Source organism: Salmonella sp. SSDFZ69 (assembly GCF_004010755.1).
Lineage (GTDB): Bacteria > Pseudomonadota > Gammaproteobacteria > Enterobacterales > Enterobacteriaceae > Salmonella > Salmonella enterica.
Genome location: NZ_CP034831.1, coordinates 4,601,096 through 4,658,766, shown reverse-complemented (window position 1 = coordinate 4,658,766; position 57,671 = coordinate 4,601,096). Strand labels below are relative to the sequence as shown.

50 protein-coding genes, 3 tRNA genes and 3 rRNA genes (2 of these 56 running past the window's edge) are annotated in these 57,671 nt (G+C 53.1%); 30 read left to right on the top strand and 26 right to left on the bottom strand.

Features of this window, described 5'->3' with window-relative positions:
• Positions 1-1,135, top strand: the 3' portion of a protein-coding gene (locus EOS98_RS23050; RefSeq protein WP_126524417.1) for an SgrR family transcriptional regulator. The gene continues 620 nt to the left of window position 1, outside the view; 1,135 of the gene's 1,755 nt are visible here — the last part of the coding sequence; the start codon falls outside the window, past its left edge; it ends in the stop codon at positions 1,133-1,135.
• A gap of 149 nt (positions 1,136-1,284) precedes the next feature.
• Here the strand turns inward: EOS98_RS23050 and glmS are convergent, their stop codons facing one another.
• The 16 genes from glmS to asnC all read right to left on the bottom strand — a co-directional run bounded on the left by glmS (position 1,285) and on the right by asnC (position 17,407).
• Entirely contained in the window at positions 1,285-3,114 is a 1,830-nt protein-coding gene (gene glmS, locus EOS98_RS23045) for a glutamine--fructose-6-phosphate transaminase (isomerizing) (protein ID WP_000334061.1), read from the bottom strand.
• 188 nt (positions 3,115-3,302) lie between these two features.
• The gene (gene glmU, locus EOS98_RS23040; RefSeq protein ID WP_000934851.1) at positions 3,303-4,673 is read right to left on the bottom strand and encodes a bifunctional UDP-N-acetylglucosamine diphosphorylase/glucosamine-1-phosphate N-acetyltransferase GlmU; all 1,371 of its coding nucleotides are present in this window, start codon (positions 4,671-4,673) and stop codon (positions 3,303-3,305) included.
• A gap of 319 nt (positions 4,674-4,992) precedes the next feature.
• Positions 4,993-5,691: a Bax inhibitor-1 family protein gene (locus EOS98_RS23030; protein WP_126524416.1), complete on the bottom strand. Its 699-nt coding sequence runs from the start codon at positions 5,689-5,691 to the stop codon at positions 4,993-4,995.
• Positions 5,692-5,920: 229 nt separating this feature from the next.
• A complete protein-coding gene (locus tag EOS98_RS23025) occupies positions 5,921-6,340 on the bottom strand; it encodes a F0F1 ATP synthase subunit epsilon (protein ID WP_001251971.1) in 420 nt (139 codons plus the stop codon).
• Between the two features lie 20 nt (positions 6,341-6,360).
• A complete protein-coding gene (gene atpD, locus EOS98_RS23020) occupies positions 6,361-7,743 on the bottom strand; it encodes a F0F1 ATP synthase subunit beta (protein WP_126524415.1) in 1,383 nt (460 codons plus the stop codon).
• 26 nt (positions 7,744-7,769) lie between these two features.
• Positions 7,770-8,633 carry a F0F1 ATP synthase subunit gamma gene (gene atpG / locus EOS98_RS23015; RefSeq protein ID WP_000896506.1) on the bottom strand — a complete coding sequence of 288 codons (864 nt, stop codon included), beginning with the start codon at positions 8,631-8,633 and terminating at the stop codon, positions 7,770-7,772.
• A gap of 50 nt (positions 8,634-8,683) precedes the next feature.
• Positions 8,684-10,225: a F0F1 ATP synthase subunit alpha gene (gene atpA / locus EOS98_RS23010; protein ID WP_001176751.1), complete on the bottom strand. Its 1,542-nt coding sequence runs from the start codon at positions 10,223-10,225 to the stop codon at positions 8,684-8,686.
• Positions 10,226-10,237: 12 nt separating this feature from the next.
• Positions 10,238-10,771 carry a F0F1 ATP synthase subunit delta gene (gene atpH, locus EOS98_RS23005; RefSeq protein ID WP_001288957.1) on the bottom strand — a complete coding sequence of 178 codons (534 nt, stop codon included), beginning with the start codon at positions 10,769-10,771 and terminating at the stop codon, positions 10,238-10,240.
• Between the two features lie 14 nt (positions 10,772-10,785).
• Entirely contained in the window at positions 10,786-11,256 is a 471-nt protein-coding gene (gene atpF, locus EOS98_RS23000) for a F0F1 ATP synthase subunit B (protein WP_001052212.1), read from the bottom strand.
• 59 nt (positions 11,257-11,315) lie between these two features.
• On the bottom strand, positions 11,316-11,555 hold the full coding sequence (gene atpE, locus EOS98_RS22995; RefSeq protein ID WP_000429386.1) for a F0F1 ATP synthase subunit C: 240 nt from the start codon (positions 11,553-11,555) through the stop codon (positions 11,316-11,318).
• A gap of 46 nt (positions 11,556-11,601) precedes the next feature.
• The gene (gene atpB / locus EOS98_RS22990) at positions 11,602-12,417 is read right to left on the bottom strand and encodes a F0F1 ATP synthase subunit A (RefSeq protein WP_000135632.1); all 816 of its coding nucleotides are present in this window, start codon (positions 12,415-12,417) and stop codon (positions 11,602-11,604) included.
• A gap of 8 nt (positions 12,418-12,425) precedes the next feature.
• Positions 12,426-12,806 (bottom strand): F0F1 ATP synthase subunit I, encoded by a 381-nt coding sequence (gene atpI / locus EOS98_RS22985; protein ID WP_000116685.1) that lies wholly within the window; start codon positions 12,804-12,806, stop codon positions 12,426-12,428.
• A gap of 615 nt (positions 12,807-13,421) precedes the next feature.
• A complete protein-coding gene (rsmG, locus tag EOS98_RS22980) occupies positions 13,422-14,045 on the bottom strand; it encodes a 16S rRNA (guanine(527)-N(7))-methyltransferase RsmG (protein WP_001519938.1) in 624 nt (207 codons plus the stop codon).
• Positions 14,046-14,147: 102 nt separating this feature from the next.
• On the bottom strand, positions 14,148-16,037 hold the full coding sequence (gene mnmG / locus EOS98_RS22975; RefSeq protein ID WP_061383902.1) for a tRNA uridine-5-carboxymethylaminomethyl(34) synthesis enzyme MnmG: 1,890 nt from the start codon (positions 16,035-16,037) through the stop codon (positions 14,148-14,150).
• Between the two features lie 378 nt (positions 16,038-16,415).
• The gene (gene mioC / locus EOS98_RS22965; protein WP_001518982.1) at positions 16,416-16,859 is read right to left on the bottom strand and encodes an FMN-binding protein MioC; all 444 of its coding nucleotides are present in this window, start codon (positions 16,857-16,859) and stop codon (positions 16,416-16,418) included.
• Between the two features lie 89 nt (positions 16,860-16,948).
• Positions 16,949-17,407 carry a transcriptional regulator AsnC gene (gene asnC / locus EOS98_RS22960; protein WP_000433016.1) on the bottom strand — a complete coding sequence of 153 codons (459 nt, stop codon included), beginning with the start codon at positions 17,405-17,407 and terminating at the stop codon, positions 16,949-16,951.
• Positions 17,408-17,557: 150 nt separating this feature from the next.
• Between asnC and asnA the strand changes: the two genes are divergently transcribed.
• Entirely contained in the window at positions 17,558-18,550 is a 993-nt protein-coding gene (gene asnA / locus EOS98_RS22955) for an aspartate--ammonia ligase (RefSeq protein ID WP_000845123.1), read from the top strand.
• 4 nt (positions 18,551-18,554) lie between these two features.
• On the opposite strand, the gene viaA is transcribed toward asnA, so the two are convergent.
• Together viaA and ravA are read right to left on the bottom strand one after the other, a co-directional pair.
• Positions 18,555-20,006, bottom strand: a complete 1,452-nt coding sequence (gene viaA, locus EOS98_RS22950) for an ATPase RavA stimulator ViaA (protein WP_000956588.1) — start codon at positions 20,004-20,006, stop codon at positions 18,555-18,557.
• The gene (gene ravA / locus EOS98_RS22945; RefSeq protein WP_000940987.1) at positions 20,000-21,496 is read right to left on the bottom strand and encodes an ATPase RavA; all 1,497 of its coding nucleotides are present in this window, start codon (positions 21,494-21,496) and stop codon (positions 20,000-20,002) included. The genes viaA and ravA overlap by 7 nt, the downstream gene beginning before the upstream one ends.
• A 347-nt stretch (positions 21,497-21,843) precedes the next feature.
• Here ravA and kup point away from each other — a divergent pair, with 347 nt between their 5' ends.
• From kup to rbsR, 7 genes are all read left to right on the top strand, one after another.
• Entirely contained in the window at positions 21,844-23,712 is a 1,869-nt protein-coding gene (gene kup / locus EOS98_RS22940) for a low affinity potassium transporter Kup (protein WP_000102338.1), read from the top strand.
• Positions 23,713-23,928: 216 nt separating this feature from the next.
• Positions 23,929-24,348 carry a D-ribose pyranase gene (gene rbsD / locus EOS98_RS22935; RefSeq protein WP_000715944.1) on the top strand — a complete coding sequence of 140 codons (420 nt, stop codon included), beginning with the start codon at positions 23,929-23,931 and terminating at the stop codon, positions 24,346-24,348.
• A gap of 7 nt (positions 24,349-24,355) precedes the next feature.
• The gene (gene rbsA, locus EOS98_RS22930) at positions 24,356-25,861 is read left to right on the top strand and encodes a ribose ABC transporter ATP-binding protein RbsA (RefSeq protein ID WP_000339361.1); all 1,506 of its coding nucleotides are present in this window, start codon (positions 24,356-24,358) and stop codon (positions 25,859-25,861) included.
• A 5-nt stretch (positions 25,862-25,866) separates the two neighbouring features.
• Positions 25,867-26,832 (top strand): ribose ABC transporter permease, encoded by a 966-nt coding sequence (gene rbsC, locus EOS98_RS22925; RefSeq protein WP_000211345.1) that lies wholly within the window; start codon positions 25,867-25,869, stop codon positions 26,830-26,832.
• A gap of 24 nt (positions 26,833-26,856) precedes the next feature.
• Entirely contained in the window at positions 26,857-27,747 is an 891-nt protein-coding gene (gene rbsB, locus EOS98_RS22920) for a ribose ABC transporter substrate-binding protein RbsB (protein ID WP_001056260.1), read from the top strand.
• A 132-nt stretch (positions 27,748-27,879) separates the two neighbouring features.
• A complete protein-coding gene (gene rbsK, locus EOS98_RS22915; protein ID WP_031605932.1) occupies positions 27,880-28,809 on the top strand; it encodes a ribokinase in 930 nt (309 codons plus the stop codon).
• A 3-nt stretch (positions 28,810-28,812) separates the two neighbouring features.
• Positions 28,813-29,811 carry a ribose operon transcriptional repressor RbsR gene (rbsR, locus tag EOS98_RS22910; RefSeq protein ID WP_000224487.1) on the top strand — a complete coding sequence of 333 codons (999 nt, stop codon included), beginning with the start codon at positions 28,813-28,815 and terminating at the stop codon, positions 29,809-29,811.
• Here rbsR and mdtD read toward each other — a convergent pair.
• Entirely contained in the window at positions 29,777-31,204 is a 1,428-nt protein-coding gene (gene mdtD / locus EOS98_RS22905; protein ID WP_000202071.1) for a multidrug transporter subunit MdtD, read from the bottom strand. The genes rbsR and mdtD overlap by 35 nt on opposite strands.
• An 11-nt stretch (positions 31,205-31,215) precedes the next feature.
• Positions 31,216-31,920, bottom strand: a complete 705-nt coding sequence (locus EOS98_RS22900) for a FadR/GntR family transcriptional regulator (protein WP_001131144.1) — start codon at positions 31,918-31,920, stop codon at positions 31,216-31,218.
• Positions 31,921-32,400: 480 nt separating this feature from the next.
• On the opposite strand from EOS98_RS22900, the gene EOS98_RS22895 reads away from it, so the two are divergent.
• From EOS98_RS22895 to EOS98_RS22870, 6 genes are all read left to right on the top strand, one after another.
• A 16S ribosomal RNA gene (locus tag EOS98_RS22895) occupies positions 32,401-33,942 on the top strand.
• 85 nt (positions 33,943-34,027) lie between these two features.
• Positions 34,028-34,103: transfer RNA gene (locus EOS98_RS22890), tRNA-Glu, on the top strand.
• A 222-nt stretch (positions 34,104-34,325) separates the two neighbouring features.
• Positions 34,326-37,230 (top strand): 23S ribosomal RNA (locus tag EOS98_RS22885).
• Positions 37,231-37,323: 93 nt separating this feature from the next.
• Positions 37,324-37,439 (top strand): 5S ribosomal RNA (gene rrf / locus EOS98_RS22880).
• Together the 16S, 23S and 5S rRNA genes with 3 tRNA genes alongside form the textbook arrangement of a ribosomal RNA operon.
• 54 nt (positions 37,440-37,493) lie before the next feature.
• A tRNA-Asp gene (locus EOS98_RS22875) sits at positions 37,494-37,570 on the top strand.
• Positions 37,571-37,578: 8 nt separating this feature from the next.
• A tRNA-Trp gene (locus EOS98_RS22870) sits at positions 37,579-37,654 on the top strand.
• Positions 37,655-37,755: 101 nt separating this feature from the next.
• Here the strand turns inward: EOS98_RS22870 and hdfR are convergent.
• Entirely contained in the window at positions 37,756-38,604 is an 849-nt protein-coding gene (gene hdfR, locus EOS98_RS22865) for an HTH-type transcriptional regulator HdfR (RefSeq protein WP_086008739.1), read from the bottom strand.
• 106 nt (positions 38,605-38,710) lie between these two features.
• Here hdfR and maoP point away from each other — a divergent pair, with 106 nt between their 5' ends.
• Positions 38,711-39,049 (top strand): macrodomain Ori organization protein MaoP, encoded by a 339-nt coding sequence (gene maoP, locus EOS98_RS22860; RefSeq protein WP_000840996.1) that lies wholly within the window; start codon positions 38,711-38,713, stop codon positions 39,047-39,049.
• A gap of 24 nt (positions 39,050-39,073) precedes the next feature.
• Here the strand turns inward: maoP and EOS98_RS22855 are convergent, their stop codons facing one another.
• Positions 39,074-40,594: a YifB family Mg chelatase-like AAA ATPase gene (locus EOS98_RS22855; RefSeq protein ID WP_114051964.1), complete on the bottom strand. Its 1,521-nt coding sequence runs from the start codon at positions 40,592-40,594 to the stop codon at positions 39,074-39,076.
• Between the two features lie 351 nt (positions 40,595-40,945).
• Between EOS98_RS22855 and ilvL the strand changes: the two genes are divergently transcribed.
• The 9 genes from ilvL to EOS98_RS22810 all read left to right on the top strand — a co-directional run bounded on the left by ilvL (position 40,946) and on the right by EOS98_RS22810 (position 48,533).
• Positions 40,946-41,044 (top strand): ilv operon leader peptide, encoded by a 99-nt coding sequence (gene ilvL, locus EOS98_RS22845; RefSeq protein WP_001311244.1) that lies wholly within the window; start codon positions 40,946-40,948, stop codon positions 41,042-41,044.
• An 86-nt stretch (positions 41,045-41,130) separates the two neighbouring features.
• Positions 41,131-41,181 carry a peptide IlvX gene (ilvX, locus tag EOS98_RS24740; protein ID WP_192930503.1) on the top strand — a complete coding sequence of 17 codons (51 nt, stop codon included), beginning with the start codon at positions 41,131-41,133 and terminating at the stop codon, positions 41,179-41,181.
• Positions 41,182-41,183: 2 nt separating this feature from the next.
• The gene (gene ilvG, locus EOS98_RS22840) at positions 41,184-42,830 is read left to right on the top strand and encodes an acetolactate synthase 2 catalytic subunit (RefSeq protein ID WP_001012554.1); all 1,647 of its coding nucleotides are present in this window, start codon (positions 41,184-41,186) and stop codon (positions 42,828-42,830) included.
• Complete coding sequence (ilvM, locus tag EOS98_RS22835; RefSeq protein WP_000983260.1) at positions 42,827-43,090, top strand: acetolactate synthase 2 small subunit; 264 nt, start codon at positions 42,827-42,829, stop codon at positions 43,088-43,090. The genes ilvG and ilvM overlap by 4 nt, the downstream gene beginning before the upstream one ends.
• Positions 43,091-43,107: 17 nt before the next feature.
• Positions 43,108-44,037 carry a branched-chain-amino-acid transaminase gene (ilvE, locus tag EOS98_RS22830; protein ID WP_000208532.1) on the top strand — a complete coding sequence of 310 codons (930 nt, stop codon included), beginning with the start codon at positions 43,108-43,110 and terminating at the stop codon, positions 44,035-44,037.
• Positions 44,038-44,197: 160 nt separating this feature from the next.
• Positions 44,198-46,048, top strand: coding sequence for a dihydroxy-acid dehydratase (ilvD, locus tag EOS98_RS22825; protein WP_126524413.1), 1,851 nt, complete (start codon positions 44,198-44,200; stop codon positions 46,046-46,048).
• 2 nt (positions 46,049-46,050) lie between these two features.
• A complete protein-coding gene (ilvA, locus tag EOS98_RS22820; RefSeq protein ID WP_033903558.1) occupies positions 46,051-47,595 on the top strand; it encodes a threonine ammonia-lyase, biosynthetic in 1,545 nt (514 codons plus the stop codon).
• A gap of 282 nt (positions 47,596-47,877) precedes the next feature.
• A complete protein-coding gene (locus EOS98_RS22815; protein WP_164550776.1) occupies positions 47,878-48,195 on the top strand; it encodes a type II toxin-antitoxin system RelE/ParE family toxin in 318 nt (105 codons plus the stop codon).
• The gene (locus EOS98_RS22810; protein ID WP_000560822.1) at positions 48,192-48,533 is read left to right on the top strand and encodes a helix-turn-helix domain-containing protein; all 342 of its coding nucleotides are present in this window, start codon (positions 48,192-48,194) and stop codon (positions 48,531-48,533) included. The genes EOS98_RS22815 and EOS98_RS22810 overlap by 4 nt, the downstream gene beginning before the upstream one ends.
• 2 nt (positions 48,534-48,535) lie before the next feature.
• Here the strand turns inward: EOS98_RS22810 and ilvY are convergent, their stop codons facing one another.
• Positions 48,536-49,423, bottom strand: coding sequence for an HTH-type transcriptional activator IlvY (gene ilvY / locus EOS98_RS22805; protein WP_126524411.1), 888 nt, complete (start codon positions 49,421-49,423; stop codon positions 48,536-48,538).
• 164 nt (positions 49,424-49,587) lie between these two features.
• On the opposite strand from ilvY, the gene ilvC reads away from it, so the two are divergent.
• Complete coding sequence (gene ilvC, locus EOS98_RS22800; RefSeq protein WP_126524410.1) at positions 49,588-51,063, top strand: ketol-acid reductoisomerase; 1,476 nt, start codon at positions 49,588-49,590, stop codon at positions 51,061-51,063.
• A 91-nt stretch (positions 51,064-51,154) separates the two neighbouring features.
• Here ilvC and ppiC read toward each other — a convergent pair whose 3' ends face one another.
• Positions 51,155-51,436 (bottom strand): peptidylprolyl isomerase PpiC, encoded by a 282-nt coding sequence (gene ppiC / locus EOS98_RS22795; protein WP_001096806.1) that lies wholly within the window; start codon positions 51,434-51,436, stop codon positions 51,155-51,157.
• 193 nt (positions 51,437-51,629) lie between these two features.
• Here ppiC and EOS98_RS22790 point away from each other — a divergent pair, with 193 nt between their 5' ends.
• The 4 genes from EOS98_RS22790 (at position 51,630) to rep (ending at position 55,955) form a co-directional block, all read left to right on the top strand.
• Positions 51,630-52,331, top strand: a complete 702-nt coding sequence (locus EOS98_RS22790; protein ID WP_001024340.1) for a Crp/Fnr family transcriptional regulator — start codon at positions 51,630-51,632, stop codon at positions 52,329-52,331.
• 28 nt (positions 52,332-52,359) lie between these two features.
• Positions 52,360-53,103: a nucleoside phosphorylase gene (locus EOS98_RS22785; protein ID WP_001182428.1), complete on the top strand. Its 744-nt coding sequence runs from the start codon at positions 52,360-52,362 to the stop codon at positions 53,101-53,103.
• Positions 53,103-53,831: a nicotinamide riboside transporter PnuC gene (gene pnuC / locus EOS98_RS22780; RefSeq protein ID WP_126524444.1), complete on the top strand. Its 729-nt coding sequence runs from the start codon at positions 53,103-53,105 to the stop codon at positions 53,829-53,831. The genes EOS98_RS22785 and pnuC overlap by 1 nt, the downstream gene beginning before the upstream one ends.
• A gap of 99 nt (positions 53,832-53,930) precedes the next feature.
• Positions 53,931-55,955: a DNA helicase Rep gene (rep, locus tag EOS98_RS22775; protein ID WP_001238842.1), complete on the top strand. Its 2,025-nt coding sequence runs from the start codon at positions 53,931-53,933 to the stop codon at positions 55,953-55,955.
• 39 nt (positions 55,956-55,994) lie between these two features.
• On the opposite strand, the gene gppA is transcribed toward rep, so the two are convergent.
• Positions 55,995-57,476, bottom strand: coding sequence for a guanosine-5'-triphosphate,3'-diphosphate diphosphatase (gene gppA / locus EOS98_RS22770; protein ID WP_061380021.1), 1,482 nt, complete (start codon positions 57,474-57,476; stop codon positions 55,995-55,997).
• 118 nt (positions 57,477-57,594) lie between these two features.
• Positions 57,595-57,671 carry the final stretch of an ATP-dependent RNA helicase RhlB gene (gene rhlB / locus EOS98_RS22765; protein ID WP_000047525.1) on the bottom strand. Its footprint extends 1,189 nt past the window's final position, so only the last 77 of its 1,266 coding nucleotides appear in the window; its start codon lies off the right edge, out of view; it ends in the stop codon at positions 57,595-57,597.

Here is a 57,671-nt window from a genome sequence, read left to right as displayed (position 1 = left end):
CCGCAGCGCTAAGCTGCCGTTGTTCTCGCACTTGCAGACCATTCAGGCCACCGGGCCGCTGAGCCTTGAAATTACGCTGGCGCACCCGGATAACCGACTGCCGCTGCTGCTCAGCCATATTGATGCCATGATCCTACCGCCTGACCATACACAACGCGCTGATTTCCCGGCACATCCTGTGGGGACTGGCCCTTATGAGGTGGTGGAAAACAATGGCTTTCATCTGCAAATGAAGGCCTTTGACCACTACTTTGGTCTGCGCGGGCTGCTGGATGAAGTGGAGGTCTTTATCTGGCCGAATTTAACGGAGACAGACAACCTGGCGGAATCGCTGTCGGATAACGACACGGCAGCCTGGCTCAGCTCCAGCCTGAGCGATGAGGATTACGTTTCCGGACGGCTTAGCCAGGTATCAGGCAAACCTTCTGACAACCTGCGCGAGATGTTTCTTGAGCGTGGAGGATATTTTTTATTATGCGACAGCCGCTCCCCGCACTGGCATACCGCCGAACATCGCCGCTGGCTACGGGAAACACTCAGCCCTTACGCCATACTCCAGCATCTGAGTGAGGCAATTCGCCCCTTCTGGGTACCGGGCGGCAGCCTGCTGTCCTCCTGGTTTCATACTATTGAGGCGGGCCCGGCCTGTTCACCTTTTATCTCGTCGCCCTACGCAAAACTGCGTCTGGCCTATCACGATCAGCACCCTGAATTTCCAATGCTCCTGGATATCATGCAAGAGATCATGCGCCAGCAGGGCATTTTACTTGAGGGCGTTGCACTGAATTATGATGACTGGGCAAGCGGCAAGGCCGAGGTTGATCTCTGGCTGGGGACGGTCAATTTCCCCATTCCCGAAGAGTGGAACGTCGGTACATGGCTACTGGGCTCCCCTTTACTGCGCCATGCCATCAGCGGTGGGGATGATGCGCTGCTGGCCCAATGGGAAACCCAGTGGCATGCCGAAACCATCAGCGCGGAACAACTGGTCAGGGAAACCACCCGTTCAGGCTGGCTACAGCCGCTGTTTCACCACTGGATGCGACTCAAAAGCCCCGACCGGGCCAGGGGGATCCACCTGAATAACCTGGGATGGTTTGATTTCCGATCCACCTGGATTGAGCCAGGGCCTTAAAGAAGAGAATGTGACCGGGTGCCCGTAGCGCAGGCAGGCGTAGCACCTCTTAGTCGCTCTTCAGCCACCATAGAGAAAGAACAGCGCCTGTCACGGCGCACAAAAAAAGGCCGTCTGTCGACGGCCTTCTGCCTGGTACTACATTTGACTTACTCTACCGTCACCGATTTCGCCAGGTTACGCGGCTGGTCAACGTCGGTGCCTTTAATCAGCGCCACGTGATACGCCAGCAGTTGCAGCGGAACGGTGTAGAAGATAGGCGCGATCACTTCTTCCACATGCGGCATCTCAATGATGTGCATGTTGTCGCTGCTGACGAAACCCGCATCCTGATCGGCGAAGACGTACAACTGACCGCCACGCGCGCGAACTTCTTCGATGTTGGATTTCAGTTTCTCCAGCAGTTCGTTGTTCGGTGCCACCACAATCACCGGCATGTCGGCGTCAATCAGCGCCAGCGGACCGTGTTTCAGCTCGCCTGCAGCATAGGCTTCCGCGTGAATGTAAGAGATCTCTTTCAGCTTCAGCGCGCCTTCGAGCGCAATCGGATATTGATCGCCACGCCCCAGGAACAGCGCGTGATGCTTGTCGGAGAAATCTTCTGCAAGCAGCTCGATACGTTTGTCCTGCGACAGCATCTGCTCAATACGGCTCGGCAGCGCCTGTAGGCCATGCACGATATCATGCTCAATGGACGCATCCAGACCTTTCAGACGCGCCAGTTTCGCCACCAGCATCAACAGCACGGTTAACTGGGTGGTGAAGGCTTTGGTAGATGCTACGCCAATTTCCGTTCCGGCATTGGTCATCAGCGCCAGATCGGATTCACGCACCAGCGAAGATCCCGGCACGTTACAAATGGCCAGAGAGCCCAAATATCCCAGCTCTTTCGACAGACGCAGGCCAGCCAGGGTATCTGCCGTTTCGCCAGACTGTGACAGGGTAATCATCAGGCTGTTACGACGCACGGCAGATTTGCGATAGCGGAATTCAGAGGCGATTTCAACGTCGCACGGAATACCTGCCAGCGATTCAAACCAGTAACGGGAAACCATACCGGAGTTGTAAGACGTACCGCAGGCGAGGATCTGAATATGCTCAACCTTCGACAGCAGTTCATCGGCGTTCGGTCCCAGCTCGCTTAAATCCACCTGACCGTGGCTGATGCGCCCGGTAAGGGTGTTTTTAATCGCGTTCGGCTGTTCGTAGATCTCTTTCTGCATGTAGTGGCGGTAAATACCTTTATCGCCCGCGTCATATTGCAGATTGGATTCGATATCCTGACGTTTTACTTCCGCGCCGGTGTTATCGAAGATATTTACCGAACGGCGAGTGATTTCAGCGATATCGCCCTCTTCAAGGAAGATAAAGCGACGAGTCACTGGCAACAGCGCCAGCTGGTCAGAAGCGATAAAGTTTTCGCCCATACCCAGGCCAATCACCAGCGGGCTACCAGAACGTGCAGCCAGTAGGGTATCCGGGTGACGGGTATCCATGATCACTGTACCGTACGCACCACGCAGCTGCGGGATAGCACGCAGAACAGCCTCACGCAGAGTACCGCCCTGTTTCAGTTCCCAGTTTACCAGGTGTGCAATCACTTCGGTGTCGGTTTCAGAAACGAAGGTATAGCCACGCGCTTTTAACGCTTCACGCAGCGGTTCATGGTTTTCGATGATGCCGTTATGCACCACCACAATGTGTTCAGAAACATGCGGATGCGCGTTAGCTTCTGAAGGTTCACCGTGCGTCGCCCAACGCGTGTGAGCAATACCGGTGCCGCCATGCAGAGGATGTTCTTCCGCTGCCTGAGCCAGCATCTGGACTTTACCGAGGCGACGCAGACGGGTCATATGACCTTCTGCATCAACCACGGCCAGACCGGCAGAGTCATATCCGCGGTATTCCAGACGACGTAAACCTTCGAGAAGGATTTCAGCTACATCACGCTGCGCGATAGCGCCAACAATTCCACACATAGTTTTATTTCCTGATTATGGCATTACGCCATGCGTTGTCGCTGACCTGTATGCCCGTCGTTGCGGGCGCCCCGAGCCTTGTAGAGAGTGGGGTTATTTTTATAAGTACTGCTCATGGAGCGGAGGATTATTTTATCCTCTCATCTCCGGTCTGCCGGATGGCGCTGACGCTTATCCGGCCTACAAAATCACTTTTTCTTCACCGGACGCTGCCAGCCTTGCTTATGCACCTGCGGCACGCGGCTTAATACCAGTTCATTGTCAGCTACGTTACGGGTGACGGTAGTCCCTGCGGCGATGGTGGCCCCTTTACCAACAGTAACCGGCGCCACCAGTTGGGTATCGGAGCCGACAAACACATCGTCGCCAATAACCGTTTTGAATTTGTTCGCGCCATCATAGTTACAGGTGATGGTCCCCGCGCCGATATTCACGTTGTCGCCAATTTCCGCATCGCCCAGGTAGGTCAGATGGCCGGCTTTAGAACCTTTACCGAGACGCGCTTTTTTCATTTCAACGAAATTGCCGACGTGAGCGCCCGCTAACAGCTCCGCGCCGGGACGCAGGCGAGCAAACGGGCCGATGGTGCAGGCCGCTTCCAGATGCGCATCTTCCACCACGCTGTATGGGCTAATTTCGCAGTCATCGCCAATAACGCTGTTTTTAATAATGCAGCCCGCGCCGATCTTCACGCGGTGACCGAGCGTTACATAACCTTCGATGATAACGTTAGCGTCAATTTCGACATCCATTCCACAATGAAGGGTGCCGCGGAGATCAAAACGTGCCGGATCGCGCAACATAACGCCGGATAACAGCAGTTTCTCCGCCTGTTCGGCCTGGTAAATACGCTCCAGACGAGAAAGCTGTAGACGGTTATTCACGCCGTCCGTTTCGCTGATGCGAGCCGGATGCACCGCGGCGATTTCCCGTCCTTCCTGATAAGCCAGCGCGATGATATCAGTGATATAATATTCACCCTGCGCATTATTGTTAGTCAGCTTAGACAACCAGCGTTTCAGGTCCGCGCCGTTGGCGATCAGAATACCGGTGTTAATTTCCTGGATCTGACGCTGTTCATCAGTGGCGTCTTTATGTTCAACGATGCCGGTCACTTTACCGTTTTCACGCGTAATACGGCCATAGCCGCTCGGATCGTCCAGCTTCACGGTTAATAACCCAATACCACCCTGCGGTTTGGCATCGCGCAGGCGCTGTAAGGTTTCAACCGAAATCAGCGGCACGTCGCCGTAAAGCATTAAAATATCTTCATCGTCGCTAAAGAAAGGCGCGGCCTGCTGCATTGCGTGACCTGTTCCCAACTGTTCCGCCTGAAGCACCCAGTTTAGCTTGTCATCTTTCAGGGTCTGTTTTAACAACTCGCCACCGTGGCCATAGACCAGATGAACCTGTGCGGCCCCTAATTTAGTAGCTGCATCAATGACATGCTGCACCATGGGTTTACCCGCCAGCGTGTGCAGCACTTTAGGAATATCGGAATACATGCGCGTGCCTTTACCTGCGGCAAGGATCACTACGCTCATAGCACTATTTAACATACGCGTCCTGACTGTAATTTGAGAACGAATTTATACTGTTTCACGTTGAAAATACTACATTTTTTTCATCGTAAAATGGAAGAAGGATAAAACGCTCACCGGGATAAAATCCCCGCCTGCTAATGAATCATTTTCGTTCATTACCGCGCCTCTTGTCTCCTGAAAAGTAAAAACACCCGCGTATTGGCAACGTAGTCCGATGTTTTTGCTGTTTTTTTACTCCATAAATAAAGAAGATAACGTAATAAAGCGCAGGGGAGTCAGAAAAGCAAAAACCAGCGACAGAGGCCGCTGGTTTTCCGTTGCGCGTATTTTTTACTTAATTACGCGACATAAAAATCCGCAAAATATACCAGAACATGGTCGCGATAGAAGCAAACAGATGTAATGCCGCGCCAGCAGGGCGATCGGTAGGGTAATGGTGAATAATGTTAGAAGTATCGTAAAGTATAAACCCGGCGCACAGCAGTACCATTAGCGCAGAAAACCAGACGCCCAGCGAGAAGCCGCAGATGACGCTGGCAATAATCGCGCCAAAAGCAATGAACCCAGCCATAGTCAGAAACGAGCGCAGAAAAGAAAAGTCTTTTTTTATAGAAAAAGCGGTAAACGTCAGGCCGCCGACCAGCAACAGAGTCGTTATTGCCGCCGCGCCAATGCTCGACGGGTTAATATACGCCGCCACCGTTAACAGGGGGGCAAAAATCAGGGATTCTGCCAACACATAAATCCCCAGCCCGATAAGTTGCGTTTGATTATTCCCCGCATTCTCCGCCAGACGGGTCGCCAGCATTCCCACCAGCATAAAAGCGCCGAGAACAACCAACCAGCTATATCTTCCACCAGCCAGCAGCACATCAAGCGCATACTCCCCGACCCCTATAAAACTCCACGCCGCGCTCAATACGATAAAACCGACGATGGCGATGGCGAGATGAAGATAAGCACGACGAATAAAGGTAGTACGATCAATCCTTGAGTCGGGTTGTGGACCCGCAAAGGATGGCTGAAATGACATAGTAATAATCCCTCATTTTATGCAATAAAAACGCATCCATTCCTCCCTTCTTCGCACAATGTGCAGATGCCAATGACAGAAAGAAGGATTTAATGAAAACAGCGCTGTCGCTGAAAACGCATCGCCTTCAGCCGCTTGTTTTTGTCGTTGCTAGTTTATCGAATAAAAATTGAGAGGATAAAAAAAAACCAGTCCGCAATCAGACTGGTTTTATGCTTTCAAGCCGGTGTTACATCGCTTTTTTGGTCAACTCGATAACGCGCAGTTTAGCGATCGCTTTGGCCAGTTCCGCAGACGCCTGAGCGTAATCCACGTCACCGTGCGAGCTCTTAATGTGCTCTTCGGCTTTACGCTTCGCTTCCAGGGCTCGCGCTTCGTCGAGATCCTGACCGCGAATCGCGGTATCCGCCAGAACGGTCACGCTGCCAGGCTGCACTTCCAGAATGCCGCCGGACAGATAGATAAACTCTTCATGACCGTGCTGCTTAACGATGCGAATCATACCAGGCTTAATGGCGGTGAGCAGCGGCGCGTGCCCCGGGTAAATCCCCAGTTCGCCTTCGCTACCCGTAACCTGGATTTTCTCGACCAGACCGGAGAACATTTGTTGCTCCGCGCTGACGACATCCAGGTGGTAAGTCATTGCCATATCACCCTCCGATTAAGGCGTTAAAGTTTTTTGGCTTTTTCCACGGCTTCGTCGATGGAACCGACCATGTAGAACGCCTGCTCCGGCAGGTGATCGTATTCGCCTTCCATGATGCCTTTAAAGCCACGGATGGTGTCTTTCAGGGAAACGTATTTGCCCGGAGAACCGGTAAATACTTCCGCCACGAAGAACGGCTGGGACAGGAAGCGCTGAATTTTACGCGCGCGTGCTACCACCAGTTTATCTTCTTCAGACAGTTCATCCATCCCCAGGATGGCGATGATGTCTTTCAGTTCCTGATAACGCTGCAGGATGGACTGAACGCCACGAGCGGTGTCGTAGTGCTCCTGACCAACAACCAGCGGATCCAGCTGACGGCTGGTGGAGTCCAGCGGGTCAACGGCCGGGTAGATACCCAGAGATGCGATCTGACGGCTCAGTACCACGGTTGCATCTAAGTGCGCAAAGGTGGTGGCTGGAGACGGGTCAGTCAAGTCATCCGCCGGTACGTATACCGCCTGTACGGAGGTGATAGAACCGGTTTTGGTGGAGGTGATACGTTCCTGCAGAACGCCCATCTCTTCCGCCAGAGTCGGCTGGTAACCTACTGCGGAAGGCATACGGCCCAGCAGTGCGGATACTTCCGTACCGGCCAGGGTGTAACGATAGATGTTATCGACGAACAGCAGTACGTCACGACCTTCGTCACGGAATTTCTCCGCCATGGTCAGACCGGTCAATGCAACGCGCAGACGGTTTCCCGGCGGCTCGTTCATCTGGCCATACACCAGGGAGACTTTATCGATAACGTTGGAGTCGGTCATTTCGTGGTAGAAGTCGTTACCCTCACGAGTACGTTCCCCTACGCCCGCAAACACAGAGTAACCGGAGTGCTCGATCGCGATGTTACGAATAAGCTCCATCATGTTTACGGTTTTACCTACACCCGCACCACCGAACAGACCGACTTTACCGCCCTTCGCGAACGGACACATCAGGTCGATAACTTTGATACCGGTTTCCAGCAGTTCCTGAGAGTTTGACAACTCTTCGTAGGAAGGCGCTGCGCGGTGAATCGCCCAACGCTCTTCTTCACCGATGTCGCCTTTCATGTCTACCGGGTGACCCAGTACGTTCATGATACGACCCAGCGTGGCTTTACCTACCGGAACTTCGATCGGGTGCTGGAGGTCGGTGACATCCAGACCGCGACGCAGACCGTCGGAAGAACCCATGGCGATGGTACGCACGATACCGCCGCCAAGCTGTTGCTGAACTTCCAGCACCAGCTTCTCATTACCATTTTGCACCTCAAGGGCATCGTACACGCGCGGTACGGCATCCTGAGGGAACTCGACGTCAACTACGGCGCCGATTACCTGGACAATTTTTCCAGTAGCCATCTTGAATCCTCTACGAAATAACCTGGTTAAACCGCGGCGGCCCCCGAGACGATCTCGGTGAGTTCCTGAGTAATGCTGGCCTGACGAGCTTTGTTGTATACCAACTGCAGCTCTTTAATCAGGCTGCCGCCATTGTCGGTTGCGGCTTTCATCGCCACCATTCGTGCGGCCTGCTCGCTGGCCAGGTTTTCTACCACGCCCTGATAAACCTGAGACTCCACATAACGACGCAGGAGAGTATCCAGCAGCGCTTTCGGGTCTGGTTCATACAGGTAATCCCAGGCTTTACGCTTCAGATCATCATCTTCTGACGCCGGCAGCGGCAGCAGTTGAGTGATCGTCGGCACCTGAGACATGGTGTTAATAAATTTGTTGCTGACAATGTAAAGCTTGTCCAGACGGCCTTCGTCGTAGGCCTGCAACATCACTTTAACCGGACCGATCAGTTCGGACAGAGAAGGGTTATCCCCCATACCTGTCACCTGAGCGACAACGTTGCCGCCTACGGAATTAAAGAATGACACGCCCTTAGAGCCGATCATTGCGAGTTCGCACTGAACGCCTTTATCGGACCATGCCTTCATATCCGCCAGCAGCTTTTTGAACAGGTTAATGTTCAAGCCACCGCACAAACCACGGTCGGTCGACACTACCAGGTAGCCCACGCGTTTAACGTCGCGCTCTTCCAGGTAGGGGTGCTTATATTCCAGATTACCGTTCGCAAGGTGACCAATCACTTTGCGCATGGTCTCTGCATAAGGACGGCTGGCCGCCATGCGATCCTGCGATTTACGCATTTTGGAAGCGGCGACCATCTCCATCGCTTTAGTGATCTTTTGCGTGTTCTGGACGCTTGCGATCTTACTACGTATCTCTTTTGCGCCGGCCATGAGCTTCTCCTCAATGCCTTACGGCCTGCCCTAAGGCAAGCCGCCAGACGTTACCAGGACTGGGTTGCTTTGAAGGAATCGAGGATGCCTTTCAGCTTGCCTTCGATTTCGTCGTTATAGCCACCGGACTGGTTGATCTCTTGCATCAACGGAGCGTGATCACGGTCGACATAAGCCAGCAGAGCAGCTTCGAAGCTACCGATTTTCGCCAGCTCTACATCCGCCAGATAACCACGTTCTGCTGCGAACAGAACCAGAGACTGCTGCGCGACGGACATCGGCGCATACTGTTTCTGTTTCAGCAGTTCGGTCACTTTCTGACCGTGGTCAAGCTGTTTACGGGTGGCATCGTCAAGGTCGGATGCAAACTGAGAGAACGCCGCCAGTTCACGATACTGCGCCAGCGCGGTACGAATACCACCGGACAGTTTTTTCATGATCTTGGTCTGGGCTGCGCCACCTACACGGGATACCGAGATACCCGGGTTAACCGCAGGACGAATACCGGCGTTAAACAGGTTAGATTCCAGGAAGATCTGACCATCGGTAATGGAAATTACGTTGGTCGGAACGAACGCGGAAACGTCACCTGCCTGCGTTTCGATAATCGGCAGCGCGGTCAGAGAGCCGGTTTTCCCTTTAACTTCACCTTTGGTGAAGGCTTCGACGTAGTCGGCGTTAACACGCGCAGCACGCTCCAGCAGACGGGAGTGGAGGTAGAATACGTCGCCCGGGAATGCTTCACGTCCTGGCGGACGACGGAGCAGCAGGGAGATCTGACGGTAAGCAACAGCCTGCTTGGACAGATCATCGTAAATGATCAGCGCATCTTCGCCGCGGTCGCGGAAGTATTCGCCCATTGCGCAACCGGCATACGGCGCCAGATATTGCAGCGCAGCGGATTCGGACGCGGTAGCCACCACTACAATGGTGTTAGCCAGCGCGCCGTGTTCTTCCAGTTTACGCACCACGTTAGAGATGGTGGACGCTTTCTGGCCGATAGCGACATAGATACATTTGATACCGGAGTCGCGCTGGTTGATGATGGCATCGATAGCCAGCGCGGTTTTACCGGTCTGACGGTCACCGATGATCAGTTCACGCTGACCACGACCGATTGGGATCATGGAGTCAACGGCTTTATAGCCGGTCTGCACCGGCTGATCGACAGACTGACGATCGATAACGCCCGGCGCAATCGCTTCAACGGCAGAGAAGCCGTCATTATCAACCGGACCTTTACCGTCGATTGGCGCACCCAGGGTGTTCACCACACGTCCCAGCAGGCCGCGGCCAACCGGAACTTCCAGGATACGACCCGTACATTTAACCTTCATGCCTTCGGCAAGGTCAGCGTATGGACCCATGACTACCGCACCCACGGAGTCGCGCTCCAGGTTCAGTGCGATAGCGTAACGGTTACCCGGCAGGGAGATCATTTCACCCTGCATACAATCGGCCAGGCCGTGAATGCGGATAACACCGTCACTGACAGAAACAATAGTACCTTCGTTGTGAGCTTCGCTCACCACATTGAACTGAGCAATGCGCTGCTTGATCAGTTCGCTGATTTCGGTGGAATTCAGTTGCATGCTCCAGTCCCCTTAAGACTGCAAGACGTCTGCAAGGCGCTCAAGACGGCCGCGTACGCTGCCATCAATGACCATATCACCCGCCCGGATGATAACGCCTGCCATTACAGACTTATCGATTTTGCAATTCAGCTTCACTTTGCGTGACAGACGTTTTTCCATCGCGGCGCTGATTTTCGAAAGCTGCTCTTCACTCAATGCGGTTGCCGACGTAACTTCTACCTCGGAGGTAGCTTCACTGGCGGCACGCAGATGAATAAACTGCTCCAGAACATCCGGGAGCGCGTTCAGACGATTATTTTCAGCCATCACCCGAATCAGGTTCTGACCGTTTTCGTCTAACTGCTCACCGCAGACTGCGATAAACGACTCAGCGAGCGTTTCCGGCGCCAGCGCGCCAGAGAGAAGCTCTGCCATTTGTTCGTTCTTGGTTACCTCGGCGGCAAACGCCAGCATATCCTGCCAGCGCTCTACACTTTGGTGTTCAACGGCAAAGTCAAAAGCTGCTTTGGCGTAGGGGCGAGCTACCGTAACAAATTCAGACATCAGCCCCTCCCTCCTTACAGTTCAGCGACAAGTTTATCCACGATGTCGCTGTTAGCAGCTTCATCCACGGAACGTTCGATGATCTTCTCGGCGCCAGCAACAGCCAGGATAGCAACTTGCTTACGCAGCTCTTCACGGGCGCGTTTACGCTCGGCTTCAATTTCCGCCTGCGCCTGCGCCACGATTTTAGTACGTTCCTGCTCTGCTTCAGTTTTGGCTTCGTCCAGGATCTGAGCGCGGCGTTTGTTTGCCTGCTCGATGATTACCTGAGCTTCCGCTTTCGCTTTTTTCAGCTGGTCGGTCGCGCTGGCCTTTGCAAGGTCAAGATCCTTATGTGCTCGTTCAGCAGAAGCGAGACCGTCAGCAATTTCTTTCTGACGTTTCTCGATGGCTGCCATTAACGGCGGCCATACGTACTTCATGCAAAACCAGACAAAGAGAATAAACGCGATGGCCTGGCCGAGGATTGTTGCGTTAAGATTCACAGCACAATGCCTCTATCTAGTTAACCTTCTGATATTGCTCTTAATTCAAGCAACGCTTACTACGCGACAGCGAACATCACGTACAGACCCAGACCTACAGCGATCATCGGGATAGCATCCACCAGACCCATAACGATAAAGAACTGAGTACGCAGCAGAGGAATCAGATCAGGTTGACGCGCCGCGCCTTCCAGGAATTTACCCCCGAGGATGCCGATACCGATCGCAGCACCGATTGCCGCCAGACCCATCATCACAGCGGCAGCCATGTACAGCAGATCCATATTCAGGTTTTCCATGACAGTCTCCAGTTTGTTTCAGTTAAAACGTAGTAGTGTTGGTAAATTAATGCTCTTCGGACGCCATCGACAGATAGACAATCGTCAGAACCATGAAAATGAAGGCTTGCAGCGTAATAATCAGGATGTGGAAAATGGCCCACGGCACATTCAGAATCCACTGTGACCACCACGGCAACAGACCAGCAATCAGAATGAAAATCAGCTCACCGGCATACATGTTGCCGAACAGTCGCAGACCGAGAGAAACCGGTTTGGACAGCAGACTTACCCCTTCAAGGATTAAGTTGACAGGAATGAACGCCCAGTGATTGAACGGCTGCAGCGTCAACTCTTTTGCGAAGCCGCCGATGCCTTTCATTTTGATGCTGTAGAACAGAATAAGGATGAATACGCCCAGCGCCATCGACAGGGTGATGTTGACGTCAGCAGACGGCACCACGCGCGTTGCCGGCAGACCCAGCCAATGCTCAGCGATATACGGCAGCAGGTCGATAGGCAGTAAGTCCATCAGGTTCATAAGGAATACCCAGACGAAAATCGTCAGGGCCAGCGGCGCAATCAGCTTGCTTTTGCCATGGTACATGTCTTTGACGCTGCCATGCACAAAGCCGACTATCAGCTCAATCGCGGTCTGAAACTTGCCTGGCACGCCGCTGGTCGCTTTTTTAGCAACGCTACGGAACATCACCAGAAACAACAGACCCAGCACCACCGAGAAGAACATGGAGTCAATATTGAGCGTCCAGAAGGTGGCTGGGGGGTTCTGCGGATCCACCAGCGAGAAAGTACGCAGGTCCAGCTGAAGGTTATTCAGATGGTGTCCTATGTATTCCTGCGGCGTCATATTTTCTGAAGCCATGATGCCTTTTACCCTTTGTTGTTAATTACAGCCGGCGCCAGTATCTGAACCACCAGCACCAAAACCCACGTAACGATCAGCGGCAAAAACACCGCCTTTAAAACCGCCAACGCCACCACCAGTAAAACCAGCATCGCTAACACCTTGAAGGCTTCACCGAAGGCGAAAGTCCAGGACACGCGGCCCTTAGCAGGTGTATGCGCCTGGTGACGCCAGGCAAATATCATAAACAACATATTAGGCAGTGCCACTGCCAATCCCCCACATACTGCGGAGATGCCCCAGAAGGGGTCTTTGAGGCAAAACAGCAATCCACTTGCTATTACCGCCAGAAACTGAATGAACAGAAGCTTACGAGCAACGTTTCGACTCACGAGCGACACAGACATCACGTTTTTACTCCTGCTCACTTCGAGGTATGCCGCGTGTCGTATAAAACGTTCTTTAAGACTTAGAGTCAAGCATCAAAAAGCGGTCAAATTATACGGTGCGCCCCCGTGATTTCAAACAATAAGTAGCCAAAAGGTGAATAAATGTTTAAATATTTTTCTCTGGCCCGCATTTTTAACTTTTAGCCAAAGTGTGAACGATCGTACAAAACTGCAAATAGCGCGAAAACACTGGCGATAAAGCGTGCACCAGATCACACATTAAACATATTCATGCTTACGCAATTCATTTACGTGTCAATTCATGCCTTTTCATCTTTTTGATATTTAAGCGTAAAACCAGGTACTGTTTTAAAAATACCAGCTTACACCTTAAAAACGCCCCATTGACATTTATAATAAAAATTTAACAAGCAAAAGTGATTTTTCGATTCGATTTTTAGCAGACTGATATTTACAAAGTTGATTACTCTCTGTTTTAACAAAAGAAGCGACGTTGTCATGTTGAAACGAAACCGTAAATCCAGAGTTAAATGTAACAACGCTGAAATGCGTTATACCTGTCGATTTTTAACACAAGCCGCGTCGTTTTTTTTCTATTTTTTTTGATAAAAATTAAACTTTGTTTGACTTAATAATCACCAGATGCCGCTCGCCTTCCAGTTGCGGAACGCGTAATTTTTCAACAGATTCGACGCTAAAATTGTCAGGTAGTGAGGCAATTTCATCCCCTGGCAATTGCCCTTTTAAGGCATAAAAACGCCCTTTCTCTCCCGGCAGATGGTGACACCAGCTCACCATATCATTCAACGATGCGAAAGCGCGGCTGATAACGCCATCAAACGGTGGTTCGGAGGGATAGGCTTCAACGCGGCTTTGAACCGGCGTGATGTTTTCCAGTTTCAGTTCGTGCTGGACCTGACGCAGAAAACGTACCCGCTTGCCCAGGCTGTCGAGTAAGGTGAAATGCGCGTCAGGGAGAACAATAGCCAGCGGGATGCCCGGCAGCCCCGGTCCTGTTCCTACGTCGATAAAACGCTGTCCCTGCAGATACGGCGCAACGACTATGCTGTCGAGAATATGGCGTACCAACATTTCGTTGGGATCCCGCACTGACGTCAGGTTGTATGCTTTGTTCCATTTGTGCAGCATATCAACGTAGGCGACCAGCAGCGTTTTCTGGTGATCGGTAAGAGAAATACCGGCATCAGCCAGCAGACGAGAGAGTTTGTTGAGCACGGTCATTACCTGTTAATAATCAAATGCCCGATGCGCTTTCGCTTATCGGGCCTACAAATTTGTAGGGCGGGCAAGCGAAGCGCCCCCGCCAAATTAGTGTTATCAAGCGCTACGACGCAGCATACCTTGTTTTTTCAGCCATACCAGCAGAATGGAGATTGCCGCTGGCGTAACGCCGGAGATACGCGATGCCTGGCCGATAGACGCCGGTTTATGATCGTTCAGCTTGGCGATAACTTCGTTCGACAGACCGGAAACCTGACGATAATCCAGCGTGGCAGGCAGCAACGTATTCTCGTTACGTAGTTGTTTTTCAATCTCATCCTGCTGGCGAGCGATATAGCCTTCGTATTTGACCTGGATTTCCACCTGCTCAGCGGCTTGCTCATCTTCAAGCGCAGGCGCGAATGCGGCAAGCGAAGTGAGATGTGCGTAGGTCATTTCCGGACGACGCAACAGATCTTCGCCGCTGGCCTCACGGGAGAGAGGAGTGGTCAAATGCGCATTCACTTCATCGGCGGATTCCGCAGACGGCGTTACCCATGTCGATTTCAGCCGCTGACGTTCGCGTTCGATATTTTCCAGCTTCTCGTTGAAGCGCGCCCAGCGTTCATCATCCACCAGACCCAGCTCGCGGCCCATTTCAGTCAGACGCAGATCGGCATTGTCCTCACGCAGCATCAGACGATATTCGGCACGGGAGGTAAACATGCGATACGGCTCTTTGGTGCCCAGCGTACAGAGATCGTCCACCAGCACGCCGAGATAAGCCTGAGAACGCGCAGGCGCCCAGCCCTCTTTGTCGGCGGAAAGACGCGCGGCATTCAGACCAGCGAGCAAGCCCTGCGCCGCAGCCTCTTCATAGCCGGTAGTACCGTTGATTTGACCAGCAAAGAACAGGCCGTGAATAAATTTACTTTCCAGTGTCGGTTTCAGATCGCGCGGGTCGAAGAAATCGTACTCAATCGCGTAACCAGGGCGAACGATCTTCGCGTTCTCCATGCCCTGCATGGAACGGACAATCTGCATCTGCACGTCAAACGGCAGGCTGGTGGAGATACCGTTAGGGTAAATCTCGTTAGAGGTCAGTCCTTCCGGCTCAAGGAAGATCTGATGCTGGTTACGATCGGCAAAACGCATCACCTTGTCTTCGATCGAAGGACAGTAGCGTGGGCCGATCCCTTCGATCACGCCAGCGTACATTGGGCTACGATCGAGGTTATTACGAATCACGTCATGGGTTTTCTCATTGGTATGCGTGATGTAACACGGCACCTGTTGCGGATGCTGAGAAGCATTCCCCATAAACGAGAAAACCGGCATCGGGTTATCGCCATGCTGTTGAGCCAACACGCTGAAATCGATAGTACGCGCATCAATACGCGGCGGTGTGCCGGTTTTCAGGCGACTGACGCGTAGCGGAAGCTCACGCAGACGGCGAGACAGCGGGATGGATGGCGGATCGCCAGCACGACCGCCGCTGTAGTTATCCAGACCAATATGAATTTTGCCGTCCAGGAAGGTCCCGACGGTCAGTACCACCGCTTTCGCGCGGAATTTGAGCCCCATTTGGGTCACAGCGCCGACAACGCGATCGTTTTCGACAATCAGATCTTCAACCGCTTGCTGGAAGATCATCAGATTCGGCTGATTCTCCAGCGCGGTACGCACCGCCTGGCGATATAAGACTCGATCCGCCTGAGCCCGGGTAGCGCGAACGGCCGGACCTTTGCTGGCGTTTAGTATCCTAAACTGAATACCTGCCTGATCGATCGCTTTCGCCATCAGACCGCCGAGCGCATCCACCTCTTTTACCAGATGTCCCTTTCCAATACCGCCGATCGCCGGGTTGCAGCTCATCTGCCCCAACGTGTCAATATTGTGTGTCAAAAGCAGAGTCTGTTGACCCATACGCGCTGCGGCCATCGCGGCCTCAGTGCCTGCATGACCCCCGCCAATAATAATGACGTCAAAAGGATCCTGATAAAACATGGTAATTGCCTCGCATAACGCGGTGTGAAAATGGATTGAAGCCCGGGCGGTGGATTCTACTCAACTTTAGCCGATGGAGAAAGCCCCGGGATCCGGGCTATTAAAAAGAAGATCTTTTTATTTAGAGATCTGTTCTATTGTGATCTCTTATTAGGATCGCTCCAGGCTGTGGATAACCCGGATCCTGTAATAAAGATCAATGCGTTGGAAAGGATCACTAGCTGTGAATGATCGGTGATCGTGGCCCGTATAAGCTGGGATCAAAACGGGTACTTATACACAACTCAAAAAGTGAACAACGGTTATTCTTTGGATAACTACCGGTTGATCCAAGCTTTCCACCAGATTTATCCACAATGGATCGCACGATCTTTACACTTATTTGAGTAAATTAATCCAGGATCCGAGCCAAATCTCCGCTGGATCTTCCGGAATCTCATGCTCAAGGATGTTGATCTTCAGTGTTTCCCCAACCTGTTTTGCGCCAGCGTCTTTCAGTTCCGCTTCTATTTTCTCAATCGCGCCGCAAAACGTGTCGTATTCTCGACTGCCAATGCCAATTGCGCCGAAACGTACCGCGGAAAGATCGGGTTTCTGCGTCTGAAGGTCTTCATAGAAAGGAGTCAGGTTGTCCGGAATGTCTCCGGCGCCGTGCGTTGAGCTGATTATCAGCCAGATCCCGGAAGTTGACAGATCCTCTAATAACGGACCGTGCACCGTTTCGGTTGAAAAACCGGCAGCTTCCAGCTTTTCCGCCAGATGTTCCGCGACGTATTCGGCGCCGCCCAGGGTGCTGCCGCTGATAAGAGTAATGTCTGCCATTGATCGCTCGCTCAGGTAAAGAGGCTGCATTGTACTCTGTGAACGAGCTGGGATCTACCTGTGGAAAAATGTGGGATTAAAAAAGCCGATCATGGCTTGATGGTGCGCATGATCGGGTTCTGCAAGACGATCAGTGTCTCAGTGGACTGAATTTCATCAATTGTTTGGATCTTGTTGATAAGTACGTGCTGAAGCGCGTCGATTGATTTGCACATCACTTTTATAAAGATGCTGTAGTGACCGGTGGTGTAATACGCTTCCGTCACCTCATCCAGGCTTTCCAGCCGGGCCAGTGCGGAGGGATAGTCTTTGGCGCTTTTGAGGATGATGCCAATAAAGCAGCCCACATCGTAGCCCAGCTGTTTAGGGCTGACGTCAATCCGTGCGCCCGTAATGATCCCGGCCTGCTTCATTTTCTCGACGCGAACGTGAATGGTTCCAGGGCTAACGCCAAATTGTTTGGCCAGTTCGGCGTAGGCGGTGCGGGCATTTTCCATTAAGGCGTCAAGTATGCCGCGGTCCAGATTGTCGATCTGATAATTTTCCATCGCTTTTTCTTATGCAGATTAATGATTATCTCTATTTTAGCCATTATTTTTAACGAATCAAAACCGAAGTTAGCTTTTTATCTGTTGATTATTGAATAGTGCTCTCGTTTTGTTGCTTAATCATAGGCAACAGGACGCAGGAGTAAAAAAATGAAAACCGCTTACATTGCCAAACAACGTCAAATTAGCTTCGTGAAATCACATTTCTCTCGCCAGCTGGAGGAGCGTCTGGGTCTGATTGAGGTCCAGGCGCCGATCCTGAGTCGCGTAGGGGATGGTACGCAGGATAATTTGTCCGGCTGTGAAAAAGCGGTGCAGGTAAAAGTGAAAGCGTTGCCTGACGCCCAGTTCGAAGTGGTGCATTCACTGGCGAAATGGAAACGTCAAACCCTGGGGCAACATGACTTCAGCGCGGGCGAAGGGCTGTACACGCACATGAAAGCCCTTCGCCCCGATGAAGACCGACTCTCTCCGCTCCACTCGGTCTATGTGGATCAGTGGGACTGGGAGCGTGTCATGGGCGATGGCGAGCGCCAATTTTCCACCCTGAAAAGCACAGTAGAGGCTATATGGGCAGGAATTAAGGCGACGGAAGCAGAAGTGCATAAACAGTTTGGTCTGGCGCCGTTCCTGCCAGAGCAAATTCAGTTTGTTCACAGCCAGGAGCTGTTGTCTCGCTATCCGGATCTGGATGCGAAAGGGCGCGAACGCGCGATCGCCAAAGAACTTGGCGCCGTTTTCCTGGTGGGGATCGGCGGTAAACTGAGCGATGGCCACCGCCATGATGTACGCGCGCCGGATTATGATGACTGGAGCTCCGCATCTGAGCTGGGCTACGCCGGTCTGAACGGCGATATCCTGGTGTGGAACCCGGTGCTGGAAGATGCGTTTGAGCTTTCCTCTATGGGTATCCGCGTAGATGCCGATACGCTGATGCGCCAGCTGGCGTTGACCGGTGATGAAGATCGCCTGCAACTGGAGTGGCATCAGGCGCTGCTGCGCGGCGAAATGCCGCAGACCATCGGCGGCGGGATTGGGCAGTCGCGTCTGACGATGTTGCTGCTGCAATTGCCGCATATTGGTCAGGTACAGTGCGGCGTATGGCCCGCGCAGGTTCGCGAAAGCATTCCTGCTATTTTATAAGCCGTTAGCGCCGCCAGCGTCTCAGCAGGCGGCTTCGCATCCCGGTATCAAAGCGCCAGATATGATCGAAAATGCGCATGATGCCGGGTTTGCCGTGCGCCGACATCGCCACCGCGTGGAATCGATGCTGGTGAAGACGCTGCAACTCTCCCACTTTGCTCACCACGTCATCCGGCAAGCGCTGGGCGATAAAATCCGAAATGACCACCGCATCGGCATCAAACCATTCCCGTCCCTGCATTCTTTCAATAATGGCGCGAAAACAGCTGGCGATATCCGTGCCGCCGCGAAAACGTTGACTTAAAAAGCGGATGGCCTGCTCAATACCTTCCGGGCCGGAGAGTTCATAACGTACAACGTCAGTGGAAAACAGCATAATAAAGCAGCGGCGGTTATCCGCCAGCGCAACGCGCATCAACGCCAGGCAGAACGCTTTTGCGCACTGCTCGTTAAATCCTCCCATCGAGCCTGAAGTATCGACGCAGACAATAAACGGTCCGCGCGGCTGCTCGTCGACATCCTGGTGTACTACCGGCCGTTCGGTCACTTTCTCACGCCACGCTTCGCCATGCAGGCGATAGGTGAGGAGCTGTTTTTCCACTAACCGGCGGTAAAATTCATATTCCAGCTCGGTGATGCCGAGCGTCGCCAGCTCTGGCGGCAACAGGCGCAGAATATCATCGCCTTGCTGAATACCGTCAACCTGCTCCGGCACCGTTGCGGGTTCGCGTACCAGTGTACGAAAGGTTTCCATCGGCGCGTCTTTTTTCGGTACCGATTTGGCTTCCCGCGAACGTCCCAGTTGTTCCGCCAGTTGCATTAGCTCCGGCTGGGCGGCGAGAAATTCGCCGTATTTTACGATCAGTTGATAATCACCACGTTTAAGCTGGCCCGCGCTCATATCCCACAGGCGGCCTGCGGCATTATCATTTTCCGCCAGCGTCGGTTCCAGTTGCCCGCTCAGCGTCATCCGTTCCTGAACGTCACTCAGCAACTGCTCGCGCTCTTCTTCCAGTAGTTGTTGGTTTAACGTGGTGGCCTGCACGACCAGACTTAACCGCCAGCGTTGCAAAAAAAGCGTGTGTAGCGCAGGGGTAAAGGTACTGTTGCTCTCCGTCAACTGCTTCGCCTGCGCGGCATACGGTGAATGCAGGCGGTGAAGCAACGCCAGTATTTGCGGCAGTTGCACGATGAACTGTGGGGTAGAGAGAAGTTGGCTTTGCTGATAACACATGACCTCTTCCGTGAGTTCCGGCGGAACGCGTGCGTCTTTAAGACGGCTGCGTAGCGCTTCCCGCCAGCGCGGGAGATCGGCGGTCACGGCGTTTTTTAAACGCGGAAACTTTTCAAAGAAAATGACCAGTTGTGGGGAAGCCAGTAGCGCGAGGATCATCTCTTCGACCATTCCCTCTTCGCTGACGGCCAGCATGGTATTTAGCGTATCCAGCGTCAGCATTGTTGCGCCTGGCGGATCTGTTCTCCTACATCCTGCAGGCTGGCCTCAATGCGCCCTAACCAGTCGCTGTGAATAAACAGGCAATGTTGCTGTTCGCTGAAGCGGGTATGCTGCTGGCGCCAGTCGTTTTCTAACGTTTCCAGCTGCTGTTTGATCTCCGCAGGCATACTGTCTTCAGCCGCTCCCGGTAACGCCAGACGGGTACCTTGTAGACTGATGTCGCGCACCACCAGATGTTGAGCGTTATCGACTTCCATATTCAACGTTTGGGCAAAGCCGATCCCGTTCAGTTTGCCGCGGATCTCGCCGCCTTTGGTCAGCCAAAGTTCCAGCGCGCTGCGGTCAAAGGTAATATGGATCACTTCCATATCATGCAGTTTTAGCGGTTTTTGTAGCAATAACGTCAACGTTGACGCGCTGGCTTCCGGCGGTAAAGTGTAATGCGGGCGACGGCTGAACATACCGCCTTCTTTAATGACGGTGAAGGCGGTTTTATCGCTTTGCTGTTGCTGCAACTGGAGGCGGCGCTGGACAATACCGCCGAGGCGAGTCAGCATGGCCTGCTGCTGCCAGGCGTGTCCGGTCATCAATATTTCCAGTTGCTGTTGCATGAGATTCAGACTCTGCGCGTCATACCACAAGCAATCTTTTAGCAGGATAAGGTCAATCGGCGCAACCGCGTCACGTCCGCTAAAGAAGGCGCTGGCCTGTAACAGGCGGATGGCTTTCTTCCAGCGACGGTCGGAGACATAAGGCGCATTCGGCAAATTATCCAGCTGTTGGCGCAGAGTAAATATCAGCTCAAAGACCGGATCAGGCAGTGAAATCGCGCCGATATCTTTTTGCCACTGTTGATATTCTTCGTCGCTTACCTGTAACGAGGCGGGGACCGGGTTATCACTCTCATCCTGCTGACTAACCAGCATGGAGCGGAAATTGGCTTTATCCTGAACTTTATCCAGCCACAGGCGAATCAACATTCGGTCGTACAACGCTTCCAGGCTGCTGTCCGCTTCAGGCAGTTCGTTGGAGGCCGCCACCAGCAGCCGCATCGGAATTTTTTCCTCAAATGCGCCGTTGCGGAAATGGCGTTCGTTAATGGCGGTCAGCAATGTGTTCAGGATAGCGGGCCCGGCTTTCCAGATTTCATCCAGAAAAACGATTTCGGCTTCGGGAAGATAGCCGGTCGTTAAGCGTTCATAGCGACCTTCATCTTTCAGCGCCTGAATAGAGAGCGGGCCAAACACCTCTTCCGGCGTGGAAAAGCGTGTCATCAGATATTCAAAAGCGCGGGCGCGCTGGAAAGCAAACTTCAGGCGGCGGGCAATCAGACTCTTGGCGATACCGGGCGGGCCCAACAAAAAGACGCTCTCACCGCTTAACGCCGCCAGTAGGCAAAGGCGTATGGCATGACTACGTTCATACAGCCCCTTCTCAAGGGCGCTGCTCAGACGGGAAATTCTTTCCGCTAATAAATGTGGGTGAGCCATAATAAAGAGGCGTCCTTTCGACAAATGGATCATGCTAATTGCGAGTATAGACGTTTCACCACCGGGGCTGTAATCGTCTGACGCGCTGTTTATTTTTCTTTGAGCCAGGTTAATCTGGCTTCATTTAGGGGTACGATTTTATGATTAATCGTGCATACTGTGCGCTTTTTTGTGGGCCAAGGGACTAAGCACACATTTCATATCTATACACTCATTCATTCAAACTACATCAAGGCGGCAAAGGAGTGAATCCCCTGGCACTGACTTAAACGTGTGACTGGGGTAAGCGAATGCAGCCGACAAGGAGGTAGGGTGAAGGGTGACGTGTATAAACGAAAGATGAGTCTATGAGCACTGATAATAAGCAATCGTTGCCTGCGATTACCCTCGCAGCTATTGGGGTTGTCTACGGTGATATTGGTACCAGCCCGCTTTATACGCTTCGTGAATGTTTGTCCGGTCAGTTTGGTTTTGGCGTTGAACGAGATGCCGTGTTTGGTTTTCTGTCGCTGATCTTCTGGCTACTCATCTTTGTGGTTTCCATCAAATATCTCACCTTCGTGATGCGCGCCGATAACGCGGGTGAAGGTGGAATTTTGACGCTGATGTCGCTTGCCGGGCGTAATACCTCGGCGCGCACCACATCCATGTTAGTTATCATGGGACTGATAGGCGGCAGCTTTTTCTATGGCGAAGTGGTCATTACACCGGCGATTTCAGTGATGTCGGCGATTGAAGGCCTGGAAATTGTCGCGCCGCAGCTGGATACCTGGATTGTCCCGCTTTCCATTATTGTGCTGACTCTGTTGTTTATGATTCAGAAGCACGGTACGGGAATGGTAGGGAAACTCTTTGCGCCGATCATGCTGACCTGGTTTTTAATCCTGGCGGTACTTGGCCTGCGCAGTATTATCGCCAATCCCGAAGTGTTACATGCGCTGAATCCTGTCTGGGCGGTACGTTTTTTCCTTGAATATAAAACCGTATCGTTTATTGCGTTGGGCGCGGTGGTGCTGTCGATTACCGGCGTAGAGGCGTTGTACGCCGATATGGGACACTTCGGTAAGTTCCCGATTCGCCTGGCGTGGTTTACCGTGGTATTGCCGTCGTTAGTACTGAACTACTTTGGTCAGGGCGCATTGCTACTTAAGCATCCGGAAGCGATTAAAAACCCCTTCTTCCTGTTGGCGCCGGACTGGGCGTTAATTCCGCTGCTGATTCTGGCCGCGCTGGCGACAGTGATCGCCTCCCAGGCGGTCATTTCCGGCGTCTTTTCGCTGACGCGTCAGGCTGTGCGTCTTGGCTATTTGTCGCCAATGCGCATTATCCATACCTCCGAGATGGAGTCCGGTCAGATCTACATCCCTTTCGTTAACTGGCTGCTTTATTTCGCGGTCGTGGTTGTTATTGTTAGCTTTGAGCACTCCAGCAACCTGGCGGCGGCCTATGGCATCGCCGTGACCGGCACGATGGTGCTGACGTCTATTCTTTCTACGACCGTGGCGCGTAAGAACTGGCACTGGAACAAATATTTTGTCGCGCTGATCCTCATCGCGTTCCTGTGCGTGGATATCCCGCTGTTCTCGGCTAACCTCGACAAATTGTTGTCCGGTGGTTGGCTGCCGCTGAGCCTGGGCCTGATCATGTTCACGATCATGACCACCTGGAAGAGCGAGCGTTTCCGTCTGTTGCGTCGTATGCATGAACACGGTAATTCGCTGGAAGCGATGATTGCTTCACTGGAGAAGTCACCGCCGGTTCGGGTGCCGGGTACTGCCGTATACATGTCGCGCGCGCTCAGTGTGATCCCTTTTGCTTTATTGCATAACCTGAAGCACAACAAAGTGTTGCATGAGCGCGTAATCTTACTGACGTTGCGTACGGAAGATGCGCCTTATGTGCATAACGTTCGCCGGGTGCAGATTGAGCAGTTGTCTCCGACATTCTGGCGCGTGGTGGCCAGCTACGGCTGGCGCGAAACGCCAAACGTTGAAGAGGTGTTCCACCGCTGCGGTCTGGAAGGCCTTAGCTGTCGGATGATGGAAACGTCGTTCTTTATGTCGCACGAGTCGTTGATTGTCGGCAAACGCCCGTGGTATTTGCGTCTGCGCGGCAAGCTGTATTTGTTGTTGCAACGCAACGCCCTGCGCGCGCCGGATCAGTTCGAGATCCCGCCTAACCGCGTGATTGAGTTAGGTACGCAGGTCGAGATTTAACCTCTCATCAACATGCCGGGGGCCGCATTGGCTTACCCGGCCTGGCCAATCCGTAGATTCCCACAAGATAATCGCCATTGGGCGATTATCTTCACCTGATTTCCGCTAGCGAAACGTTTCGACGGCGATCACAATTCTGTTACGTCATGATGGTTTTATGAACACATCCAGGGTTACACTGCGGCCAGCGAAACGTTTCGCTAGTGGAGCAGAAAAATGAAGAAAGGCACCGTACTCAACTCTGAAATCTCGTCGGTCATTTCCCGTCTGGGGCATACTGATACTCTGGTAGTCTGTGATGCGGGTTTACCCATCCCGAATAGCACCGCGCGTATCGATATGGCACTAACCCAGGGCGTACCTTCTTTTATGCAGGTGGTGGATGTCGTGACCCGGGAAATGCAGGTTGAGGCGGCGATTCTTGCAACGGAAATCAAACAACAGAATCCGCAGCTCCACGAAACGTTGCTCACTCACCTTGAGCAACTGCAGCAACACCAGGGAAACACCATAAAAATTAGTTATACGACACACGAACAATTCAAAAAATTGACTGCAGACAGTCAGGCGGTGATTCGCAGCGGGGAGTGTTCCCCGTATGCGAACGTCATTCTTTGCGCTGGCGTCACGTTCTGAGGCCGCTATGGACGCATTACTGCAACTCAAAGGGATCGATAAAGCGTTCCCCGGCGTGAAGGCTCTCTCCGGCGCCGCGTTAAACGTTTATCCTGGCCGCGTTATGGCGCTGGTGGGGGAAAACGGCGCCGGAAAATCCACCATGATGAAAGTATTAACCGGCATCTATACGCGAGATGCGGGATCGTTGTTATGGCTGGGTAAAGAGACCACCTTTAATGGGCCTAAATCGTCTCAGGAAGCCGGGATCGGCATTATTCATCAGGAACTGAACCTGATCCCGCAGTTGACCATTGCGGAAAATATCTTCCTGGGCCGTGAGTTTGTGAATCGCTTTGGCAAAATCGACTGGAAAAAGATGTATGCCGAAGCCGACCACCTCTTAGCCAAACTCAATCTGCGCTTTAAGAGCGATAAGCTGGTGGGCGAACTCTCTATCGGCGATCAGCAAATGGTGGAAATCGCCAAAGTGCTGAGCTTCGAATCCAAAGTCATCATTATGGATGAACCGACCGATGCGCTGACCGACACTGAAACCGAATCTCTGTTCCGCGTTATCCGCGAATTAAAATCGCAGGGGCGCGGCATTGTCTATATCTCCCACCGTATGAAAGAGATCTTCGAAATTTGCGATGACGTGACGGTCTTCCGCGATGGGCAATTTATCGCCGAGCGTGAAGTGGCCACGTTGACCGAAGATTCTCTTATCGAAATGATGGTGGGACGTAAGCTGGAAGATCAGTACCCGCATCTGGATAACGCGCCGGGTGAGATTCGCCTGAAGGTCGATAATCTGTGCGGACCGGGCGTGAATGATGTCTCTTTTGTGCTGCGAAAAGGTGAGATTCTTGGCATTTCCGGCCTGATGGGCGCCGGTCGCACCGAGCTGATGAAAGTATTGTACGGCGCGATGCCGCGAACCAGCGGTTACGTGACGCTCGATGGACACGAAGTGGTGACGCGTTCTCCGCAGGACGGGCTGGCCAATGGCATCGTTTATATCTCTGAAGACCGTAAGCGCGATGGACTGGTGCTCGGCATGTCAGTTAAAGAGAATATGTCGCTGACGGCGCTGGACTATTTCAGCCGCGCTGGCGGAAGCCTGAAACACAAAGATGAGCAGCAGGCGGTGGGGGATTTTATCCGTCTGTTCAACGTCAAGACGCCGTCAATGGAACAGGCGATAGGCCTGCTTTCTGGCGGTAATCAGCAAAAAGTGGCGATTGCCCGCGGGTTGATGACGCGCCCGAAAGTGCTCATTCTCGACGAGCCGACCCGCGGCGTGGACGTCGGCGCCAAGAAAGAGATTTACCAGCTTATCAACCAGTTTAAGGCCGACGGCCTGAGCATCATTCTGGTCTCATCTGAGATGCCAGAAGTATTAGGCATGAGCGATCGCATCATCGTCATGCATGAAGGGCATCTCAGCGGTGAATTTACTCGCGAGCAGGCCACCCAGGAAGTGTTAATGGCTGCCGCAGTGGGCAAGCTTAATCGCGTGAATCAGGAGTAAAAAAGATGACAACCCAGGCTGTTTCTGGTCGCCGTTATTTCACTAAAGCGTGGCTTCTTGAGCAGAAGTCGCTCATTGCCCTGCTGGTGTTGATCGCGATTGTTTCGACGTTGAGCCCCAACTTTTTTACCGTTAATAATCTGTTCAATATTCTTCAACAGACCTCCGTCAACGCCATTATGGCGGTGGGGATGACGTTGGTGATTCTGACATCGGGGATCGATCTGTCCGTCGGTTCCCTGCTGGCGCTCACCGGTGCGGTTGCCGCTTCAATCGTCGGCGTTGAAGTGAATGCGCTGGTCGCGGTTGCCGCCGCGCTGGCGCTGGGTGCTGCGATTGGCGCTGTTACTGGCGTTATCGTCGCGAAAGGCCGCGTACAGGCGTTTATCGCTACGCTGGTGATGATGCTGCTACTGCGCGGCGTGACGATGGTTTACACCGACGGTAGCCCGGTCAACACCGGCTTTACCGATAACGCCGATCTGTTTGGCTGGTTCGGTATCGGCCGTCCGCTGGGCGTTCCTACGCCGGTCTGGATCATGGCTATCGTCTTTATCGCCGCCTGGTATATGCTGCATCACACCCGTCTGGGACGCTATATCTACGCGCTGGGCGGTAACGAAGCGGCGACGCGCCTGTCTGGCATTAGCGTGAGCAAAGTGAAAATTATCGTCTATTCACTTTGCGGCCTGACAGCGTCGCTGGCGGGCATCATTGAAGTGGCGCGCCTCTCTTCCGCGCAGCCGACGGCGGGTACCGGCTATGAGCTGGATGCTATTGCCGCCGTGGTGCTGGGCGGCACCAGCCTTGCAGGCGGTAAAGGACGCATTGTTGGGACATTGATCGGCGCATTGATTCTCGGCTTCCTTAATAATGGTTTGAATTTGTTAGGTGTTTCCTCCTATTACCAGATGATCGTCAAAGCGGTGGTGATTTTGCTGGCGGTACTGGTAGACAACAAAAAGCAGTAACAACGACTACAGGACATCTGAAATATGAACATGAAAAAACTGGCTACCCTGGTATCTGCTGTTGCGCTGAGCGCCACCGTGAGCGCGAATGCAATGGCGAAGGACACCATTGCGCTGGTGATCTCTACCCTCAATAATCCCTTCTTCGTGTCGTTAAAAGACGGGGCGCAAAAAGAGGCGGATAAACTGGGTTATAACCTGGTGGTGCTGGACTCCCAGAACAACCCTGCCAAAGAGCTGGCGAACGTGCAGGATTTAACCGTTCGCGGGACCAAAATTCTGCTGATCAACCCGACTGACTCCGATGCGGTGGGTAACGCGGTGAAGATGGCGAACCAGGCGAAGATTCCGGTTATCACGCTTGACCGCCAGGCAACCAAAGGTGATGTCGTCAGCCATATCGCGTCTGATAACGTGCTGGGCGGTAAGATCGCTGGCGACTATATCGCGAAAAAAGCTGGCGAAGGTGCCAAAGTGATTGAGTTGCAAGGCATTGCCGGAACATCCGCGGCGCGTGAGCGTGGCGAAGGTTTCCAGCAGGCGGTAGCCGCCCACAAATTTAATGTCCTGGCCAGCCAGCCTGCCGATTTCGACCGTACTAAGGGTCTGAACGTCATGCAGAACCTGCTGACCGCGCATCCGGATGTTCAGGCTGTCTTCGCCCAGAACGATGAAATGGCGCTGGGCGCACTGCGCGCACTGCAAACTGCCGGTAAAGCAGATGTGATGGTGGTTGGATTTGACGGTACGCCGGATGGCGAAAAGGCCGTAAAAGATGGCAAACTGGCAGCGACTATCGCTCAGTTACCGGATCAAATCGGCGCCAAAGGCGTTGAAGTGGCGGATAAGGTGCTGAAAGGCGAAAAAGTTCAGGCCAAATATCCGGTTGACCTGAAACTGGTCATCAAGCAGTAATAAACGACACGGGTCAACTATGGCCTGATGGCGACAGAAATACGCGAGCCTCCGCTGAGGTGAACGTAAAAAAAGAAAAGCAGGGCACGCGCCACCCTAACCGGTGGCGCACTTTGACGTGGAACCCCGAATATGAAAACCGCAGGTAATCTCATCGTCCTTGGCAGCATTAATGCCGATCATATCCTTAATCTTGAGTCCTTCCCTACCCCGGGTGAAACGGTAACCGGTAGCCATTATCAGGTCGCGTTTGGCGGGAAAGGCGCGAATCAGGCGGTTGCTGCGGGACGTAGCGGGGCAAATATTGCGTTTATCGCCTGCACGGGCGATGACGATATTGGCGACAGTATTCGTAAACAATTAGTCAGCGATCGTATTGATATCGCGCCAGTTAGCGTCATTAAAGGCGAGTCTACCGGGGTGGCGCTGATTTTCGTTAACGGCGAAGGCGAGAACGTCATCGGTATTCATGCCGGAGCGAATGCCGCGTTATCGCCGGCGTTGGTTGATGCGCAACGTGAACGTATCGCGCAGGCGGATGCGTTACTGATGCAGCTGGAATCGCCGCTGGAAAGCGTACTGGCGGCGGCGAAAATCGCCCATCAACATCATACTACTGTTGCGCTTAACCCGGCGCCTGCCCGTGAGCTACCGGATGAACTGCTGGCGCTGGTGGACATCATCACGCCAAATGAAACGGAAGCTGAAAAGCTGACGGGCATGCGTGTGGAAAATGACGACGATGCCGCGAAAGCTGCGCAGGTTTTGCATGATAAAGGCATTCGAACCGTATTAATTACCTTAGGAAGCCGTGGCGTCTGGGCCAGCGTAAACGGCGAGGGCCGCCGCGTTCCTGGATTTAGCGTTGAGGCTGTCGATACCATTGCTGCCGGAGATACGTTTAACGGCGCCTTTATCACCGCGATACTGGAGGAGACGCCGTTGCCGGAAGCGATTCGCTTTGCCCATGCCGCCGCCGCGATTGCCGTAACGCGTAAAGGCGCGCAACCTTCCGTTCCGTGGCGCGAAGAGATAGAAGCGTTTTTACATCAGCAGGGGTAACGCTTGGCTACTATGAAAGATGTTGCCCGCCTGGCGGGAGTCTCTACATCGACGGTCTCTCACGTTATTAACAAAGATCGCTTTGTGAGTGAGACGATAACCGAAAAAGTTGAAGCGGCGATTAAATCGCTTAACTATGCGCCTTCTGCGCTGGCGCGAAGCCTCAAGTTAAACCAGACCCGCACGATTGGTATGCTAATTACCGCCAGTACCAACCCTTTTTATTCCGAACTGGTGCGCGGCGTTGAGCGAAGCTGTTTTGAACGCGGTTATAGTCTGGTGCTGTGCAATACCGAAGGCGACGAGCAACGGATGAACCGCAACCTGGAGACGCTGATGCAAAAACGGGTAGACGGTTTACTGCTGCTGTGTACCGAAACGCATCAGCCTTCTCGTGAAATAATGGAGCGTTATCCGTCTATTCCTACCGTCATGATGGACTGGTCGCCGTTTGATGGTGAGGGCGATAGCGATCTCATTCAGGATAATTCGTTGTTAGGCGGCGATCTTGCCACCCAACACCTTATCGATAAAGGATTTACCCGAATAGCCTGTATTACCGGCCCGCTGGACAAAACGCCAGCGCGTTTGCGGCTGGAAGGGTATCGGGCGGCGATGAAACGCGCAGGGCTGGCTATTCCGCAAGGCTATGAGATCACCGGCGATTTTGAATTTGGCGGCGGCTTTGACGCCATGCAGGCGTTACTCGCCCATCAACAGCGACCGCAAGCGGTTTTTACCGGAAACGATGCGATGGCTGTCGGCGCCTATCAGGCGCTATATCAGGCGGGGCTTCGTATTCCGCAGGATATGGCAGTCATTGGCTATGATGATATTGAGCTGGCGCGCTATATGACGCCGCCGCTGACGACTATCCATCAGCCGAAAGATGAATTGGGCGAGCTGGCTATTGATGTGTTGATTCATCGGATGGCGCAGCCCGCCTTGCAACAACAGCGACTTCAGCTTACTCCGGTTTTGACGGTGCGTGGGTCGGTTTAGATTTATGCCGTTCTTTAATCAGATTGTTGCCGTCTTTGGCTCTTAGCAGCATAAACATCAGCGCGGACACGATAGTGATCGCCCCCATCGTGATAAAGGTATAGTGGAACTGTTCCACGGTACTGGTGCCCGCAAAACCTTCATAAATACGTAACACCGCCGCGCTGATCGCCACGCCTAAACTGATAGACAATTGCTGCGTAACCGCCAGAACGCTGTTGCCGCTGCTGGCGTTATCGTCCGTCAGATCCGCAAGAGTAATCGTATTCATTGCCGTAAATTGAGTGGACATCGCCATTCCAAGAATGAATAGCGGCAGTACGAGCATCCAGATCGGCATGGCGGGAGATTGAAACGAAAACTGGGCAATCATCAGACCGATAAATACCGTAATGCCGACCAGAGTCTTCCGGTATCCCAAACGTCGCAAAACCTGCGTTACGGTCGATTTCGCGATAATAGAACCCAAAGCTGTCGGCGCCATCATGCAGCCGGCGATCAGAGCCGGGTAGCCAAAACCAACCTGTAGCATTAACGGCATCAAAAAAGGTACGCAGCCTGTCCCCAGACGCGTGGCGAGGTTGCCGGCAATACCGACGGAAAATGTGCGTGTCTTAAACAGCGATAGTGATATTAACGGTGTCGGATGACGGCGGGCGTGGCGGATATAGGCCAATAGTAGAACGATACTGCAAAAAATAATGGCGGATGCGATCCATGTCGCCACAATCTTTTCGCCAAACAGTTCCATTCCGCTGGAAAATAAAACCAGACTTAACCCAAAAAGAAAGAAGCCGGTCATGTCAAACTTGCGACGCGGCGTGGTGAAGTTGGGCATATATTTGCGGGCATACAGAATGCCTGCAACACCAATGGGAATATTAATCAGGAAGATCCAGTGCCAGCTTGCCCAGGTCACCAGTACGCCGCCTAATACCGGCCCCAGAATCGGACCTACCAGCCCCGGCATAGTGACAAAGTTAAGAACGGGCAGCAGCTCACTACGCGGATAGGCTCGCAATAACGCCAGCCGCGCCACTGGCATCATCATCGCTCCGCCGACGCCTTGTACGACGCGAAAAATAACCAATTCAGATAGTGAACTGGAGAGCGCGCAGGCCAGCGAGCCTAACGTAAACAGGCTTACGGCGACCATAAAGACGCGACGCGTACCGAAGCGGTCAGCCAGCCAGCCGCTTACCGGAATTAACATAGCTACTGTCAGGGTATAACTGATAATAGCGGACTGCATGGCGAGTGGTGAACGGTTAAGACTATGCGCAATAGCCGGTAAAGCGGTATTCAAAATGGTGGCGTCTAGCGCCTGCATAAAGAAGGCCATCGCCGCGATCCACGGCAGGCCAGCCATACTGCGCGCTTTTTTGCTGGTCATTCAATATCCTGTTAATTATCTGGTCTCTCATTGGGCGCTATTAACAACGCCTGGCAGGCCTGGAAAGCGCGTTCGCCGTCGCCATCAGCGATGGCATCAACAATGGCCTGGTGCAAATCCAGCTTTACCACCTCGTTATAGGTGATTGAGGTAAAGTAAGTGTGATAAACCGAATGAAATAGCGTCGCAAAAGAGATTAGAAAGGGATTGGCGCTCATTTCGTAGATATGCTCGTGCCACGCCATATCCACTTCAATCCAGCGTTCACGCTTAAAATGCTTTTTCAGCGCGACCATCTCTTCCATTAAGGCATTAAGCCGCGCTTTCTGCTCCGGTGTGCCAAGAGTCGCCGCCAGCAGGCAGGCTTGCGGCTCCAGGCTAATACGCATCACCAGAAAATGATCTACCACCTGATGAAAATTTTCTTCCGTCATCCACCAGGTCAGCAGCTCTTGATCCAGAAAGTTCCAGTTTCCCTGCGGCATCACCCGCGTACCAATGCGCGGACGGGGTAGCACCATACCTTTAGCCGTCAACGTTTTCACCGCTTCGCGAACTGCCGTTCGACTTACGCCGTACTGCTCGCCCAGTTCTATTTCGCCGGGAAGAATCGTACCGGGGGCGTAGTCACCCTTTAATATCCGCTGCGCCAGCTTTTCAGCCAGAACATAGGATAGATTTTTCTGTGCGGCTAATTGTTGTGCGCTTAAAGGCATGAATGTTCTTCCTTTCTCTTTCGTTTGGTTATTAGTATGCCACCTGGAAGTGTGATTGCAGTTGCAATAACGGCAATTTGCTTATTTTATGGCACGTTAAGCCCGCTGTTGATGAAAAAAGAGACACTCAGAAAATTATTTTAAATTTCCTCTTGTCAGGCAGAAATAACTCCCTATAATGCGCCACCACTGACACGGAACAACGGCACACAGGCCGCCGGGTCAGCGGGGTTCAGACCAGAACCTCACGGAGAAAAGCGAAAATAAACGCTTGACTCTGAAGCGGGAAAGCGTAATATGCACACCCCGCGCCGCTGAGAAAAAGCGAAGCGGCACTGCTCTTTAACAATTTATCAGACAATCTGTGTGGGCACTCGAAGATACGGATTCTTAACGTCCTCGGACGAAAAATGAATACCAAGTCTCAAGAGTGAACACGTAATTCATTACGAAGTTTAATTCATTGAGCATCAAACTTTTAAATTGAAGAGTTTGATCATGGCTCAGATTGAACGCTGGCGGCAGGCCTAACACATGCAAGTCGAACGGTAACAGGAAGCAGCTTGCTGCTTCGCTGACGAGTGGCGGACGGGTGAGTAATGTCTGGGAAACTGCCTGATGGAGGGGGATAACTACTGGAAACGGTGGCTAATACCGCATAACGTCGCAAGACCAAAGAGGGGGACCTTCGGGCCTCTTGCCATCAGATGTGCCCAGATGGGATTAGCTAGTTGGTGAGGTAACGGCTCACCAAGGCGACGATCCCTAGCTGGTCTGAGAGGATGACCAGCCACACTGGAACTGAGACACGGTCCAGACTCCTACGGGAGGCAGCAGTGGGGAATATTGCACAATGGGCGCAAGCCTGATGCAGCCATGCCGCGTGTATGAAGAAGGCCTTCGGGTTGTAAAGTACTTTCAGCGGGGAGGAAGGTGTTGCGGTTAATAACCGCAGCAATTGACGTTACCCGCAGAAGAAGCACCGGCTAACTCCGTGCCAGCAGCCGCGGTAATACGGAGGGTGCAAGCGTTAATCGGAATTACTGGGCGTAAAGCGCACGCAGGCGGTCTGTCAAGTCGGATGTGAAATCCCCGGGCTCAACCTGGGAACTGCATTCGAAACTGGCAGGCTTGAGTCTTGTAGAGGGGGGTAGAATTCCAGGTGTAGCGGTGAAATGCGTAGAGATCTGGAGGAATACCGGTGGCGAAGGCGGCCCCCTGGACAAAGACTGACGCTCAGGTGCGAAAGCGTGGGGAGCAAACAGGATTAGATACCCTGGTAGTCCACGCCGTAAACGATGTCTACTTGGAGGTTGTGCCCTTGAGGCGTGGCTTCCGGAGCTAACGCGTTAAGTAGACCGCCTGGGGAGTACGGCCGCAAGGTTAAAACTCAAATGAATTGACGGGGGCCCGCACAAGCGGTGGAGCATGTGGTTTAATTCGATGCAACGCGAAGAACCTTACCTGGTCTTGACATCCACGGAAGTTTTCAGAGATGAGAATGTGCCTTCGGGAACCGTGAGACAGGTGCTGCATGGCTGTCGTCAGCTCGTGTTGTGAAATGTTGGGTTAAGTCCCGCAACGAGCGCAACCCTTATCCTTTGTTGCCAGCGGTTAGGCCGGGAACTCAAAGGAGACTGCCAGTGATAAACTGGAGGAAGGTGGGGATGACGTCAAGTCATCATGGCCCTTACGACCAGGGCTACACACGTGCTACAATGGCGCATACAAAGAGAAGCGACCTCGCGAGAGCAAGCGGACCTCATAAAGTGCGTCGTAGTCCGGATTGGAGTCTGCAACTCGACTCCATGAAGTCGGAATCGCTAGTAATCGTGGATCAGAATGCCACGGTGAATACGTTCCCGGGCCTTGTACACACCGCCCGTCACACCATGGGAGTGGGTTGCAAAAGAAGTAGGTAGCTTAACCTTCGGGAGGGCGCTTACCACTTTGTGATTCATGACTGGGGTGAAGTCGTAACAAGGTAACCGTAGGGGAACCTGCGGTTGGATCACCTCCTTACCTGAAAGAAGCGTACTTTGCAGTGCTCACACAGATTGTCTGATGAAAAGTGAATAGCAAGGCGTCTTGCGAAGCAGACTGATACGTCCCCTTCGTCTAGAGGCCCAGGACACCGCCCTTTCACGGCGGTAACAGGGGTTCGAATCCCCTAGGGGACGCCAGCGTTCAAACTGATGAGGTCAAACCTCCAGGGGACGCCACTTGCTGGTTTGTGAGTGAAAGTCACCTGCCTTAATATCTCAAAACTGACTTACGAGTCACGTTTGAGATATTTGCTCTTTAAAAATCTGGATCAAGCTGAAAATTGAAACACAGAACAACGAAAGTTGTTCGTGAGTCTCTCAAATTTTCGCAATCAGAAGTGAAACATCTTCGGGTTGTGAGGTTAAGCGACTAAGCGTACACGGTGGATGCCCTGGCAGTCAGAGGCGATGAAGGGCGTGCTAATCTGCGATAAGCGCCGGTAAGGTGATATGAACCGTTATAACCGGCGATACCCGAATGGGGAAACCCAGTGTGACTCGTCACACTATCATTAACTGAATCCATAGGTTAATGAGGCGAACCGGGGGAACTGAAACATCTAAGTACCCCGAGGAAAAGAAATCAACCGAGATTCCCCCAGTAGCGGCGAGCGAACGGGGAGTAGCCCAGAGCCTGAATCAGCATGTGTGTTAGTGGAAGCGTCTGGAAAGGCGCGCGATACAGGGTGACAGCCCCGTACACAAAAGCGCATGTGCTGTGAGCTCGATGAGTAGGGCGGGACACGTGGTATCCTGTCTGAATATGGGGGGACCATCCTCCAAGGCTAAATACTCCTGACTGACCGATAGTGAACCAGTACCGTGAGGGAAAGGCGAAAAGAACCCCGGCGAGGGGAGTGAAAAAGAACCTGAAACCGTGTACGTACAAGCAGTGGGAGCACCCTTTGGGGTGTGACTGCGTACCTTTTGTATAATGGGTCAGCGACTTATATTCTGTAGCAAGGTTAACCGAATAGGGGAGCCGTAGGGAAACCGAGTCTTAATTGGGCGTTAAGTTGCAGGGTATAGACCCGAAACCCGGTGATCTAGCCATGGGCAGGTTGAAGGTTGGGTAACACTAACTGGAGGACCGAACCGACTAATGTTGAAAAATTAGCGGATGACCTGTGGCTGGGGGTGAAAGGCCAATCAAACCGGGAGATAGCTGGTTCTCCCCGAAAGCTATTTAGGTAGCGCCTCGTGAACTCATCTCCGGGGGTAGAGCACTGTTTCGGCTAGGGGGCCATCCCGGCTTACCAACCCGATGCAAACTGCGAATACCGGAGAATGTTATCACGGGAGACACACGGCGGGTGCTAACGTCCGTCGTGAAGAGGGAAACAACCCAGACCGCCAGCTAAGGTCCCAAAGTCATGGTTAAGTGGGAAACGATGTGGGAAGGCCCAGACAGCCAGGATGTTGGCTTAGAAGCAGCCATCATTTAAAGAAAGCGTAATAGCTCACTGGTCGAGTCGGCCTGCGCGGAAGATGTAACGGGGCTAAACCATGCACCGAAGCTGCGGCAGCGACACTGTGTGTTGTTGGGTAGGGGAGCGTTCTGTAAGCCTGTGAAGGTGGCCTGTGAGGGTTGCTGGAGGTATCAGAAGTGCGAATGCTGACATAAGTAACGATAAAGCGGGTGAAAAGCCCGCTCGCCGGAAGACCAAGGGTTCCTGTCCAACGTTAATCGGGGCAGGGTGAGTCGACCCCTAAGGCGAGGCCGAAAGGCGTAGTCGATGGGAAACGGGTTAATATTCCCGTACTTGGTGTTACTGCGAAGGGGGGACGGAGAAGGCTATGTTGGCCGGGCGACGGTTGTCCCGGTTTAAGCGTGTAGGTGTGTGTTCCAGGTAAATCCGGTTCACTTTAACACTGAGGCGTGACGACGAGGCACTACGGTGCTGAAGCAACAAATGCCCTGCTTCCAGGAAAAGCCTCTAAGCATCAGGTAACATCAAATCGTACCCCAAACCGACACAGGTGGTCAGGTAGAGAATACCAAGGCGCTTGAGAGAACTCGGGTGAAGGAACTAGGCAAAATGGTGCCGTAACTTCGGGAGAAGGCACGCTGACACGTAGGTGAAGTGATTTACTCACGGAGCTGAAGTCAGTCGAAGATACCAGCTGGCTGCAACTGTTTATTAAAAACACAGCACTGTGCAAACACGAAAGTGGACGTATACGGTGTGACGCCTGCCCGGTGCCGGAAGGTTAATTGATGGGGTCAGCGCAAGCGAAGCTCCTGATCGAAGCCCCGGTAAACGGCGGCCGTAACTATAACGGTCCTAAGGTAGCGAAATTCCTTGTCGGGTAAGTTCCGACCTGCACGAATGGCGTAATGATGGCCAGGCTGTCTCCACCCGAGACTCAGTGAAATTGAACTCGCTGTGAAGATGCAGTGTACCCGCGGCAAGACGGAAAGACCCCGTGAACCTTTACTATAGCTTGACACTGAACATTGAGCCTTGATGTGTAGGATAGGTGGGAGGCTTTGAAGTGTGGACGCCAGTCTGCATGGAGCCGACCTTGAAATACCACCCTTTAATGTTTGATGTTCTAACGTGGACCCGTAATCCGGGTTGCGGACAGTGTCTGGTGGGTAGTTTGACTGGGGCGGTCTCCTCCTAAAGAGTAACGGAGGAGCACGAAGGTTGGCTAATCCTGGTCGGACATCAGGAGGTTAGTGCAATGGCATAAGCCAGCTTGACTGCGAGCGTGACGGCGCGAGCAGGTGCGAAAGCAGGTCATAGTGATCCGGTGGTTCTGAATGGAAGGGCCATCGCTCAACGGATAAAAGGTACTCCGGGGATAACAGGCTGATACCGCCCAAGAGTTCATATCGACGGCGGTGTTTGGCACCTCGATGTCGGCTCATCACATCCTGGGGCTGAAGTAGGTCCCAAGGGTATGGCTGTTCGCCATTTAAAGTGGTACGCGAGCTGGGTTTAGAACGTCGTGAGACAGTTCGGTCCCTATCTGCCGTGGGCGCTGGAGAACTGAGGGGGGCTGCTCCTAGTACGAGAGGACCGGAGTGGACGCATCACTGGTGTTCGGGTTGTCATGCCAATGGCACTGCCCGGTAGCTAAATGCGGAAGAGATAAGTGCTGAAAGCATCTAAGCACGAAACTTGCCCCGAGATGAGTTCTCCCTGAGACTTAGAGTCTCCTGAAGGAACGTTGAAGACGACGACGTTGATAGGCCGGGTGTGTAAGCGCAGCGATGCGTTGAGCTAACCGGTACTAATGAACCGTGAGGCTTAACCTTACAACGCCGAAGATGTTTTGGCGGATGAGAGATGATTTTCAGCTCAGATTCAGATTACATCAGAACGTAAAAACGGTCTGATAACAGAACTTGCCTGGCGGCACTAGCGCGGTGGTCCCACCTGACCCCATGCCGAACTCAGAAGTGAAACGCCGTAGCGCCGATGGTAGTGTGGGGTCTCCCCATGCGAGAGTAGGGAACTGCCAGGCATCAAATTAAGCAGTAAACTGATGTAAAAATCAGTGGTTGTAAAAGAATTCGGTGGAGCGGTAGTTCAGTTGGTTAGAATACCTGCCTGTCACGCAGGGGGTCGCGGGTTCGAGTCCCGTCCGTTCCGCCACCCTAATTAGGGGCGTAGTTCAATTGGTAGAGCACCGGTCTCCAAAACCGGGTGTTGGGAGTTCGAGTCTCTCCGCCCCTGCCAGAAATAATCCTTAGCATCTGCTAAGGATTTTTTTTTGCCTGAAATTACCTGATTATCTGATCAGGTAATCGTAAGTTCCCTTCTTTTTCTTTTCATCATTTTCATTGGCCATCCAGCACATCCGTTTTTAACAGATCGCAGATCAGCGAGTATTTATCGCTGTTTTGCAGCCAAATAGCGTATAGCGGCCGTGAAAGCGTTGCGCTGTCGGCAACGGTATGTAATCCGCCCTTTTCATTTGCCCAGTTTACAGGAAGCCAGCTACAGCCATTTAATGCGCTAAGCTGCTGTCGGGCGAGTTCGGCTGAGCTGGTTGTTAATACCGGCACTTCATCTGCTGCGATCAGCCCTGTTTCATGCTGTTGGAAGTCTGGTCCCCACTCCAGCCGCAGATAATTGAGTTCTGATTTCTTACGGGCAGGGCTGCTGCAATATAACGCCAAAGTGAAGTGCCCTAACAGCTGACTGCTGAACTCATCCATTTTGGGCGCTTCGGTAGTAATGAGGAGATCAAGCTGGCGTTCATGAAGTTGCTTCACAAGCGATTGCCGTTGAGCGATTCTGGCTTCGAACTGCAGGCCGCTTTGCGGCTCCTGTAGTTGGTACAGTCGCCCCAGCCAGGCGTTAAGCATACACTCCCATAAAGACGCGCTGGCGCCGATGGAAAACTCGTTATGGCGTGAGGTATGCGCCACCTCTTTACGTGCCGCCTGCCACGTATTCATCAGCGTTTCCGCATACGGTAAAAGTTTTTCGCCAGCCGTGGTTAAACGGATATTGTTTCTGTGCCGCGTAAAAAGGTTTACGCCCAGTTGATTCTCCAGTTGCCTGATACGAAAGCTCACCGCGGATTGCGTCAGGTAAAGTGCTTCTGCGGCCCGCCCGAAATGGCGTGTCCGGCTAACTTCCAGGAAAGTTTTTAACAATTCCGTATCCACTGTGCTCTCCACAAAATTATTTGTCGTTATGATTTAAATGTTTTGTTTTACACTCTGTCAAGCGTAACTAATACTCCGCGCCATAAATAGCTCAGACAAAGAATTAGGAGCGTGCAGGATGGCGGAAAGCTTTACGACGACTAATCGATATTTTGACAATAAACATTATCCACGTGGATTCTCTCGTCACGGTGATTTCACGATTAAAGAGGCACAACTGCTTGAGCGTCATGGTCATGCCTTTAATGATCTGGATCTTGGCAAGCGTGAGCCTGTGACTGAAGAAGAGAAGCTGTTTGTAGCGGTATGTCGCGGTGAACGCGAGCCGGTAACGGATGCAGAACGCGTCTGGTCCAAGTATATGACGCGTATCAAGCGTCCAAAACGCTTCCACACCTTGTCTGGCGGCAAGCCGCAAGTTGAAGGCGCAGAAGACTACACCGAAGCTGATGATTAATAAAAAGGGCGTAATGCCCTTTTTTTACGCCAGCAGCTTTTGCAAATGAATTAACAACCTGTCTATCGCCCGATAGCTTACCGCCTCCTGCAAATGCTGACGCGAGATCTGGTCAGCCAGTTCTATGTCGGCAATGGTTCTGGCCACTTTTAGTAAACGCTGCCAGGCGCGAATGGATAATCCAAGATGCACCAGCGTGTCTTCAAGCCAGCGGGCGTCATCGTGATGCAAAATACAATATTTTTGGATTTCGCGACCCTCCAGACGCGCGTTTAACTTCTTCTGCCGTCGGTACTGCCGTTCATGGGCGGCGATGACCCGCTTTTTTACCGTAGCGCTGCTCTCACCCTTTGAGGCGTGTTGGCTAAGAATCCCGGGCGGTGGAAGCGGTATCTCAAGCGAAAGGTCAAAACGATCAAGAAACGGGCCTGACAACCGATTAAGGTAACGTAGTGTCTGTTCTGGCGTGCAGCGATTATGGTTTCCCTGATAATGTCCGGTTGGGCTGGGATTCATTGCGGCGATTAACTGGAACCTGGCAGGGTACGTTATTTTCGCTCTGGTACGGGATAAATGAATTTGACCGGATTCTATAGGTTCACGTAGCGCATCCAGTGTGCGTCGCTCAAATTCAGGCAATTCATCAAGGAACAAAATTCCGTTGTGCGCCAGCGATATCTCTCCCGGGGCGGGTATTGCGCCGCCGCCGACCATAGCAGTAAGTGAGGCGCTATGATGAGGTGAGCGAAAGGGACGTTGCTGCCATCGTTTTTGTACCGTATCGGCATTAACCAGACTGAGGATCGCGGCGCTTTCCAACGCCTCTTCATTGCTTAATGGTGGAAGAATCCCGCTTAGTCGACTGGCCAGCATGGTTTTACCCGTACCCGGCGGGCCGATCAATAGCAGATTATGTCCCCCTGCCGCTGTAATCTCCAGGCCGCGTTTACCCTGCTCCTGACCGATCACATCGCGAAGATCGGCAGTTGCGGTAGGCGATGCCATATCCTGAGCTAAAGGTCTTTCCAGGGCGTGTTTCCCTTCCAGAAAGGCGCAGACGGTTTGTAGATGATCGGCGATAAAACATCCTTCTTTGCTGATAAGCCCAACCTCCGCCGCGTTCTCTGTTGCGACGATAATATTTCTGCCGGCCCTGATGGCTTCCGTTGCACTTGATATTGCGCCAGGAACGCCGCGTAATGCGCCTGTAAGCGCTAACTCACCCACCAGCTCATATGCCTCAAGATTCGACGCTGTAAGCTGCTCAGACGCGACCAGAAGCGCAACAGCAATAGGCAGGTCATACCTTCCGCCCTCTTTCGGTAGATCGGCTGGAGCAAGGTTAATGGTTATTTTTTTAGCCGGAAATTCATATCCGCTATTAATAATCGCACTACGTACCCGGTCACGCGCCTCTTTTACCGTGGTTTCCGGTAGGCCAACCATGGTTAATCCCGGTAATCCATTACTGATATGCACCTCTATAGTGATAGGCGGCGCATTGACGCCAAGTGCGGCGCGAGTATGAACAATCGCCAGTGACATAATCCCTCCTGTTACGTGGATTATGCGGAATAGAAGAGAAAATCGAATTACTGACTTTTTGTTTTTTAGCGGCTGCTTCCTGAATTTTGGCGTCATTTTCAGGTAAGAAACATCAAACTGGAAGAGCGCTCGCAGAAGCGAAAAGAAGGAAAACAGGGTGTAGAGTGCGCCAAAAGGGGGAGGAAAACGTGAAAATTTTTCAGTTGCTAATTTTTCTTATAAAAAACAAAGCACTTTTAGGCATTCACCTGCATTATCTGAAACGTGGTTAAAAAAATATCTTGTGCTATTGGCAAAACCTATGGTAACTCTTTAGGTATTCCTTCGAACAAGATGCAAGAATAGACAAAAATGACAGCCCTTCTACGAGTGATTAGCCTGGTCGTGATTAGCGTGGTGGTGATTATTATCCCACCGTGCGGGGCTGCACTTGGACGAGGAAAGGCTTAGAAATCAAGCCTTAACGAACTAAGACCCCCGCACCGAAAGGTCCGGGGGTTTTTTTTGGCCTGAAAAACTTAAGCGAGGAGCAGAGCGTGAATAACAGCATAAAATTCTGTTTCTCAAGATTTACGACGGGGATGTAACTATGAACGGGGCACAGTGGGTGGTACATGCTTTGCGAGCGCAGGGGGTGAAAACCGTATTTGGTTATCCTGGCGGCGCAATTATGCCGGTTTACGACGCGTTGTATGACGGTGGTGTGGAGCATTTGTTGTGCCGACACGAGCAGGGTGCCGCAATGGCGGCAATCGGTTATGCCCGTTCTACCGGCAAAACCGGTGTTTGTATCGCCACTTCCGGCCCTGGCGCCACTAACCTGATCACTGGCCTGGCGGATGCGTTGTTAGATTCGGTCCCCGTCGTCGCGATCACGGGTCAGGTTTCCGCCCCGTTCATCGGCACTGATGCGTTCCAGGAGGTGGATGTGTTAGGCCTGTCGCTGGCCTGTACCAAACACAGCTTCCTGGTGCAGTCGCTGGCAGAGCTGCCTCGTATCATGGCAGAGGCTTTTGAAGTCGCCAACGCTGGCCGTCCTGGCCCGGTTCTGGTGGATATCCCGAAAGATATCCAGTTGGCCAGCGGTGAGCTGGAACCCTGGTTTACTACCGTTGCTAACGAAGCGACCTTCCCGCAGGCTGATGTTGAACAGGCGCGCCAGATGCTGGAACAGGCGAAAAAACCCATGCTGTACGTCGGCGGTGGTGTTGGTATGGCGCAGGCGGTTCCTGCGCTGCGTAAATTTATCGCGGTAACGCAAATGCCAGTTACCTGCACGCTGAAAGGGCTGGGGGCTGTTGAAGCTGATTATCCGTACTATCTGGGCATGCTGGGAATGCACGGTACTAAAGCGGCTAATTTCGCGGTGCAAGAGTGTGATTTACTGATCGCAGTGGGTGCACGTTTTGATGACCGGGTGACCGGTAAGCTGAATACGTTTGCGCCGAACGCCAGCGTAATCCATATGGATATCGACCCGGCGGAAATGAACAAACTGCGTCAGGCACACGTCGCGTTGCAGGGCGATTTAAATTCGCTGTTGCCGGCATTACAGCAACCGCTGAAGATCGACGCATGGCGTCAGTCCTGTGCAGAGCTGCGCGCAGAACACGCCTGGCGCTATGACCATCCTGGCGAGACTATCTATGCGCCGTTGTTGTTGAAGCAATTGTCGGAACGCAAACCCGCAGACAGCGTGGTGACGACGGATGTGGGGCAGCATCAGATGTGGTCAGCCCAGCATATGACTTACACCCGCCCGGAGAACTTCATCACTTCCAGCGGTCTGGGGACGATGGGATTCGGCTTACCGGCGGCCGTTGGCGCGCAGGTAGCGCGACCGAATGATACCGTTATCTGTATCTCCGGTGACGGCTCCTTCATGATGAATGTTCAGGAGTTGGGCACCGTAAAACGCAAGCAGTTACCGTTGAAGATAGTCTTACTCGACAACCAGCGGTTAGGGATGGTTCGACAATGGCAGCAACTGTTTTTCCAGGAGCGATATAGCGAAACCACCCTGACCGATAACCCCGATTTCCTCATGCTGGCCAGCGCCTTCGGCATTCCAGGCCAGCACATTACTCGTAAAGACCAGGTTGAAGCGGCACTTGACACTATGTTGGCAAGCGAAGGGCCGTACCTGCTTCACGTCTCAATCGACGAACTTGAAAATGTCTGGCCGTTGGTGCCGCCTGGCGCCAGTAACTCTGAAATGCTGGAGAAATTATCATGATGCAACATCAGGTCAATGTATCGGCACGCTTTAATCCAGAAACCTTAGAACGTGTTTTACGCGTGGTGCGCCATCGTGGTTTTCAGGTGTGCTCCATGAATATGGAAGCCGCGACCGATGCGCAGAATATAAATATTGAATTGACCGTTGCCAGTCCCCGGTCGGTCGACTTACTGTTTAGTCAGTTAAGTAAACTGGTAGATGTTGCGCATGTCGCAATCTGCCAGAGCGCTGCCACATCACAACAAATCCGCGCCTGAGCGCAAAAGGAAGAAAAATGACGACGAAAAAAGCTGATTACATTTGGTTCAATGGCGAGATGGTGCGCTGGGAAGACGCGAAGGTTCACGTAATGTCTCACGCGCTGCACTACGGTACGTCGGTATTTGAAGGGATTCGGTGCTACGACTCTCACAAAGGCCCAGTAGTGTTTCGTCATCGTGAACATATGCAGCGCCTGCGCGACTCAGCAAAAATTTATCGTTTTCCGGTTTCCCAGAGTATTGATGAGCTGATGGAAGCCTGCCGCGAAGTGATCCGCAAAAACAACCTGACCAGCGCCTATATCCGTCCGTTGGTATTTGTCGGCGATGTCGGTATGGGCGTTAACCCGCCCCCGGGATACACCACTGACGTCATCATCGCCGCGTTCCCGTGGGGGGCATACCTGGGCGCCGAAGCGCTGGATCAGGGGATCGATGCGATGGTTTCTTCCTGGAATCGCGCTGCGCCGAACACCATTCCAACCGCTGCGAAAGCGGGCGGTAACTACCTCTCCTCACTGCTGGTGGGTAGCGAAGCGCGCCGCCACGGCTATCAGGAAGGCATCGCCCTGGATGTAAACGGCTATATCTCCGAAGGCGCAGGCGAAAACCTGTTTGAGGTAAAAGATGGCGTGCTGTTTACTCCGCCGTTTACCTCTTCCGCGCTGCCAGGCATTACTCGCGATGCGATCATCAAACTGGCGAAAGAGCTGGGTATTGAAGTGCGTGAGCAGGTGCTGTCCCGTGAATCGCTGTATCTGGCCGACGAAGTGTTTATGTCCGGAACCGCGGCAGAAATTACTCCGGTACGCAGCGTTGATGGTATCCAGGTAGGTGAAGGCCGTTGCGGCCCTGTTACCAAGCGTATTCAACAAGCCTTCTTTGGTCTCTTCACTGGAGAAACCGAGGATAAATGGGGCTGGTTGGATCCGGTAAATTCATAATAAATAAAATTAATATTTTCCCAAAATAATTTGCGTCACAGGAAGGCGGCAACGCAGCGAATCCCCAGAAGCTTACTGTAGTAAGTGACTGGGGTGAGTGAGGCAGCCAACGCACCTGTGGCGTGAAGTATGAAGGGAAAAGATGGGGAGTAAATAAAGCATGCCTAAGTACCGTTCCGCCACCACCACCCATGGTCGTAATATGGCGGGTGCCCGCGCGCTGTGGCGCGCCACCGGAATGACCGACAGTGATTTTGGCAAACCGATTATCGCCGTGGTGAACTCATTCACTCAGTTTGTGCCGGGTCACGTTCATCTGCGCGATCTCGGTAAGCTGGTCGCCGAACAGATTGAAGCTTCCGGCGGTGTGGCGAAAGAGTTCAACACTATTGCCGTGGATGACGGGATCGCCATGGGGCACGGGGGTATGCTCTATTCACTGCCGTCGCGCGAGCTGATCGCCGACTCCGTGGAGTACATGGTGAACGCTCACTGCGCTGACGCGATGGTGTGTATCTCCAACTGTGACAAAATCACCCCAGGGATGCTCATGGCCTCGCTGCGCCTGAATATTCCGGTGATCTTTGTCTCCGGCGGACCGATGGAAGCCGGGAAAACCAAGCTTTCAGACAAAATTATCAAGCTGGATCTGGTTGATGCCATGATTCAGGGCGCGGACCCGAAAGTCTCTGACGATCAAAGTAACCAGGTGGAGCGTTCCGCCTGTCCAACCTGCGGCTCCTGCTCCGGCATGTTTACCGCTAATTCCATGAACTGCCTGACCGAAGCGCTGGGCCTGTCGCAGCCGGGCAACGGCTCACTGCTGGCAACCCACGCTGACCGGAAGCAGTTGTTCCTCAATGCCGGTAAGCGGATTGTTGAACTGACTAAACGCTATTACGAGCAGGATGACGAAAGTGCACTGCCGCGTAACATCGCCAGCAAAGCCGCGTTTGAAAACGCCATGACGCTGGATATTGCGATGGGCGGTTCGACCAATACCGTTCTGCATCTACTGGCGGCGGCGCAGGAAGCGGAAATCGACTTCACCATGAGTGATATCGACAAGCTGTCCCGCAAGGTGCCGCAGCTGTGTAAAGTGGCGCCAAGTACCCAGAAATACCATATGGAAGACGTTCACCGTGCCGGCGGTGTGCTGGGTATTTTAGGCGAGCTGGATCGCGCCGGGCTGCTGAACCGTAACGTGAAAAACGTATTAGGCCTGACGCTGCCGCAAACGCTGGAACAGTACGACATCACGGTTACGCAGGACGAAGCGGTTAAAAAAATGTTCCGTGCTGGCCCTGCCGGTATCCGTACTACCCAGGCGTTCTCGCAGGATTGTCGCTGGGATTCGCTGGATGACGACCGCGCAGCGGGTTGCATCCGCTCGCTGGAATATGCCTATAGCAAAGACGGCGGTCTGGCGGTGCTGTATGGCAACTTCGCCGAAAACGGCTGCATCGTTAAAACCGCGGGCGTCGATGACAGCATCCTTAAATTCACCGGCCCGGCGAAAGTGTATGAAAGCCAGGACGACGCGGTAGAGGCGATTCTCGGCGGCAAAGTAGTGGAAGGCGATGTAGTCGTGATCCGCTACGAAGGGCCGAAAGGCGGGCCGGGAATGCAGGAAATGCTCTATCCGACCAGTTTCCTGAAGTCGATGGGGCTGGGCAAAGTCTGCGCGCTCATCACCGATGGGCGTTTCTCCGGCGGTACTTCGGGTCTTTCCATCGGCCACGTCTCGCCGGAAGCGGCCAGCGGCGGCACTATTGCGCTGATTGAAGATGGCGACACCATTGCGATTGATATCCCGAACCGCAGCATTCAGTTGCAGTTGAACGAGGCTGAAATCGCCGCACGCCGCGAGGCGCAGGAGGCTCGTGGCGACAAAGCCTGGACGCCGAAAAATCGTCAGCGTCAGGTTTCGTTTGCCCTGCGTGCCTACGCCAGCCTGGCGACCAGCGCCGATAAAGGCGCGGTGCGCGATAAATCGAAACTGGGAGGTTGATGATGGCGGAATCTCAACCACTGTCAGTCGCGCCGGAAGGGGCGGAGTATCTGCGCGCGGTGCTACGCGCGCCAGTATACGAAGCGGCGCAGGTGACGCCGCTGCAAAAAATGGAAAAGCTCTCGTCACGTCTGGATAACGTTATTCTCGTCAAACGCGAAGACCGGCAGCCGGTACATAGCTTTAAGCTGCGCGGCGCTTACGCGATGATGGCCGGATTGACCGAAGAACAAAAAGCCCACGGCGTGATTACCGCGTCGGCGGGGAACCATGCACAGGGCGTGGCGTTCTCCTCCGCGCGGCTTGGCGTGAAGTCGCTGATCGTCATGCCAAAAGCAACGGCGGATATTAAAGTCGATGCGGTACGCGGTTTTGGCGGCGAAGTGCTGTTGCACGGCGCTAATTTTGATGAAGCGAAAGCGAAAGCTATTGAGCTGGCGCAGCAGCAGGGTTTTACCTGGGTGCCGCCGTTTGATCACCCAATGGTGATCGCCGGGCAGGGCACGCTGGCGCTGGAACTGCTTCAGCAGGATTCGCATCTCGATCGTGTCTTTGTGCCGGTTGGCGGCGGCGGCCTGGCGGCGGGCGTAGCGGTACTGATCAAACAATTGATGCCGCAAATCAAAGTGATTGCCGTCGAAGCGGAGGATTCCGCCTGCCTGAAAGCGGCGTTGGAAGCCGGTCATCCAGTGGATCTCCCGCGCGTTGGGTTATTTGCTGAAGGCGTGGCGGTAAAACGCATCGGCGACGAAACCTTCCGCCTGTGCCAGGAATATCTCGACGACATTATTACAGTCGATAGCGACGCTATCTGCGCGGCGATGAAAGATCTGTTTGAAGATGTGCGTGCGGTGGCGGAGCCGTCCGGCGCGCTGGCGCTGGCGGGGATGAAAAAATATATCGCCCAGCACAATATTCGCGGCGAACGCCTGGCGCACGTCCTTTCCGGCGCCAACGTCAACTTCCACGGCTTGCGCTATGTGTCTGAACGCTGCGAGCTGGGGGAACAGCGCGAAGCGTTACTGGCGGTGACCATTCCGGAAGAAAAGGGGAGCTTTCTCAAATTCTGCCAGTTGCTTGGCGGGCGTATGGTCACCGAATTTAACTACCGTTTTGCCGACGCGAAAAATGCCTGTATTTTTGTCGGCGTACGCGTCAGTCAGGGGCTAGAGGAGCGAAAAGAGATTATCACCCAACTGTGCGACGGCGGTTATAGCGTAGTGGATCTCTCCGACGATGAAATGGCGAAGCTGCATGTGCGCTATATGGTCGGTGGGCGTCCATCCCATCCGCTACAGGAACGCCTCTACAGCTTTGAATTTCCAGAGTCGCCCGGCGCGTTGCTCAAATTCCTGCATACGCTTGGCACGCACTGGAATATTTCGCTATTCCATTACCGCAGCCACGGTACCGATTATGGCCGCGTGCTGGCGGCGTTCGAGTTAGGCGATCATGAGCCGGATTTCGAAACCCGGCTGCATGAGCTGGGCTATGAATGCCATGATGAGAGCAATAACCCGGCGTTCCGGTTCTTTCTGGCGGGTTAATTCAGCGTTTAGTTTTTCAGGCCCACAAAGTAAAGTGGGCCTGATATCCAGATATGATCTTCCCTCAGTTATTGGGCTTTTCTGCCAGCCCGGAGCATCCACTCATTTAATTTTGCGAGACGTTTTCCAGAAGGCGCCCAATCTGCTTGTGGTGAAACTCGGCTCACCATATCGTTAGCACCGCTATCACTTGCATCTGCTAAAAACAATGTATAAAATTTTATACACAAGGATGTTATGTTACTCACCCGAGCTCTCTCCAATGAAAAAGAAATTCGATGGGTGGGATCTTCTCTGGAGGATCTCTTGGCTTTTCCCATAACGGTACGCAAAGCAGTCGGTTATCAGCTTCACAAAATTCAGTATGGAATTGAACCCGATGACTGGAAACTGTTTTCAGAAATTGGGGCTGGGGTAAATGAAATTCGGATTCGTGACAACAATGGTATCTATCGCGTTATGTATGTCGCTAAGTTTGAAGAAGCACTCTACGTTTTGCATAGTTTCCAAAAACAGACGCAACAAACCAGTCAGCACGATAAAAACATCGCCAGAACGCGTTATAACCGGGTGGTGCAACAACGGAGAAACAGCTTGTGATTGCCAAAACTGATAGTGATATTCGCCATGTGACGCCATCTGGCGGTAATGTTTTTGCTGATTTGGGGTTTGATAAGCAGGACGCAGAAAAGTTTTACGCTGATTCCCTGAGTGAAATCGAAAACACGTTAGCCATTAAAGAACAGCTCATGGAAGAAATTACCCTCTGGATTACGCGAAACCAGATGAAGCAAGCCGAGGTTGCTACAGTTTTGCATATATCCCGACCGCGCGTTTCGGATGTCGTCAACAAGAAATGCAGCAAATTCACCATTGATGCTCTGGTGAATATGCTTAGCCGTATTGGGAAGCCTGTTCGGGTAATGGTAGGGCCGTAAAACTAATTCGGTAAAATCTTCCAGAACGCATCAATTAGCGGCTCATGCAGCCGCTTTTTTTGCGCGCAGACGCCAAGCTCAAACGGCGTTTTTTCGTCGCTGCGCTCTAAAATCATTACGCGATTACGTACCGGCTCCGGGCTGTTTTCCAGCACCACTTCCGGCAGCAGCGCCACGCCGCAGCCCAGCGCCACCATTGAGACCATCGCTTCGTGACCGCCGACGGTGGCGTAAATCTGCGGATTGCTGATTTTATGCCGGCGGAACCATAGCTCAATGCGGCGGCGTACCGGCCCCTGATCGGCCATGATAAACGGCACCGTCGACCAGTCGGGCTTATCAACCGAAACCTGATTGCGCACCGGGCAGGGCAGCGCCGGTGCAATCAGCACCACTGCCAGATTCTCCAGCATCGAAAACGCCACCGCACCGGGCAGCGTTTCCGGCTTACCGGCAATCGCCAGATCGGCCTCGCCGGTGACCACTTTGTCCATGGCGTCGGCGGCGTCGCCGGTGGTGAGCTTAATTTCCACCGAGGGATGTTCGGCGCGGAAGCGGTCGAGGATTGGCGGCAGATGACTGTACGCCGCGGTCACCGAGCAGAAAATGTGCAGTTCACCAGAAAGTGATGGTCCTTGCTGATCGAGGGTGTGGCGCAGTTGCTGATACTGCAACAACGTTTGCTGGGCAAATACCCGCAGTTCTTCCCCTGCTTCGGTCAGTGTGACCGTGCGGTTATCACGCACAAACAGCGCCTGACCGAGGTCCTCTTCCAGCCGCTGAATTTGCCGGGAGAGCGTGGAGGGACTGACGTGCATCGCGCGCGCGCTGCGGCCAAAGTGGCGGCTTTCCGCCAGATGCAGGAAGGTTTTTAGATCGCGTAAATCCACAGACAGACCTCCGGTTTTTGACGTTGCATAAACCGCAACATAACGTTGTGAATATATCAATTTCCGCAATAAATTTCCTGTTGTAATGTGGGTTCATTCGCACAGATAGCAATCTGTAAACCGAACAATAAGCGCGACAACACAACATCACGGAGTACACCATCATGGCTAACTACTTTAATACACTGAATCTGCGCCAGCAGCTGGCGCAGCTGGGTAAATGTCGCTTTATGGGCCGCGACGAATTCGCCGATGGCGCGAGCTACCTGCAGGGTAAAAAAGTGGTCATCGTCGGCTGTGGCGCTCAGGGGCTGAACCAGGGCCTGAACATGCGTGACTCCGGTCTGGATATTTCCTACGCCCTGCGTAAAAAAGCCATTGCTGAGAAGCGTGCCTCCTGGCGTAAAGCGACCGAAAACGGCTTCAAAGTGGGTACCTACGAAGAGCTGATCCCACAGGCGGACCTGGTGGTTAACCTGACGCCAGACAAACAGCACTCCGACGTGGTGCGCTCCGTACAGCCGCTGATGAAAGACGGCGCGGCGCTGGGTTACTCCCACGGCTTCAACATCGTGGAAGTGGGCGAGCAGATCCGTAAAGACATCACCGTAGTGATGGTTGCGCCGAAGTGTCCGGGCACCGAAGTGCGCGAAGAGTACAAACGTGGTTTCGGCGTGCCGACGCTGATCGCCGTTCACCCGGAAAACGACCCGAAAGGCGAAGGCATGGCGATTGCTAAAGCCTGGGCGGCGGCCACCGGTGGTCACCGTGCGGGCGTACTGGAATCTTCTTTCGTTGCGGAAGTGAAATCTGACCTGATGGGCGAGCAGACTATTCTGTGCGGTATGCTGCAGGCCGGTTCTCTGCTGTGTTTCGACAAGCTGGTGGCAGAAGGCACCGACCCGGCTTATGCGGAAAAACTGATTCAGTTCGGCTGGGAAACCATCACCGAAGCGCTGAAGCAGGGCGGCATCACCCTGATGATGGACCGTCTGTCTAACCCGGCGAAACTGCGTGCTTACGCGCTGTCCGAACAGCTGAAAGAGATCATGGCGCCGCTGTTCCAGAAACACATGGATGACATCATCTCCGGCGAATTCTCTTCCGGCATGATGGCTGACTGGGCTAACGACGATAAGAAACTGCTGACCTGGCGTGAAGAGACCGGAAAAACCGCGTTCGAAACCGCACCGCAGTTTGAAGGTAAAATCGGCGAGCAGGAGTACTTCGATAAAGGCGTGCTGATGATTGCGATGGTGAAAGCTGGCGTTGAGCTGGCGTTCGAAACCATGGTCGATTCCGGCATCATCGAAGAATCCGCTTACTACGAATCACTGCACGAGCTGCCGCTGATCGCGAACACCATCGCCCGTAAGCGTCTGTACGAAATGAACGTAGTTATCTCCGATACCGCAGAATACGGTAACTACCTGTTCTCTTACGCTTGCGTACCGCTGCTGAAACCGTTTATGGCGGAATTGCAACCGGGCGATCTGGGTAGTGCTATCCCGGAAGGCGCGGTAGACAACGCACAGCTTCGCGACGTGAACGACGCGATTCGTAGTCATGCGATTGAGCAGGTAGGTAAGAAACTGCGCGGCTATATGACGGATATGAAGCGTATTGCGGTAGCGGGTTGATATACCTTGTCGGGTGGCGCTAGCGCTTACCCGACCGACAAAATCAATCAGACGATGTAGGCCGGGTAAGGCGTAGCCGCCACCCGGCTTTTTATTTGCGATACAATACTTTAATGATGTGGTAACCGAACTGGGTATGCAGCGGGCCGGTTGGCTCCAGTACCGGGCAGGAAAAGACTACTTTATCGAATGCCGGAACCATCTGGCCCTGACGAAATTCGCCTAAATGACCGCCTTTTTTACCGGATGGGCAGATAGAATGCTTCTTCGCCAGCTTCTCAAAATCGCCGCCGTTTTTAATTTGCTCCAGAAGATCTAAAGCCAGTTTCTCTTCTTTTACAAGGATATGCAGTGCTGCTGCCATTTTTGCCATTATTGTGTTCTCACGTCGCAAAGATTGGCCGTCACTTTATCACTCCTTAGGCCGTCAGACATATACTCTTCGCCATTACAGGACAGATGTCCCGCCTGATTTAATGAACCGGGAGATAAGCGGCATTTTTAGCGGGCGTATTTCGGATGTGCGGGACGGCGGTCCTGTCCTTTCTGACAAGGGGCGAGATACCATGAACATAATGAAAAACGCAGAATTTCCAGACGACTGGCTTTTAGGGCTACGCCAAGTCGTACGCGACCCAGTGCTCTATGAATTACTCAAATACTGCCCGTTGGAAATCATGCAGTGCTGGCGATTTGACGACATTTCCCGCGGCGCGCTTATCTGCCGCCAGGGGGAAATATGCCAGCAATTTTCACTCATCGTGGCCGGCGAAGTGGATGTTTTTTACGAAGCTGAAGATGGACGCCGTTACCGGCAGGCGCGTTATGGCAAAGGAGATATGCTGGGCGAGCTAGAGATATTTGAGTCGCGGCATTACATCTGTTCTGTCGTAGCCGTCGGCAATGTACAGCTACTCAGCCTGCCGCAAGCGCATTTTTGCCGCTGGCTGACGCTGGATAACCACTTTAACCAGCGAATGCTGCGGTTTTTCAGCCAACAGTATTACCAGTTGTCGAAAAAGGCCAGTAGCGACAATTTGTACTCGCTGCATCAGCGCGTATGCCAGGCATTATGGCTGCGTTATCAACAATATGAATCAACCACTATTTTGCTTGATAAGCAGAATCTTGGTCAGGAATTTGCGGCGACGACGCGCAGCATCAACCGGATACTGCACGATCTGAAATCGCTGAACATTATCGATACCGACGGTGAGCGGATCATTTTACTGGCTCCTGAAAAACTCAAACAGGAGGCGGAAATCTGAACCTCTCAGAACAATAAGGAGACGGGAGATGCAACCCCATATTCGGCTTAACACAAGCATGACCCGCGCGAAATATGCGCTTTTGCCCGGCGATCCCGGGCGGGTGGATAGAATCGCTCGTTTTCTTGATAAGGCTGAGATTCTGGGGCAAAACCGGGAGTTTCGCGCGGCGCGCGGTTGGTATCAGGGGGTTGAAATAGTCGTGCTCTCCACGGGAATCGGCGGACCGTCAACCGCTATCGCCATTGAGGAGTTACGCCAGGTTGGCGTCAACACGCTAATCCGTATCGGTAGTTGCGGCGCGTTGCAGGACTCGCTGGCGTTGGGCGATGTGATCATCGCCCACGGCGCGGTGGCTGACGACGGCGCCAGCAAAACCTATGCGCCCGCCAGTTATCCGGCCTGTGCGGACCCGTATCTTACCGCCACGCTGATACAGCAGGCGAAACAGATGAACATCTCTGCCGTTTGCGGGCTGGTGCGCAGCCATGACAGTTTTTATACCGATCGCGAAGCTGAACTGGATGCCGAATGGTCGGCCAGGGGCGTTCTCGGCGCGGATATGGAAACCGCCGCGCTGATGGTGGTGGGGGCGTTACGAGGGCTGCGTACCGCGTCGTTGCTAAACGTGGTCGTCGCGCATAGTGGCTGTCTGGAGAGCAGCATTAACCATTATGTTCAGCAGGAAACCTTGTGCCAGCAAGGTGAAGAGCGCCAGATTTCTCTGGCGCTTCAGGCCATTTATTTCGATAGTTTGCAAGGAGAGCAATGATGGACTTTTTCATCATTAACAATGTAATGGTCAACATTCCTCTCGGCGAGGGTGGGTATGCGCTGTCGTGGATTGAGGCTATCGGCACCGTCTTTGGTTTATTGTGCATCTGGTGCGCCAGCCGGGAAAAAATCGTTAATTACCTGTTTGGTTTGATTAACGTCACTCTGTTTGCCGCCATCTTTTTTCAGATTCAACTGTATGCCAGCTTGCTACTTCAGGTGTTTTTCTTTGCGGCGAATATTTACGGCTGGTACGCATGGAGCCGGCAGAATGACGCCCGGGAAGCCGCTCTGAAAGTACGCTGGCTTTCTCGTCAACAAACATGGAGGTTGGGGGGCGTATGTATTATCGCCATTCTGCTGATGACGTGGTTTATCGATCCGGTCTTTGCTATGTTGACCCGCGTTATGCTCGCTCTGCTGCAAACGATAGGTATGCAGGTGGCGATGCCTGAACTCCAGCCGGACGCGTTCCCGTTCTGGGATTCCACCATGCTGGTGTTGTCGATTGCGGCGATGGTGCTGATGACCCGCAAGTACGTGGAAAACTGGCTGCTGTGGGTGATTATTGATGTAATTAGCGTCGTGATCTATGCAGTACAGGGCGTTTATGCGATGTCGCTTGAGTATGTTCTGCTGACGGCGATCGCGCTAATGGGTTCTTTCAGTTGGATCAAGAGCGCACAGCGTAATGGCTATACGCCGCTTGCCGCCAGAGCCTGCTGATTGACCTTTTCCAGGCTGCTTGAAAAAGCAGCCTGGTCTTCTCTGGGCCTCGCTTTCTGCTACAATCCCTCCCCCGTTCGAAGATTGAGCACTATTCCCATGCGTTTAAATCCCGGCCAACAACACGCTGTCGAATTCGTCACCGGACCCTGCCTGGTGCTGGCAGGAGCGGGTTCTGGTAAAACTCGCGTAATTACCAATAAAATCGCCCACCTGATCCGCGGATGCGGCTATCAGGCCCGGCATATTGCGGCGGTGACGTTTACCAACAAGGCAGCGCGTGAGATGAAAGAACGCGTCGGGCAGACGCTCGGCCGTAAGGAAGCGCGCGGTTTGATGATCTCCACCTTTCATACGCTAGGGCTGGATATTATTAAGCGCGAGTACGCTGCGCTGGGGATGAAATCGAACTTTTCATTGTTTGACGATACCGACCAGGTCGCCTTGCTCAAAGAGCTGACCGAAGGCCTGATCGAAGACGACAAGGTTCTGTTGCAACAGCTGATCTCCACGATCTCCAACTGGAAAAACGATCTCAAAACGCCTGCGCAGGCAGCGGCGGGGGCGAAAGGTGAACGCGATCGTATTTTTGCCCACTGCTACGGGCTTTACGACGCCCATATGAAGGCATGTAACGTTCTCGATTTTGATGATTTGATTTTGCTGCCGACGCTGCTGCTGCAACGCAATGACGAGGTGCGCGAGCGCTGGCAGAATAAAATTCGTTATCTGTTGGTGGATGAATATCAGGATACTAACACCAGCCAGTATGAGTTGGTTAAGCTGCTGGTCGGGCAACGCGCGCGCTTTACGGTCGTAGGCGATGACGATCAGTCTATCTACTCCTGGCGCGGGGCGCGTCCGCAAAACCTGGTGTTACTGAGCCAGGACTTTCCGGCGCTGCAGGTGATTAAGCTGGAGCAAAACTATCGTTCTTCGGGCCGCATCCTGAAAGCGGCGAATATTCTCATCGCCAACAATCCGCACGTCTTTGAAAAGCGCCTCTTTTCCGAACTCGGTTACGGCGCGGAACTCAAAGTGTTAAGCGCAAACAATGAAGAGCATGAAGCTGAGCGCGTTACCGGCGAACTGATTGCCCATCACTTTGTGAACAAGACCCAGTACAAGGATTACGCCATTCTGTATCGCGGGAATCATCAGTCGCGGGTATTTGAAAAATTCCTCATGCAGAACCGCATTCCGTACAAAATTTCCGGCGGCACCTCATTCTTCTCCCGTCCGGAGATTAAAGACCTGCTGGCCTACCTGCGGGTGTTGACCAACCCGGATGATGACAGCGCTTTCCTGCGCATCGTGAATACGCCAAAACGCGAAATCGGTCCGGCCACGCTGCAAAAGCTGGGTGAATGGGCAATGACGCGTAATAAGAGCCTGTTTACCGCCAGCTTTGATATGGGACTTAGCCAAAAGCTGACCGGACGTGGTTACGATTCATTGACGCGTTTTACCCACTGGTTGGGGGAAATCCAGCGTCTGGCCGAACGCGAGCCTGTCGCCGCCGTGCGCGATCTCATCCACGGTATTGACTATGAATCCTGGTTGTACGAAACCTCGCCGAGCCCCAAAGCGGCGGAAATGCGTATGAAAAACGTTAACCAGCTCTTTAGCTGGATGACTGAGATGCTGGAAGGTAACGAACTCGATGAGCCGATGACGCTCACCCAGGTGGTTACACGCTTTACGCTGCGCGATATGATGGAGCGCGGCGAGAGCGAAGAAGAGCTGGATCAGGTACAGTTGATGACGCTTCATGCATCGAAAGGACTGGAATTCCCGTATGTCTATATGGTGGGAATGGAAGAAGGATTTTTGCCGCATCAAAGCAGCATTGACGAAGATAATATTGAGGAAGAGCGTCGGCTGGCCTATGTCGGGATCACTCGTGCGCAGAAAGAGCTCACCTTTACATTATGTAAAGAGCGCCGTCAGTATGGGGAGCTGGTGCGCCCGGAACCCAGTCGCTTCTTGTTAGAACTGCCGCAGGATGATTTAATCTGGGAGCAGGAGCGCAAAGTGGTAAGCGCTGAGGAGCGAATGCAAAAAGGGCAAAGTCACCTGGCTAATCTGAAAGCCATGATGGCGGCAAAGCGAGCGAAATCGTAGGCCGGATAAGCGAAGCGTCATCCGGCAATCAGACGATGGTTAGCGAACGTCCAGCGGCCAGTGTACATAGCTTTGCCACTGGCTTTCCTGATCAATCAACTCTTTACCCAGCGGGTGATGTGCCAGCCAGTCGCCAGGTAAGGTTAACGTCAGATTTTCATTTAGCGCCTGTAGCGTAATTTCTGGTACCAGATCGTCACGACGGCGACCGGCAAAAAGAATCGCCAGGCGCAGCAAACGGCATAGCTGTTCCGCAACACGGGGCGGTACCGCGTTTTGCTGATGAAGCGAAGAGAGATCGACCGGATTGGTCTGGTTCAGTAAGAGGGTGGCGAGCAATTTTTTCTGCGCGGGCGTATAGCCAGGCAGATCCAAATGGCGTACTAAATAGGCGGCATGATAGGGCGCCTGTTTAAAATCAACGCTCAGACCGATCTCATGCAACTGGCAAGCGCTAAGCAACAGTTCACGACTGATAGGCTCAATATGCCAGGCATTTTCTACCTGTTTGAGGAAGTTATCTGCCAGCTTCGCCACGCGATTCGCCTGATCGGTATCGACGATAAACCGACGCTGAATGTTTCGCAGCGTGCGGCTGCGGATATCCTGATCTACCGCCAGATGCAACATCCCATACACCAGCCCTTCGCGTAACGCGCCGCCTGCCAGCGTCATGCTCTGGATGTTCAGCTCGGTAAATATCGCGATCAGAATAGCCAGCCCGCTTGGGAAAACCAGCGCGCGCTCCAGCGTCAGGCCTTCGATTTCCAGCTCTTCCAGACGCCCGCACTGTATCGCGCGTTGTTTTAGCTGCTGCAGTTTGGCGAGCGTAATGCGCTCGTCCATCCCCTGCGCCATCATGATTTCCTGCAATGCCTGTACGGTGCCGGAGGCACCCACGCAGACCTTCCAGCCATGAAAACGCAGTTCATCGGCGACCGGACGCAGTACATCGCGCGCGGCTTTCTCCGCATCATCAAAGTTTTCTTGCGCCAGATTACGATCGCTAAAATAGCGTTCAAGCCACGTTACGCAGCCCATGGACAGGCTAAATAGCGACGTGGTTTGCGCGCCTGTGCCGGTAACCAGTTCAGTGCTGGCGCCGCCGATATCCACCACCAGTCGCTGATCTGCGCCGCCGGTGGTATGAGCGACCCCCTGATAAATCAGCCGCGCCTCTTCTTCGCCGCTGATAACCTGCACCGGACAACCAAGGATAGTCTGCGCTTTCGCGATAAATTCACCCGCATTGACGGCGAGACGCAATGTTGCGGTGGCAACCACGCGGATTTGCGGCTGCGGGATATCCTGCAAACGTTCAGCAAACAGACGCAGGCATTGCCAGCCGCGTTCCATCGCTTCGGCTGAAAGGTGGTTGTCGTGGTTCAGACCCGCGGCCAGACGCACCTTGCGTTTTATTCGGGTCAGCGTCTGGATGCTTCCCGCCGCCTCGCGCACGACCAGCATATGAAAACTATTGGAACCGAGATCAATGGCGGCATACAACGAGGTGGAATTCATACACTTCATCCTTCAACCTGTATCCGTGTTGGCTGTGTACTCTTCCTAAGCTCATCGGGATTTGTTTTCTTGCCGCCTTGATACAGGCTAAATGATTTTGTGTATGGCATAACTTTTCTTAACCTGAACGACGACGATTACGCGGAGCGCCAGCGCGGCGCGGACCATTGCCAGGACGCGAACGCGTCAGGCGCA

Bases quoted from the DNA above. Each gene is read 5' to 3' on its own strand.
- glmS (WP_000334061.1), bottom strand. From the start codon at position 3,114: ATGTGTGGAATTGTTGGCGCTATCGCGCAGCGTGATGTAGCTGAAATC.
- glmU (WP_000934851.1), bottom strand. From the start codon at position 4,673: ATGTTAAATAGTGCTATGAGCGTAGTGATCCTTGCCGCAGGTAAAGGC.
- EOS98_RS23030 (WP_126524416.1), bottom strand. From the start codon at position 5,691: ATGTCATTTCAGCCATCCTTTGCGGGTCCACAACCCGACTCAAGGATT.
- EOS98_RS23025 (WP_001251971.1), bottom strand. From the start codon at position 6,340: ATGGCAATGACTTACCACCTGGATGTCGTCAGCGCGGAGCAACAAATG.
- atpD (WP_126524415.1), bottom strand. From the start codon at position 7,743: ATGGCTACTGGAAAAATTGTCCAGGTAATCGGCGCCGTAGTTGACGTC.
- atpG (WP_000896506.1), bottom strand. From the start codon at position 8,633: ATGGCCGGCGCAAAAGAGATACGTAGTAAGATCGCAAGCGTCCAGAAC.
- atpA (WP_001176751.1), bottom strand. From the start codon at position 10,225: ATGCAACTGAATTCCACCGAAATCAGCGAACTGATCAAGCAGCGCATT.
- atpH (WP_001288957.1), bottom strand. From the start codon at position 10,771: ATGTCTGAATTTGTTACGGTAGCTCGCCCCTACGCCAAAGCAGCTTTT.
- atpE (WP_000429386.1), bottom strand. From the start codon at position 11,555: ATGGAAAACCTGAATATGGATCTGCTGTACATGGCTGCCGCTGTGATG.
- atpB (WP_000135632.1), bottom strand. From the start codon at position 12,417: ATGGCTTCAGAAAATATGACGCCGCAGGAATACATAGGACACCATCTG.
- atpI (WP_000116685.1), bottom strand. From the start codon at position 12,806: ATGTCTGTGTCGCTCGTGAGTCGAAACGTTGCTCGTAAGCTTCTGTTC.
- mnmG (WP_061383902.1), bottom strand. From the start codon at position 16,037: ATGTTTTATCAGGATCCTTTTGACGTCATTATTATTGGCGGGGGTCAT.
- mioC (WP_001518982.1), bottom strand. From the start codon at position 16,859: ATGGCAGACATTACTCTTATCAGCGGCAGCACCCTGGGCGGCGCCGAA.
- asnC (WP_000433016.1), bottom strand. From the start codon at position 17,407: ATGGAAAATTATCAGATCGACAATCTGGACCGCGGCATACTTGACGCC.
- asnA (WP_000845123.1), top strand. From the start codon at position 17,558: ATGAAAACCGCTTACATTGCCAAACAACGTCAAATTAGCTTCGTGAAA.
- viaA (WP_000956588.1), bottom strand. From the start codon at position 20,006: ATGCTGACGCTGGATACGCTAAATACCATGCTGGCCGTCAGCGAAGAG.
- ravA (WP_000940987.1), bottom strand. From the start codon at position 21,496: ATGGCTCACCCACATTTATTAGCGGAAAGAATTTCCCGTCTGAGCAGC.
- kup (WP_000102338.1), top strand. From the start codon at position 21,844: ATGAGCACTGATAATAAGCAATCGTTGCCTGCGATTACCCTCGCAGCT.
- rbsD (WP_000715944.1), top strand. From the start codon at position 23,929: ATGAAGAAAGGCACCGTACTCAACTCTGAAATCTCGTCGGTCATTTCC.
- rbsA (WP_000339361.1), top strand. From the start codon at position 24,356: ATGGACGCATTACTGCAACTCAAAGGGATCGATAAAGCGTTCCCCGGC.
- rbsC (WP_000211345.1), top strand. From the start codon at position 25,867: ATGACAACCCAGGCTGTTTCTGGTCGCCGTTATTTCACTAAAGCGTGG.
- rbsB (WP_001056260.1), top strand. From the start codon at position 26,857: ATGAACATGAAAAAACTGGCTACCCTGGTATCTGCTGTTGCGCTGAGC.
- rbsK (WP_031605932.1), top strand. From the start codon at position 27,880: ATGAAAACCGCAGGTAATCTCATCGTCCTTGGCAGCATTAATGCCGAT.
- mdtD (WP_000202071.1), bottom strand. From the start codon at position 31,204: ATGACCAGCAAAAAAGCGCGCAGTATGGCTGGCCTGCCGTGGATCGCG.
- EOS98_RS22900 (WP_001131144.1), bottom strand. From the start codon at position 31,920: ATGCCTTTAAGCGCACAACAATTAGCCGCACAGAAAAATCTATCCTAT.
- maoP (WP_000840996.1), top strand. From the start codon at position 38,711: ATGGCGGAAAGCTTTACGACGACTAATCGATATTTTGACAATAAACAT.
- EOS98_RS22855 (WP_114051964.1), bottom strand. From the start codon at position 40,594: ATGTCACTGGCGATTGTTCATACTCGCGCCGCACTTGGCGTCAATGCG.
- ilvL (WP_001311244.1), top strand. From the start codon at position 40,946: ATGACAGCCCTTCTACGAGTGATTAGCCTGGTCGTGATTAGCGTGGTG.
- ilvG (WP_001012554.1), top strand. From the start codon at position 41,184: ATGAACGGGGCACAGTGGGTGGTACATGCTTTGCGAGCGCAGGGGGTG.
- ilvM (WP_000983260.1), top strand. From the start codon at position 42,827: ATGATGCAACATCAGGTCAATGTATCGGCACGCTTTAATCCAGAAACC.
- ilvE (WP_000208532.1), top strand. From the start codon at position 43,108: ATGACGACGAAAAAAGCTGATTACATTTGGTTCAATGGCGAGATGGTG.
- ilvD (WP_126524413.1), top strand. From the start codon at position 44,198: ATGCCTAAGTACCGTTCCGCCACCACCACCCATGGTCGTAATATGGCG.
- ilvA (WP_033903558.1), top strand. From the start codon at position 46,051: ATGGCGGAATCTCAACCACTGTCAGTCGCGCCGGAAGGGGCGGAGTAT.
- ilvC (WP_126524410.1), top strand. From the start codon at position 49,588: ATGGCTAACTACTTTAATACACTGAATCTGCGCCAGCAGCTGGCGCAG.
- ppiC (WP_001096806.1), bottom strand. From the start codon at position 51,436: ATGGCAAAAATGGCAGCAGCACTGCATATCCTTGTAAAAGAAGAGAAA.
- EOS98_RS22790 (WP_001024340.1), top strand. From the start codon at position 51,630: ATGAACATAATGAAAAACGCAGAATTTCCAGACGACTGGCTTTTAGGG.
- EOS98_RS22785 (WP_001182428.1), top strand. From the start codon at position 52,360: ATGCAACCCCATATTCGGCTTAACACAAGCATGACCCGCGCGAAATAT.
- pnuC (WP_126524444.1), top strand. From the start codon at position 53,103: ATGGACTTTTTCATCATTAACAATGTAATGGTCAACATTCCTCTCGGC.
- rep (WP_001238842.1), top strand. From the start codon at position 53,931: ATGCGTTTAAATCCCGGCCAACAACACGCTGTCGAATTCGTCACCGGA.
- gppA (WP_061380021.1), bottom strand. From the start codon at position 57,476: ATGAATTCCACCTCGTTGTATGCCGCCATTGATCTCGGTTCCAATAGT.